Source organism: Croceivirga lutea (genome assembly GCF_014235875.1).
Lineage (GTDB): Bacteria > Bacteroidota > Bacteroidia > Flavobacteriales > Flavobacteriaceae > Croceivirga > Croceivirga lutea.
The window spans coordinates 115,344-173,014 of sequence record NZ_JACJUK010000006.1 but is presented as its reverse complement, the minus strand read 5'-3'; the positions used below and the strand labels follow the sequence as shown (position 1 = coordinate 173,014).

At 34.4% G+C, this 57,671-nt stretch carries 54 protein-coding genes (2 of these 54 cut by a window edge); 29 read left to right on the top strand and 25 right to left on the bottom strand.

What is annotated here, in order from left to right:
* The 4 genes from H5V42_RS12355 to H5V42_RS12340 form a co-directional block, all read left to right on the top strand.
* Positions 1 to 1,197, top strand: the end of a protein-coding gene (locus H5V42_RS12355; protein WP_229665704.1) for a SusC/RagA family TonB-linked outer membrane protein. 2,100 nt of this gene lie to the left of the window's left edge; the window shows 1,197 of its 3,297 coding nt (coding positions 2,101–3,297); its start codon lies beyond the left edge, outside the window; its stop codon occupies positions 1,195 to 1,197.
* Between the two features lie 43 nt (positions 1,198 to 1,240).
* The gene (locus H5V42_RS12350; RefSeq protein WP_185783482.1) at positions 1,241 to 2,986 is read left to right on the top strand and encodes a RagB/SusD family nutrient uptake outer membrane protein; all 1,746 of its coding nucleotides are present in this window, start codon (positions 1,241 to 1,243) and stop codon (positions 2,984 to 2,986) included.
* Positions 2,987 to 3,095: 109 nt separating this feature from the next.
* Positions 3,096 to 6,653: a VCBS repeat-containing protein gene (locus H5V42_RS12345; protein WP_185783481.1), complete on the top strand. Its 3,558-nt coding sequence runs from the start codon at positions 3,096 to 3,098 to the stop codon at positions 6,651 to 6,653.
* A gap of 73 nt (positions 6,654 to 6,726) precedes the next feature.
* Entirely contained in the window at positions 6,727 to 7,137 is a 411-nt protein-coding gene (locus tag H5V42_RS12340; protein ID WP_185783480.1) for a 6-carboxytetrahydropterin synthase, read from the top strand.
* 106 nt (positions 7,138 to 7,243) lie between these two features.
* Here H5V42_RS12340 and H5V42_RS12335 read toward each other — a convergent pair whose 3' ends face one another.
* Both H5V42_RS12335 and gldJ read right to left on the bottom strand, forming a co-directional pair.
* Entirely contained in the window at positions 7,244 to 8,518 is a 1,275-nt protein-coding gene (locus H5V42_RS12335; protein ID WP_185783479.1) for a UDP-N-acetylmuramoyl-tripeptide--D-alanyl-D-alanine ligase, read from the bottom strand.
* A 65-nt stretch (positions 8,519 to 8,583) separates the two neighbouring features.
* Positions 8,584 to 10,248, bottom strand: coding sequence for a gliding motility lipoprotein GldJ (gene gldJ, locus H5V42_RS12330; protein ID WP_185783478.1), 1,665 nt, complete (start codon positions 10,246 to 10,248; stop codon positions 8,584 to 8,586).
* 333 nt (positions 10,249 to 10,581) lie between these two features.
* Between gldJ and porV the strand changes: the two genes are divergently transcribed.
* From porV to H5V42_RS12300, 6 genes are all read left to right on the top strand, one after another.
* Positions 10,582 to 11,724, top strand: coding sequence for a type IX secretion system outer membrane channel protein PorV (porV, locus tag H5V42_RS12325; protein ID WP_185783477.1), 1,143 nt, complete (start codon positions 10,582 to 10,584; stop codon positions 11,722 to 11,724).
* Positions 11,725 to 11,794: 70 nt separating this feature from the next.
* Complete coding sequence (gene cdd, locus H5V42_RS12320) at positions 11,795 to 12,286, top strand: cytidine deaminase (RefSeq protein WP_185783476.1); 492 nt, start codon at positions 11,795 to 11,797, stop codon at positions 12,284 to 12,286.
* A gap of 78 nt (positions 12,287 to 12,364) precedes the next feature.
* Positions 12,365 to 13,363, top strand: coding sequence for a pyruvate dehydrogenase (acetyl-transferring) E1 component subunit alpha (pdhA, locus tag H5V42_RS12315; RefSeq protein ID WP_185783475.1), 999 nt, complete (start codon positions 12,365 to 12,367; stop codon positions 13,361 to 13,363).
* Between the two features lie 3 nt (positions 13,364 to 13,366).
* Positions 13,367 to 15,037, top strand: coding sequence for a pyruvate dehydrogenase complex dihydrolipoamide acetyltransferase (locus H5V42_RS12310; protein ID WP_185783474.1), 1,671 nt, complete (start codon positions 13,367 to 13,369; stop codon positions 15,035 to 15,037).
* Positions 15,038 to 15,120: 83 nt separating this feature from the next.
* The gene (locus H5V42_RS12305) at positions 15,121 to 16,164 is read left to right on the top strand and encodes a M28 family metallopeptidase (RefSeq protein ID WP_185783473.1); all 1,044 of its coding nucleotides are present in this window, start codon (positions 15,121 to 15,123) and stop codon (positions 16,162 to 16,164) included.
* A 7-nt stretch (positions 16,165 to 16,171) separates the two neighbouring features.
* Positions 16,172 to 16,849, top strand: a complete 678-nt coding sequence (locus H5V42_RS12300; protein WP_185783472.1) for an SDR family NAD(P)-dependent oxidoreductase — start codon at positions 16,172 to 16,174, stop codon at positions 16,847 to 16,849.
* Here the strand turns inward: H5V42_RS12300 and H5V42_RS12295 are convergent.
* Both H5V42_RS12295 and H5V42_RS12290 read right to left on the bottom strand, forming a co-directional pair.
* Positions 16,846 to 17,685: a metallophosphoesterase gene (locus tag H5V42_RS12295; protein WP_185783471.1), complete on the bottom strand. Its 840-nt coding sequence runs from the start codon at positions 17,683 to 17,685 to the stop codon at positions 16,846 to 16,848. The genes H5V42_RS12300 and H5V42_RS12295 overlap by 4 nt on opposite strands.
* A 64-nt stretch (positions 17,686 to 17,749) precedes the next feature.
* Positions 17,750 to 18,682 (bottom strand): metallophosphoesterase, encoded by a 933-nt coding sequence (locus tag H5V42_RS12290; protein ID WP_313792151.1) that lies wholly within the window; start codon positions 18,680 to 18,682, stop codon positions 17,750 to 17,752.
* A gap of 28 nt (positions 18,683 to 18,710) precedes the next feature.
* Between H5V42_RS12290 and H5V42_RS12285 the strand changes: the two genes are divergently transcribed.
* From H5V42_RS12285 to H5V42_RS12275, 3 genes are read left to right on the top strand one after another with little or no spacing between them, the layout of a single operon-like run.
* The gene (locus H5V42_RS12285) at positions 18,711 to 19,316 is read left to right on the top strand and encodes a SprT-like domain-containing protein (RefSeq protein WP_185783470.1); all 606 of its coding nucleotides are present in this window, start codon (positions 18,711 to 18,713) and stop codon (positions 19,314 to 19,316) included.
* Positions 19,317 to 19,324: 8 nt separating this feature from the next.
* The gene (locus H5V42_RS12280; protein ID WP_185783469.1) at positions 19,325 to 20,404 is read left to right on the top strand and encodes a mannose-1-phosphate guanylyltransferase; all 1,080 of its coding nucleotides are present in this window, start codon (positions 19,325 to 19,327) and stop codon (positions 20,402 to 20,404) included.
* A gap of 3 nt (positions 20,405 to 20,407) precedes the next feature.
* A complete protein-coding gene (locus H5V42_RS12275; RefSeq protein WP_185783468.1) occupies positions 20,408 to 21,856 on the top strand; it encodes a DUF389 domain-containing protein in 1,449 nt (482 codons plus the stop codon).
* Positions 21,857 to 21,869: 13 nt separating this feature from the next.
* Here the strand turns inward: H5V42_RS12275 and H5V42_RS12270 are convergent, their stop codons facing one another.
* Both H5V42_RS12270 and H5V42_RS12265 read right to left on the bottom strand, forming a co-directional pair.
* Positions 21,870 to 22,637 carry an ABC transporter ATP-binding protein gene (locus H5V42_RS12270; RefSeq protein ID WP_185783467.1) on the bottom strand — a complete coding sequence of 256 codons (768 nt, stop codon included), beginning with the start codon at positions 22,635 to 22,637 and terminating at the stop codon, positions 21,870 to 21,872.
* Entirely contained in the window at positions 22,637 to 23,374 is a 738-nt protein-coding gene (locus H5V42_RS12265) for an MlaE family ABC transporter permease (protein ID WP_185783466.1), read from the bottom strand. The genes H5V42_RS12270 and H5V42_RS12265 overlap by 1 nt, the downstream gene beginning before the upstream one ends.
* A gap of 105 nt (positions 23,375 to 23,479) precedes the next feature.
* On the opposite strand from H5V42_RS12265, the gene pafA reads away from it, so the two are divergent.
* Positions 23,480 to 25,147, top strand: coding sequence for an alkaline phosphatase PafA (pafA, locus tag H5V42_RS12260; RefSeq protein WP_185783465.1), 1,668 nt, complete (start codon positions 23,480 to 23,482; stop codon positions 25,145 to 25,147).
* A gap of 34 nt (positions 25,148 to 25,181) precedes the next feature.
* On the opposite strand, the gene H5V42_RS12255 is transcribed toward pafA, so the two are convergent.
* The 4 genes from H5V42_RS12255 to gcvP all read right to left on the bottom strand — a co-directional run bounded on the left by H5V42_RS12255 (position 25,182) and on the right by gcvP (position 30,760).
* A complete protein-coding gene (locus H5V42_RS12255; RefSeq protein ID WP_185783464.1) occupies positions 25,182 to 26,033 on the bottom strand; it encodes a glycosyltransferase family 2 protein in 852 nt (283 codons plus the stop codon).
* A 45-nt stretch (positions 26,034 to 26,078) separates the two neighbouring features.
* Entirely contained in the window at positions 26,079 to 26,606 is a 528-nt protein-coding gene (locus tag H5V42_RS12250) for a methyltransferase (protein WP_185783496.1), read from the bottom strand.
* A gap of 73 nt (positions 26,607 to 26,679) precedes the next feature.
* Positions 26,680 to 27,738, bottom strand: a complete 1,059-nt coding sequence (locus tag H5V42_RS12245; RefSeq protein ID WP_185783463.1) for a 3-oxoacyl-ACP synthase III family protein — start codon at positions 27,736 to 27,738, stop codon at positions 26,680 to 26,682.
* Between the two features lie 169 nt (positions 27,739 to 27,907).
* Positions 27,908 to 30,760: an aminomethyl-transferring glycine dehydrogenase gene (gene gcvP / locus H5V42_RS12240; RefSeq protein WP_185783462.1), complete on the bottom strand. Its 2,853-nt coding sequence runs from the start codon at positions 30,758 to 30,760 to the stop codon at positions 27,908 to 27,910.
* 123 nt (positions 30,761 to 30,883) lie between these two features.
* Between gcvP and H5V42_RS12235 the strand changes: the two genes are divergently transcribed.
* Entirely contained in the window at positions 30,884 to 31,696 is an 813-nt protein-coding gene (locus tag H5V42_RS12235; protein WP_185783461.1) for a hypothetical protein, read from the top strand.
* On the opposite strand, the gene H5V42_RS12230 is transcribed toward H5V42_RS12235, so the two are convergent.
* The 8 genes from H5V42_RS12230 to H5V42_RS12195 form a co-directional block, all read right to left on the bottom strand.
* Complete coding sequence (locus H5V42_RS12230) at positions 31,693 to 31,923, bottom strand: hypothetical protein (protein WP_185783460.1); 231 nt, start codon at positions 31,921 to 31,923, stop codon at positions 31,693 to 31,695. The two genes, H5V42_RS12235 and H5V42_RS12230, sit on opposite strands and share 4 nt — an antisense overlap.
* 11 nt (positions 31,924 to 31,934) lie before the next feature.
* On the bottom strand, positions 31,935 to 32,486 hold the full coding sequence (locus tag H5V42_RS12225) for a sigma-70 family RNA polymerase sigma factor (RefSeq protein ID WP_185783495.1): 552 nt from the start codon (positions 32,484 to 32,486) through the stop codon (positions 31,935 to 31,937).
* Between the two features lie 141 nt (positions 32,487 to 32,627).
* Complete coding sequence (locus H5V42_RS12220) at positions 32,628 to 33,050, bottom strand: response regulator (RefSeq protein ID WP_185783459.1); 423 nt, start codon at positions 33,048 to 33,050, stop codon at positions 32,628 to 32,630.
* Positions 33,043 to 36,438 (bottom strand): PAS domain-containing protein, encoded by a 3,396-nt coding sequence (locus tag H5V42_RS12215; RefSeq protein WP_185783458.1) that lies wholly within the window; start codon positions 36,436 to 36,438, stop codon positions 33,043 to 33,045. The genes H5V42_RS12220 and H5V42_RS12215 overlap by 8 nt, the downstream gene beginning before the upstream one ends.
* A 155-nt stretch (positions 36,439 to 36,593) precedes the next feature.
* Positions 36,594 to 37,442 carry a DUF6263 family protein gene (locus tag H5V42_RS12210; protein ID WP_185783457.1) on the bottom strand — a complete coding sequence of 283 codons (849 nt, stop codon included), beginning with the start codon at positions 37,440 to 37,442 and terminating at the stop codon, positions 36,594 to 36,596.
* Between the two features lie 13 nt (positions 37,443 to 37,455).
* Entirely contained in the window at positions 37,456 to 39,486 is a 2,031-nt protein-coding gene (locus tag H5V42_RS12205) for a M3 family metallopeptidase (protein WP_185783456.1), read from the bottom strand.
* Positions 39,487 to 39,543: 57 nt separating this feature from the next.
* Complete coding sequence (gene purE, locus H5V42_RS12200; protein ID WP_185783455.1) at positions 39,544 to 40,032, bottom strand: 5-(carboxyamino)imidazole ribonucleotide mutase; 489 nt, start codon at positions 40,030 to 40,032, stop codon at positions 39,544 to 39,546.
* Positions 40,029 to 41,183: a 5-(carboxyamino)imidazole ribonucleotide synthase gene (locus tag H5V42_RS12195; protein WP_185783454.1), complete on the bottom strand. Its 1,155-nt coding sequence runs from the start codon at positions 41,181 to 41,183 to the stop codon at positions 40,029 to 40,031. Before H5V42_RS12195 ends, purE begins: the two co-directional genes overlap by 4 nt.
* A 116-nt stretch (positions 41,184 to 41,299) precedes the next feature.
* On the opposite strand from H5V42_RS12195, the gene H5V42_RS12190 reads away from it, so the two are divergent.
* The 7 genes from H5V42_RS12190 to H5V42_RS12160 all read left to right on the top strand — a co-directional run bounded on the left by H5V42_RS12190 (position 41,300) and on the right by H5V42_RS12160 (position 46,552).
* Positions 41,300 to 42,406, top strand: coding sequence for an adenylate kinase (locus H5V42_RS12190; RefSeq protein ID WP_185783453.1), 1,107 nt, complete (start codon positions 41,300 to 41,302; stop codon positions 42,404 to 42,406).
* 82 nt (positions 42,407 to 42,488) lie between these two features.
* Positions 42,489 to 43,490, top strand: coding sequence for a GTPase ObgE (gene obgE, locus H5V42_RS12185; RefSeq protein WP_185783452.1), 1,002 nt, complete (start codon positions 42,489 to 42,491; stop codon positions 43,488 to 43,490).
* A gap of 60 nt (positions 43,491 to 43,550) precedes the next feature.
* Complete coding sequence (locus H5V42_RS12180; RefSeq protein ID WP_185783451.1) at positions 43,551 to 44,078, top strand: DUF4136 domain-containing protein; 528 nt, start codon at positions 43,551 to 43,553, stop codon at positions 44,076 to 44,078.
* A gap of 198 nt (positions 44,079 to 44,276) precedes the next feature.
* Complete coding sequence (locus H5V42_RS12175) at positions 44,277 to 44,468, top strand: hypothetical protein (RefSeq protein ID WP_185783450.1); 192 nt, start codon at positions 44,277 to 44,279, stop codon at positions 44,466 to 44,468.
* Positions 44,468 to 44,755: a hypothetical protein gene (locus H5V42_RS12170; protein WP_185783449.1), complete on the top strand. Its 288-nt coding sequence runs from the start codon at positions 44,468 to 44,470 to the stop codon at positions 44,753 to 44,755. The genes H5V42_RS12175 and H5V42_RS12170 overlap by 1 nt, the downstream gene beginning before the upstream one ends.
* A 19-nt stretch (positions 44,756 to 44,774) precedes the next feature.
* Entirely contained in the window at positions 44,775 to 45,833 is a 1,059-nt protein-coding gene (locus tag H5V42_RS12165) for a sensor histidine kinase (protein ID WP_185783448.1), read from the top strand.
* Entirely contained in the window at positions 45,830 to 46,552 is a 723-nt protein-coding gene (locus H5V42_RS12160) for a LytR/AlgR family response regulator transcription factor (protein ID WP_185783447.1), read from the top strand. Before H5V42_RS12165 ends, H5V42_RS12160 begins: the two co-directional genes overlap by 4 nt.
* A gap of 21 nt (positions 46,553 to 46,573) precedes the next feature.
* On the opposite strand, the gene H5V42_RS12155 is transcribed toward H5V42_RS12160, so the two are convergent.
* From H5V42_RS12155 to H5V42_RS12135, 5 genes are all read right to left on the bottom strand, one after another.
* Positions 46,574 to 47,605 (bottom strand): transglutaminase domain-containing protein, encoded by a 1,032-nt coding sequence (locus H5V42_RS12155; RefSeq protein ID WP_185783446.1) that lies wholly within the window; start codon positions 47,603 to 47,605, stop codon positions 46,574 to 46,576.
* Positions 47,602 to 48,030, bottom strand: coding sequence for a carboxypeptidase-like regulatory domain-containing protein (locus H5V42_RS12150; RefSeq protein ID WP_185783445.1), 429 nt, complete (start codon positions 48,028 to 48,030; stop codon positions 47,602 to 47,604). Before H5V42_RS12150 ends, H5V42_RS12155 begins: the two co-directional genes overlap by 4 nt.
* A 114-nt stretch (positions 48,031 to 48,144) precedes the next feature.
* Entirely contained in the window at positions 48,145 to 48,525 is a 381-nt protein-coding gene (locus H5V42_RS12145) for a DoxX family protein (protein ID WP_185783444.1), read from the bottom strand.
* Positions 48,526 to 48,604: 79 nt separating this feature from the next.
* Positions 48,605 to 49,390: an SDR family oxidoreductase gene (locus H5V42_RS12140; RefSeq protein WP_185783443.1), complete on the bottom strand. Its 786-nt coding sequence runs from the start codon at positions 49,388 to 49,390 to the stop codon at positions 48,605 to 48,607.
* A gap of 57 nt (positions 49,391 to 49,447) precedes the next feature.
* Entirely contained in the window at positions 49,448 to 49,759 is a 312-nt protein-coding gene (locus tag H5V42_RS12135) for a cupin domain-containing protein (protein WP_185783442.1), read from the bottom strand.
* A gap of 70 nt (positions 49,760 to 49,829) precedes the next feature.
* On the opposite strand from H5V42_RS12135, the gene H5V42_RS12130 reads away from it, so the two are divergent.
* Positions 49,830 to 51,182: a UDP-N-acetylmuramate--L-alanine ligase gene (locus H5V42_RS12130; protein WP_185783441.1), complete on the top strand. Its 1,353-nt coding sequence runs from the start codon at positions 49,830 to 49,832 to the stop codon at positions 51,180 to 51,182.
* Between the two features lie 51 nt (positions 51,183 to 51,233).
* Here the strand turns inward: H5V42_RS12130 and H5V42_RS12125 are convergent, their stop codons facing one another.
* Entirely contained in the window at positions 51,234 to 51,629 is a 396-nt protein-coding gene (locus H5V42_RS12125) for a DoxX family protein (protein WP_185783440.1), read from the bottom strand.
* Positions 51,630 to 51,750: 121 nt separating this feature from the next.
* Complete coding sequence (locus tag H5V42_RS12120) at positions 51,751 to 52,194, bottom strand: DUF1569 domain-containing protein (RefSeq protein WP_185783439.1); 444 nt, start codon at positions 52,192 to 52,194, stop codon at positions 51,751 to 51,753.
* A 95-nt stretch (positions 52,195 to 52,289) separates the two neighbouring features.
* On the opposite strand from H5V42_RS12120, the gene radC reads away from it, so the two are divergent.
* From radC to H5V42_RS12090, 6 genes are all read left to right on the top strand, one after another.
* Positions 52,290 to 52,988: a RadC family protein gene (radC, locus tag H5V42_RS12115; protein WP_185783438.1), complete on the top strand. Its 699-nt coding sequence runs from the start codon at positions 52,290 to 52,292 to the stop codon at positions 52,986 to 52,988.
* Between the two features lie 66 nt (positions 52,989 to 53,054).
* Complete coding sequence (locus tag H5V42_RS12110) at positions 53,055 to 54,350, top strand: polysaccharide deacetylase family protein (RefSeq protein WP_185783437.1); 1,296 nt, start codon at positions 53,055 to 53,057, stop codon at positions 54,348 to 54,350.
* Positions 54,343 to 55,032, top strand: a complete 690-nt coding sequence (locus tag H5V42_RS12105; protein WP_185783436.1) for a YjjG family noncanonical pyrimidine nucleotidase — start codon at positions 54,343 to 54,345, stop codon at positions 55,030 to 55,032. Before H5V42_RS12110 ends, H5V42_RS12105 begins: the two co-directional genes overlap by 8 nt.
* Positions 55,033 to 55,090: 58 nt before the next feature.
* Positions 55,091 to 55,630, top strand: a complete 540-nt coding sequence (locus H5V42_RS12100; protein WP_185783435.1) for a hypothetical protein — start codon at positions 55,091 to 55,093, stop codon at positions 55,628 to 55,630.
* Complete coding sequence (locus H5V42_RS12095; RefSeq protein WP_185783434.1) at positions 55,627 to 57,072, top strand: DUF5723 family protein; 1,446 nt, start codon at positions 55,627 to 55,629, stop codon at positions 57,070 to 57,072. Before H5V42_RS12100 ends, H5V42_RS12095 begins: the two co-directional genes overlap by 4 nt.
* Positions 57,073 to 57,084: 12 nt before the next feature.
* Positions 57,085 to 57,671: the 5' portion of a hypothetical protein gene (locus H5V42_RS12090; protein WP_185783433.1), read on the top strand. It continues 328 nt past the right edge of the window; the window shows 587 of its 915 coding nt (coding positions 1–587); its start codon is at positions 57,085 to 57,087; its stop codon lies beyond the right edge, outside the window.

The following is a 57,671-nucleotide window of genomic DNA, read 5'->3' as shown; positions in this document are numbered from 1 at the left end:
AGAGGTGGTTGGGGTGAAATGGGTAACTCTGAAAATGTTGATCCAAATAACCAATATTCTTTATTTGCTTCTGATAGAGGTAACACTTTCTATCCTATAGATGGTCAAAATAGTGGTGCCGCAGAAGGTTTTGCTCAAAGTAGAATTGGTAACCCAAATGCACAATGGGAAACATCAACTTCAACCAACATCGGTTTTGATATGACCCTTTGGGACGGTAAGTTGGGTATTATTTTAGATTGGTGGGATAAAACCACAGATGGGTTATTGTATCAAGTACCACTTGCCGGTACCACAGGTAATTATGCGTCAGCCCCAGCAGTAAATGTGGGTAGTATGGCTAATACTGGTTTAGATTTAACATTGACAAGTAGAGGAAATATAACTGAAGACATTACCTACAATGTTCAAATGAATCATAGCTTCTTAAATAATGAAATTACGGCATTAGCGCCAGGAATCGATTTCTTTGATGTAGGTAATTATCGTGGTATTACCCCTGTTCGTAATGCAGTTGGTCAATCTATTTCTTCATTCTTCGGTTATCAAGTAGAAGGTTATTTTAATAGCCAAGCAGAAGTTGACAGTGCACCAACGCAAGCAGGTGCAGGTGTAGGTCGATTTAGATATGCAGACATCAATGGTGATGGTGCTATTACACCAGATGATAGAACATTTATAGGTAGTCCTGTTCCAGATTATTCAGGTGGTATGGTATTCGATTTAGGATATAAAAACATAGACTTTACAATGCTTTGGGCTTGGCAGACTGGTAATGACATCTTTAACATGAGAAAGTGGTTTACTGATTTCTTCGGAACCTTTGAAGGTTCAGCAAAAGGAGCAGCTGCGTTAAATTCTTGGACTCCTGAATTAGGTAATAGTGCGGCAGCGCCAATATGGGAAAGTGCTTCTAATTTAAGTACAAGTGGTGCTTCTAACAGCTGGTATGTAGAAGATGGTTCTTTTGCGAGACTACAGCAACTTGCTGTTGCATATAACTTTGATAGCGATTTATTAGATAAATATGGTTTAACAAAGTTAAGAGTTGGATTCTCTGCAAATAATATTTGGACAATTACAGGTTATGAAGGTCTTGATCCTGTTGTTGCAGGTCCAGATACAAACTTTGGTATTGACACAGGTAATTTCCCTGTAACTCCCTCATATTTAATTAATATCGAGCTAGGATTGTAAAAAATTGTGAAATAATTTATATTTTTAAAAGAAAAACTAAACTATGAAACTATTTAAGTACGTAAAAAAGCATACTGCAGTTGCTATGACCATTGTAATGGTTGGAGCAGTGTCTTGTAGTGATGACTTTTTAGAAGTGTTGCCCACAGGTTCATTAGCGGATGCTCAAGTGCAAACGTTAGATGGTATTGAGGGGCTTTTGATTGGAACATATGCTGCTGTTAATGGTGTATTTGGTAACCGCTTTGAAGGTCCAAATCATTGGGTAACAGGTTCTGTAGTTGGTGGGGAAGCTAACAAAGGTACAGATGCGGGTGATTATTCTGCAATTAATCCTGTTCAGCGTTTTGAGGTTGACCCTACAAGTGGAGATTTGAATAATCTCTGGAGAGGACGTTACGAAGGTGTTAGTAGAGCCAACGCTGTGCTTGCTGCCTTGGCTAATGCTACTGATGTAAGTGCTGCTGATGCTGCTAGAATTGGCGGTGAAGCAAGAATGTTAAGAGGTCATTTCTATTTTGATTTACAAAAACACTTTAATAACATTCCAGTTTTTGATGAGACTGTGGCGGCAGCCGATATTTCTTCAATAGGCAATACGGGTACTGCTTGGGCTCAGATTGAAGCTGATTTACAATTTGCTTTTGATAATTTACCTGCCGTTAATGGGGCTGGTAGAGTTAATAAATGGGCAGCTGGAGCTTTGTTAGGTAAAGCGTATTTGTATCAAGGCAAATTTGCGCAAGCATTAACTATTTTTACCGATGTTATTAATAATGGTGTTACTTCTAATGGTTTACCTTATCAATTACTAGATGATTACGCTGAAATTTTTAATGCGGAGAACGATCAACATGCGGAAGCAGTTTTTGATGTAGAATCAGCTAATAATACAGGTAGTACAAATAATGCAAATTATTTTGATGATTTAAATTATCCATACAATACAGGTCCTGATGGTCCTGGTAACTGTTGTGGATTCTTTCAGCCAAGTTTTGAAATGGCAAATTCATTTAGAACTTCAGGAGGTTTACCTTTATTAGATAAATCTTATAATAATCCAGCTAATGAGGTTGCAAACGATTATGGAATTGAATCGGATGCCCCATTTACTGAGGATGCAGGTCCTTTAGACCCAAGAATTGATTGGTCAATTGGTCGTAGAGGTATTCCTTATTTAGATTGGATTGAGCATCCAGGTAAAGCATGGATTCGTTCTCAACCATATGCAGGCCCATATTCTCCTAAGAAGTTTATTTATAGAAGAAGTCAAGAAGGATCTTTTACAGATGCAAGTTCTTGGACACGTGGTTATGCTTTAATGAACTACAATATCATTCGTTTTGCAGATGTTTTATTAATGGCAGCTGAAGCAGAGATTGAAGCTGGTAGTTTAGAGCAGGCTCGTACATACACCAATTTGGTTAGAGCTAGAGCTGCAAATCCAACATATTGGGTTCAAGAGTATGATGCTAGTGGACCAGCGGCTAATTATGAAATTGCTGAGTATCCAGCTTCTCAATTTGCTGATCAGGCTTCCGCTAGAGAAGCAGTTCGTTTTGAACGTAAATTGGAGTTGTCTGGTGAAGGTCACCGTTTCTTCGACTTAGTTCGTTGGGGTGTAGCTGCAGAGGAGTTAAATGACTATCTGTCTTATGAGTCTCAATATTTAGTAACAAAATTCGGAGGTGCTAGCTTTAGCGCAGGAACTCACGAATTTTACCCTATACCACAAACACAAATAGATATTCAAGGATCAGATGTGTTAACACAAAACCCAGGATATTAATCTGAGTTAGTTATATTTAAATTAGCAAAACTGCCCAGTAAAATGGGCAGTTTTTTTTTGTAGATTGTTAGCTATATACGTTTAAAATTGATCTAATCTGAAAATGAAAATGAGAAAATATTTTTTTCAAATTTCACTAGTAATTCTAACCATTATTTCATGTGAAGAAAAAACCAATAACAAAACACTTTTTACTGTGGTAAATAGTAAATCTTCTGGTTTAGATTTTAAAAACCAGCTTTATGAGGATGATAGTATTAATATTATTGATAATGAATTTGTTTACAACGGCGCAGGTGTTGCCCTAGGTGATTTAAATGGGGATGATTTGCCAGATATTTTTGTAGCAGGTAATCAGGTTCAAAATCAACTTTACTTAAATCAGGGCAGCTTAAAGTTTAAAAATATTACCCATCAGGCAAAGGTTAAAAAACCAGATTCTTTAATGTGGTCATCTGGAGTAAATATTATTGATATAAATAATGATGGATTAAATGATATTTACGTGTGTAATGCGTTTAGAAAAAATGCAAAACTTAGAAAGAATCTATTGTATATAAACCAGGGAAACGCTACTGATGGCCTTCCTATATTTAAAGAAATGGCAACGGCATATGGTATTGCTGATACAACGTATTCTTCCCATGCACAATTCTTTGATTTTGATAATGATGGTGATTTAGATTTGTTTATTGGAGTTAATCAAATAGATGGTATTAATCCAAGCCAGTTTAGACCAAAAGATGATGATGGTGAAAGCCCAACAAGAGATAGATTATTTGAAAATATTTCAACAGATACCACAAATGCTTTTGTAGATGTTTCTAAAAAAGCAGGAATTCGTTTTCATGGGTATAGTCATAGCACAATAATTAATGATTTCAATATGGATGGCTACCAAGACATCTTTGTTTCTAATGATTTTTTGAGCAACGATTTACTTTATGTTAATAATCAAGATGGAACTTTTACGAACAGTATAGGCGAAGCATTTAAGCATTTAAGTCTTTCTTCTATGGGTAGTGATATAGCTGACGTAAATAATGACGGTAGAATGGATTTGTACGTTACCGAAATGCAACCCTACTACAATAAAAGGAAAAAACTATTTCAAGGTCCTAGTAATTACCAAAAAGAAATTTTCACTAAAAAGTACAACTATGAACAGCAATACGCTCGCAATGTTTTGCATTTGAATCAAGGAGCAATAGGAGATAAGAATATTCCAAAATTTAATGATGTAGGCATTTTGTCAGGCTTGCAAGAAACTGACTGGAGCTGGGCGCCACTATTTGCTGATATTGATAATGATGGTTATAAAGATTTATTAATTACTAATGGTTTTCCTAAAGACGTAACAGACCGTGATTTTGGTGATTTTAGAATGACTGCTAGTAGATTAGTAAGCAAACAAAAACTAATAGATGAAATTCCTGTAATTAAAATTCCAAATTTTGTTTTTAAAAATAAGGGAGGATTAGATTTTGAAGATGTAACTAATTCTTGGGGCTTAAACTTTGGAACGTTTTCTAACGGTGCAGCATATGCTGACTTGGATAATGATGGTGATTTGGATTTTGTTATTAATAATATCAATGATACCATGACTTTGTTGGAAAACAATTCCAACACTCAGAACCCCGAAAATAATTGGCTAAAAATAAAACTCAACGGTCCGGCAAAAAATAAAGCTGCTTTTGGTGCAAAAGTTTCTATTTACACCCAAGGTCAAGTACAGCAGCAAACCATTATGTCTAATAGAGGATATCTTTCGCAGTCCGAAAATACGGTGCATTTTGGTTTAGGCAATGTGCAACAAATAGATAGTATCTTAATTCTTTGGCCTGGTAATAAGATGCAAAAGGTAGAAGAAATTTCAATTGATACCCTACTACAGGTATCTTATGCCAATATTTCTGAGTTTAATACCAATAAAGAAGACAACTTGTTTTCAGAAGTAACAGAAAAGCTGAATTTAAATCATCTAGTAAGAGATATAGATTTTATCGATTTTAACTTTCAAAGTACTATTCCACATAAATTTTCACAATATGGCCCCTCTATAGCAGTTGGTGATGTTAATGCAGATGGATTAGATGATATGTTTGTAGCAGCAAGTAGAGGCTTTAAACAAAAATGGTTTGTTCAGCAACAAGACGGTGGTTTTGTACATAATGAAGTAAGTTATAAAACTAACCCAGATTTAGAAGAAGAAGATTCAGCAAGCTTGTTGTTTGATGCGGATGCCGATGGTGATTTAGATTTGTATATAGCGCGTGGTTGTGCCCAATATCCAGAAGGTCATAAATATTACCAAGACCAGTTGTTATTGAATGATGGTAAAGGAAACTTTGAGATGTCTTCTTCAATCTTACCAGAACTTAAATTAAATACCTCTGTTGTTAAAGCGGCAGATTATGATAAAGATGGTGATTTAGACCTCTTTTTAGCTAGCAGAGTATTACCTTTTTCTTATCCATATGGCGAACCTTCAATAATTTTAGAAAACCGATTTGCTCAAGGAGAGCTTGCATTTGTTGAAGCAACAGCAACAATTGCTAAGGATTTGATGGAGCCAAATTTGGTAAGTGATGCAACCTGGACCGATTTTAATAATGATAATTGGCCAGATTTGGTAGTTGCATCAGAGTGGTCTCCTCTCCGCTTTTTTGAAAATAAAAAAGGAAATTTGGTTGAAATTCCACAAACTGGTATAGAAGAAAATAAAGGCTGGTGGAATAGTGTAACTGCCGCAGATTTAGATAACGATGGTGATGTTGACTACATTGTAGGTAATTCTGGTTCAAATATTTATACAAAAGGTAGTAAAGAGGAGCCAGTAAAATTATATGCAAAAGACCTTGATAATAATGGAGCTGTAGACCCATTAATTTCTTACTATCTAAGAGATAGTCTTGGTGTTAAAAGAGAATATTTATATCACCCCTGGCAAGATGTAGTAAAACAATTTACGGGTATTAGAAAAAAGTTCAATTCCTTTGGAGAATTTGGAGAACAAACTGTAGCTGAAATGTTTTCTGACGGATTGTTAGATGATGCCAAGGTTTACGAATTAAATTATATGCAAACCTCTTGGGTAGAAAACTTGGGTAATAACAAATTTGAACTACACCAACTGCCCATAGAATCACAATTAGCGCCCGTTTTTAGTTCACTAACTGTAGATGTCAACAAAGATGGTTATTTAGATATACTTTTAGTGGGAAATGATTTTGGAATGGAGGTACAGCAAGGTCCTGCTGACGCTCTAAATGGTCTTGTTTTGATAAATGATAAAAATGGAGGCTTTACTACTTTGAATATTGAAGAAAGCAATTTTTATGTTCCGGGTAATGCTAAAGCATTGGTAAAAATTAAAGCAAGCGACAACAGTAATCTAATTGTAGCATCTCAAAACAACGACACTTTAAAGGCTTTTAAAGAAGTTGAAGATTACAACAATACACTAAGCTTAGAATCAGATGAAATAAAAGCTTTAGTCTATTTAAAAAATGGCGATAAGCGTATTCAAGAATTTTATTGGGGCTCAAGTTTTATGTCGCAATCTAGTAGAATGTTAGAGTTTACACCGGCAATTGAAAAAGTGATTTTTTTAAATTCTACAGGGGAACAAGAGAGAGAAGTACAAAATAACCTATCTAATTAGCTTTTTTGACTGGAGTAAATTTTTTGAAGCCAGATTTTAGGGTAATTTTGCAATTCATTTAAAAGTAGAAGAGGTGATTGCCACAATTTGTAGAAAAGCCCATTTTAATGCAGCTCATAGATTGCACAATCCGAATTGGAGTGATGAAAAAAATGTAGCCGTATTTGGTAAATGCAACAGTCCGTTCTATCATGGTCATAATTTTGATTTAGAAGTTAGAATAAGAGGAGAGGTAGACCAAAGTACTGGTTTTGTAATGGATTTAGCGGTGTTGGGTAAGTTAATTAAAGATGAGATAGAGGAGCGCTTTGACCACAAGAACTTAAATGAAGATTGCCCAGAATTTAAAAATCTATTGCCTTCAACAGAAAATTTTGTAAAAATCATTTATGATATTTTAAAACCAAGTTTAGAAGAAGGTCAATTATTACATATTGTTTTACACGAAACCAGCAAGAATTCTGCGGAATACGGAGACTGGTAAGTAAAACAAACTTTTTTGCCATGGTGATGTTGCAACAATCAGAACCTACAAATCATCTTTTAGGGCTCTTAGAAGAATATTTTTAAGACTTACGGTTTTAGATAGCTCATAAAAGTTCCAAAATTCGCTCCATAGCCATACCTCTTGAGCCTTTTATTAGTATTGAACTTTTAGGAAGATTTGATAATTCAACAGATTTTTTAAATTCATCAAAACTTGAAAACGTTTTAAAATTAGTTGTGGTGTTGGCAAAATTCTCGCCAACCAAATACACCTTGTCTAGTGCTAAACTTAAAAGTGTATCTGCGATATGCTGATGTTCTAGTTCAGCATCATTACCTAACTCAAACATGTCACCAAGAAAAGCAATTTTAGAATCCGCTTCTATGGCATTAAAATTATCTAATGCTGCTTTCATGCTAGTTGGGTTAGCATTATAGGCATCCAATATTATTTGATGTTCTTTAACCGTTATTAGTTGAGAACGATTGTTATTTGGATAATAATTTTCTAAAGCGTGTTTTATTTCTTCGGCAGGTACATTAAAATATTTTCCAATTAGAATTGCTGATGCACAATTTGGAAAATTGTATGTGCCAATTAAATTGGTATTAACGGTAAGTCCTTCAAAGGATAGAGTTACAAAAGGGTTAGCATTAATAAACTTTATTGGATAATACTCATGATTGTTTTGACTGTATCCATATTTTTTAATGTATGTTGCTAATTTCTGTAATTGTATGGGGTCATCTGCATTGAAGAAAATCTGTTTTTTATTTTCAATTAAATAGTTGTACAACTCACTTTTGCCCTTAATTACTCCTTCAACTCCACCAAAACCTTCTAAATGAGCTTTGCCAAAATTAGTTATATATCCAAAATCAGGTTGTGCTAATCCGCTTAAAAAAGCAATTTCTCCTTGATGATTTGCACCCATTTCTACAATTGCGATTTCAGTTTCTTCAGTTATTGATAGTAAGGTTAAAGGAACACCAATATGATTATTAAGATTGCCTTTGGTGGCAATCGTAGTATAAGATTTTTTCAGAACCGTGTTAGTGAGTTCTTTTGTTGTAGTTTTTCCATTACTTCCCGTTAACGATAATACTTTGGTTTTATAAAAGTTTCGGTGGTAAATGGCTAGTTTCTGTAAGGTCTCTAATACGTTATCAACTAAAATAGTTTTATCAGCTAAGGCATAAGCTTTTTCATCTATTATAGCGTATGCAGCGCCTTTTTCTATGGCTTCTTTTGCAAACGCATTACCATTAAAGTTTGGTCCTTTTAATGCAAAAAAAATGCATCCGTAAGTAACTTTTCTTGTGTCTGTAGAAACACTAGTATGCTTTAAAAAAATGCTATGTAGCTCTGATAAATTCATGGCTGGAAGATAAAAAAAAGCCCCAAACTAATGTTTGAGGCTTTGAATATTTTTAGAACTATAAGTTATCTGGTCTTTTTGTGTCTAACCGTTTTGTTTTTAGATTTAGACTTAGATCCAACCCTAGACATAGCACATCTAAATCCGATATCATCAGTAGCCATATATTGTGGTAGATATCTACGTTGTGCGGGGTCTAACCAATAAGCTCTGTCTCTCCATGAACCACCTTTGTAAACTCTGGTTTCGTCGTTAATTAATGAGGTTCTATAGTTAGAAGTATCGTACTCGCGAACAAGGTTTCCAGAAGAATCACGCTCCACTTTATGTCTTGGAGCATCATACATTTTTCTTTGATCTTCCTCTTCGTCTTCACTAAAACGCTCAAAGAACCTCGAAGAACCTGGGTCACCATCACGGTAGCCTCTGTTATCACTCTTATCAAAGTTGGTTCTTAAATAGGTTTCTTCTTCACCTACAGCAACTTCTTTAATTTCACCAGGTAAGTTAATGGCAACAATTTTTCCGTTAGGTAAGGTGTCGTAAACAATTTGGTCTTCTAACACTTGTACTTTACCGTCTTCACCAATTGCTTTTTTTGTGAATACGTTTCCACGATAGTAGTTGAAGTCACTAATTTGATCATCAACAATAGGTCTATAAACATCTGCAACCCATTCGCTAACATTACCTGCCATATCGTATAAACCAAAATCATTTGGTTTGTAAGATTTTACTTCTGCAGTAATATCTGCACCGTCATCAGACCATCCAGCAATACCGCCATAATCACCTTTACCTTGTTTAAAGTTTGCTAATTGATCACCACGACCAACACGTTGACCATTTCTAGTGTAATCTCCTTCCCAAGGATATTTTTTTCTACCTCTGTAGTTATTGTATTCTCTTGACCCAATAAGAGCTTGCGCAGCATATTCCCATTCCGTTTCAGTTGGTAAACGGTATTCTGGACTAAGTACACCGCTACTTCTTTTTGCAAAAACGTTTATAGAATCTTTCTTTTGTTTTCCTTGCAACGAATCTATTTGTCCTCTATAAACAGATTCAGGATTGTTTAAGTAAGCTTCAGTGCTAAAGGTACCTTCTGTTTCTCCAGTTAAAGGCGCATACATAGCTTCTTCGGCTAAGAAACCTTCTTCTACCAATCTAATCTCATTAACACGGTCTGTTCTCCATTCGGCATATTGCGTAGCTTGTACCCAATTTACACCAACTACAGGATATTCTGCATACGCAGGATGTCTTAGGTAGTTGTATGTCATAGTTTCGTTAAAACCTAAACGGTTTCTCCAAACCAAAGTATCTGGTAAAGCACCTTTATAAATATTTTCATATTTAGGATTTTCTGGCGGATATACCTTTTTAAGGTAATCAAGGTACTCCATATACATCTTATTGGTTACCTCAGTCTCATCCATGTAAAAAGATTGTACATGTTGTTGAGTTGGAGTATTGTTCCAATCATGCATGATATCATCTTGAACCTTTCCTTTAGTGAAAGTTCCTCCTTCAATAAATACTGTTCCCGGTGGTGTTTCTTGTTCTTTAAAATCAGAATTGTATTCAAAACCACCTTCTTTGGAATTAATTTTCCACCCTGTTGCTCTAGATACATTTTTAGAGGAAGAGGAAGAAGACTTTGAACAACTTGTAACGCCGCCTGCAATGACAGCACAAGAAATCACAACTTTAAATAAGTGTTTTTTCATAATAGGACTTGAGTTCAAAAAATCGATATTATCGACTACTTTAATTTATTTTGATATTAGTTCTCGCCTTTAAAACGAAAAGGTTTGGATAATATTTTATCCGTAATGTAATTTAACCATATCCTTTTTCAGGATTGACCTTTTAGTGAACGCCACTTTTTTGTGATTAGTATGGTTTTTATGAAAAAATGAAAAAAAATATACAATCCTAAAAAAAAGATGAAATCAAAATAACAATACGTAAAAAAACGCGTTTTAAGGTATTATGTCTAATAATTGTAACGAGAATAATACAAACTTTAGACCTTAGTACACTTTAATTAAAATGATAAAATGAAAAACTTACTACTATTAGTGAGCCTGTTACTAGTTGTTAAGGTATCATCACAACAAGAGCGGGTTATTACAACTGCAGTCCCCTTTTTAAATATTTCTTCAGATGCTCGTGCCGCTGGTATGGGTGAAATGGGTGTGGCTACATCAGTAGATGCTTTTAGTCAGCAATGGAACCCAGCAAAATTTGCTTTTGCAGAACGTAAAATGGGTATTGGTGCTAGTTATACTCCGTATTTAGAAAGTATAGTCACAGATATTGCACTATTAAATGCTAGTTATTACAATAAATTAAACGAAAGAAGCGCCTTTGCAGTAAGTCTTCGTTATTTTGGATTAGGTGAAATTGAGTTAAGACAAACTTTTGATGACACCCCAACCACAGTTAAACCAAATGAATTTTCTTTAGATGGTTCGTATTCTTTAAAATTAAGTGAAACTTTCTCTATGGCCGTTGGTGGTCGTTTTATAAGTTCAAATTTACGTTTTCAAGATGGTACCCAAGACTCTCAGGCAGCAAATGCTTTTGCTGTTGATATCGCAGGGTTTTATCAATCTAGAGAAATTGCATACAATGCTTTTGATGGTAGATGGAGAGCAGGTTTCAACTTATCAAACTTAGGTGGTAAAATCCAATATGATGAAAATGGACAAGAAAACTTTTTACCAACTAACCTAAAATTTGGAGCTGGTTTTGACTTTATTCTTGACCAGGACAATGTTTTAGGTTTGTATACAGAATTTAATAAGTTGTTAGTGCCAACCCCTAGAGATTTTGATGGTGATGGCGATATTGATTCTGAAGATAATACAGAATACCAAAACGTTAGTTTCTTTAATGGTGTGTTTGAGTCTTTTGGAGATGCTCCTGATGGTTTTTCAGAAGAATTAAAAGAAACCACTTGGGCGTTGGGTGCAGAGTATAAATATCAGAATGCTTTTATGGTAAGAGCAGGATATTTTAATGAAAGTCCAGAAAAAGGTGCTAGGCAGTTTGCCACAATCGGGGCTGGATTTAAGTTCAAGACTGCGCAAATAGATTTATCTTATTTGTTCTCAACTTCTCAAGTTAGAAATCCATTAGAAAATACATTGCGTTTTTCTTTGACATTCAATTTTGGAGAAGAGTTTTATAACGATTAAGAAGTAAAAATTAAAATAGGAACCCCAGATGTATGTCTGGGGTTTTTTATTTTTGAACATATTGCTATCAATGGAAAAGAGAAAAATAGAATTTGAAATTGAAGTACATCAAGAATCAAAAACACTTACTGAGGATTTAAAAAGCTTATTAGGTATTGCCATTGCATCTAGAGAAAATGCTTATGCGCCCTATTCAAAGTTTCAAGTAGGTGCCGCAGTTCTTTTAGAAAACGGCGAAGTCGTAATTGGTAATAATCAAGAAAATGCCTCTTATCCATCAGGCCTTTGTGCTGAAAGAGTTGCAATTTTTTATGCGGGAGCAAAATATCCAAATATTGAAATTAAAGCAGTAGCCATTAGTGCAGCTTCAAAGGAGTATATAGTAAATAGACCAGCAGCACCTTGTGGTAATTGTAGACAAGCAATTGCAGAATATGAACACAAGCAAAAAAGCCCAATCAAAATAATTTTGCAAGGCGAAAAAGGAGATATTTTAGTCTGTAATGCTATTGCAGATTTGTTACCGCTCTCATTTGATAGTACTTTTTTGTCTGAAAGCTAACCTATTTTTTCTCTAGAAAAGATATATACGTATTTTTGTCATTCCTCAAACCAGAGGATTTAGAAAATATTCAGCTTAATGAAAAAAATCACCAAAGAAGTTTACCTTAAATGGTATGAAGACATGCTCTTCTGGCGTAAGTTCGAAGACAAGTTAGCAGCAGTTTATATTCAGCAAAAAGTTCGTGGATTCTTGCACCTGTATAATGGTCAAGAGGCCGTTTTAGCAGGTTCATTACATGCAATGGACTTGACTAAAGATAGAATGATTACTGCGTACAGAAATCACGTGCAGCCAATTGGTATGGGTGTAGACCCTAAAAAAGTGATGGCTGAACTTTATGGTAAGGTAACAGGAACTTCTAAGGGCATGGGGGGTTCAATGCATATTTTCTCAAAAGAGCACCGTTTTTACGGCGGTCATGGTATTGTTGGAGGACAAATTCCTTTAGGGGCTGGTCTTGCTTTTGCAGATAAGTACTTTAAAAGAGATGCCGTTACCTTATGTTACATGGGTGATGGTGCTGTAAGACAAGGTTCATTACATGAAGCTTTTAACTTAGCAATGCTTTGGCAATTACCGGTTGTATTTATTTGTGAAAATAATGGGTATGCAATGGGAACTTCAGTAGCAAGAACTGCTCACACCACTGAAATTTGGAAATTAGGTTTAGGTTATGAAATGCCTTGTACAGATGTTGATGGTATGGACCCTGCTGCCGTTGCCAAAGAGGTTGATGTTGCTATAGAAAGAGCCAGAACAGGCGGTGGGCCAACATTCTTAGAAATGAAAACGTATCGTTATCGTGGGCACTCAATGTCAGATGCGCAACATTATAGAACTAAAGAAGAGGTTGAAGAGTACAAAAAAATAGACCCAATTACCCAAGTAAAAGACGTTCTTCTAGAAAAGAATTACGCAACTGAGGAGGAGATTAAAGAAATGGATAAAAGGGTTAAAGATTTGGTAAAAGAATGTGAGAAATTTGCAGAAGATTCAGATTTTCCTCCAATAGAACAGTTATACGATACTGTTTACGAGCAAGAAAATTATCCATTTATTCCACACAAATTATAAAAAATGGCACAAGTTGTAAATATGCCTCGTTTGAGTGATACCATGGAAGAAGGTACCGTGGCTAAATGGCTTAAAAACGTAGGTGATAAAATAGAAGAAGGAGATATTTTAGCTGAAATAGAAACCGATAAAGCCACCATGGAATTTGAATCTTTCCATGAGGGGACCTTATTACATATTGGTGTGCAAGAAGGTGATGGCGCTCCAGTAGATAGCTTATTAGCTATCATTGGTGATGAAGGTGAAGATATTTCGGCACTATTAAATGGAGCTTCTACTTCATCTGAAGAAAGTTCAGAAGAAAATATAGAATCAAATTCGTCTGCAGCCAAGGAAGAAACTTCAAATTCATCCGCTTCAGAAGCTACTGCAATGCCAGAAGGTGTTGAGGTGGTAACTATGCCTCGTTTGAGTGATACTATGGAAGAAGGTACTGTAGCCTCTTGGTTAAAAAGCGTTGGAGATACTGTTGAAGAAGGAGATATTTTAGCAGAAATTGAAACGGATAAGGCTACCATGGAATTTGAGTCTTTCTATTCTGGGAACCTATTACATATAGGTATTCAAGAAGGGGAAGGAGCTCCTGTTGATTCTTTATTAGCTATTATTGGTCCAGAAGGTACAGATGTTGATGCCGTATTAAAAGCCTACGCTTCTGGTGAAGATGCTTCTACCACTTCTACTCATGATTCAGCTTCAGAAAAATCAGAATCAAAGGAAGAAAGTACTGCAGAAACAAAAACAAATACTACGACTCAAGATACTAAGCGAATTTTTGCTTCGCCATTAGCTAAAAAAATGGCAGAAGATAAAGGTATAGATTTAGCTCAAGTATCAGGTTCGGGTGAAAATGGTAGAATTGTAAAAAAAGATATTGAGAATTTTAAAGGTTCCGCACAAGCTGTGCCGTCAGCACAAGCTACTCCTGCAAAAGAGAGTTCAAGTTCAGCGGTGGCTGCTTCGGTTGCACCAATAAATTTACCTGTTGGTGAAGAGCATAGAGAAGAAACAAAGAATTCTCAAATGCGTAAAGTTATTGCTAAGCGCTTAAGCGAATCTAAATTCTCTGCTCCACATTATTACTTAACCATTGAAGTAGATATGGAGAATGCCAAGGCTTCTAGAGCACACATTAATGGTCTACCAGATACTAAGGTGTCTTTTAATGATATGGTTTTAAAAGCTTGTGCAATGGCGCTTAAAAAGCATCCGCAAGTAAACACTTCATGGAATAACGATACAACGATAGTCAATCACCATGTGCATATGGGTGTTGCAGTTGCCGTTGATGAAGGTTTGGTAGTGCCAGTTCTTAAATTTGCAGACCAAATGAGTTTAACTCAAATTGGAGCATCAGTAAAAGATTTGGCAGGTAGGGCTAGGAATAAAAAAATTAAGCCAGACGAAATGGAAGGCAGCACATTTACAGTTTCTAACTTAGGTATGTTTGGTATTTTAGAATTTACTTCTATCATTAATCAACCTAACTCAGCAATACTTTCAGTAGGTGCAATTGTAGAAAAGCCTGTGGTTAAAAATGGTCAAATTGTAGTTGGTAATACAATGAAAATAACCTTGGCATGTGACCATAGAACTGTTGATGGTGCAACAGGAGCTCAGTTTTTACAAACGTTAAGAGCTTATTTAGAAAATCCAGTAACAATGCTAGCATAAGTATAGTATTGAAACCCAATAAAAAAAGCCTCAACACCTACGCGTTGAGGCTTTTTTTATCTTTAATAAAATTTAATTGAATCATGAATAAACTATTAGTCATTTTTATTATAATTCTTGCAGGTTGCGGGTCAACTCAAGTTGTTGAAACACCTTCAGATGCGGTAATTCCACCTCCACCTCCTCAACCGCCTGTAGCTGAAGGTCCAGAAGGTCTTAAAATGGAAAAGCTAAGTTCTAAGTCTGGAGATTTAGAGATGCAATTTACCAATGCAGAAAGAATAGAAGAGGTGATGCAGGCTTTGACAACAGATGATTTAAAAGGACGAGAAGCAGGTACAGCTGGTATTGAGAAAGCTGCTAATTATCTTATTGATGAGTTGAAAAAATCTGGAGTTTCTCCTTATTATAAGTCCTATAATGATACCATTTCAAATTTTAATCCCGCGGCTTACAATGTTGTTGCTTTAATTGAGGGTAACGATGCAAATCTTAAAAATGAATATATCGTAATTGGAGCACATTACGACCATATTGGAGTAATCGAGGCTATTAAAGGAGATGCTATTGCTAATGGGGCCAATGACAATGCATCTGGCACAACAACAATATTAGAATTGGCAAGATATTTTGCTTCAACTAAAACAAATAAAAGGTCTTTAATCTTTGCTTGGTTTACCGCCGAAGAGAAAGGGCTTTTGGGTTCAAAGAGCCTAGCAGAGCAAATGAAAGCAGAGAACTTAAACTTGTACGCTATGTTAAATTACGAGATGGTTGGAGTTCCTTTAGCGGACAAAGACTATTTTATGTATATAACAGGTTACGAAAAATCTAATCTGGCAGATATTGGAAATAATTATGCAGGAGAGAAACTCATTGGGTTTTTGCCCACTGCAAAATCGTATAATTTATTTCAAAGGTCAGATAACTATCCTTTTGCAAATGAATTTGCAGTACCATCGCATACCTTTTGTACATTCGATTTTACCAATTTTGATTTTTATCATAAGCCTGGTGACGAAATTGAGTTAATGAATTTTGAGCACATGGCTAGGGTGGTAAATAAGTCAATTCCCATGATAGAAGGTATTACAAACAGTACAACACAAGAATTAAAAATGAAGTAAGCATTCAATGAAGAATATTATAATTACGGGTACCAGTAGAGGAATTGGTTATGAATTGGTTAAACAATTTGCTGCAGAAGGGCATAATGTATTGGCGCTTTCTAGAAATGAAAAACCAATATTAGATTTAAACCTAGCTAATGTTAGCTGTTTTTCTTGTGATTTAACCAATCCTGAAGACTATCAAAAAATACAAGAAGTTTTAAAAAAGTGGGACCAAGTTGATATTTTAATTAATAATGCAGGCTCATTATTAAACAAGCCTTTTTTAGAAACCACTACAGAAGAGTTCGAAGCGGTTTATAAGGTAAATGTTTTTGCCGTTGCGGAGTTAACTAGAATAGTTGTACCTAAAATGGCTGTTGGTGCCCATGTTGTAACTATTAGTTCTATGGGAGGAGTACAAGGCAGTATGAAATTTGCGGGATTAGCGGCTTACAGTTCAAGTAAGGGAGCAGTAATAACACTTACTGAATTATGGGCAGAAGAATTTAAGGAAAAAGGACCATCGTTTAATGTGTTGGCTATTGGCGCAGTTCAAACAGAAATGCTTGCTGAAGCTTTTCCAGGGTACGAGGCGCCATTACAACCCAACGAAATGGCAAATTACATAAAAGACTTCTCGTTAACAGGGCATAAATTTTATAATGGTAAGCTGTTGCAGGTAAGTAGTACCACCCCTTAGGATTTAGTTAGCTCAAAAATTGTTATTTCTGGTCTCACATTAAAGCGAATTTGCTTTAAGTGACCTAGCGCCCTGTTAATATAAAGAGTTCTGCCATCACTTAATTTTTTTAGCCCTTGGTCATAATTTTTATTATCAACAGGCAATATCGGTGGGGGTAAAAATGGTGGTTTTACCTGACCGCCGTGAGTATGACCAGAGAGAATCCAACCTTTATAATTGTTCCAAATAGGTAAATCGCAAACGTCTGGGTTGTGGCATAATACCAGATTGGCTTTGTTGTGATTTATGTTATTCAACACTTTTTCTGGGTAAAAATTGGTGCCCCAAAAATCATCTATTCCAATAAAATTTAAACCTTCAATTGTGACGTTAGAATTTCGTAAAACGGTAATGTTTTGTTGTTCTAGAATTGCAGAGATTTGGTTAGCAACCTCAGGCTGGGCCCATAAATCGCCAAAATCATGATTGCCTAAAATACCAACTGTGCCTAATTTTCCTGTAACAAAATGTTTTGTAATTTCCTTTAATTGTGTTAGAACATTTTCGCCTCTATAGTGAACATAGTCCCCCGTATAAACCACAAAATCAGGATTGTATTCTTTAGCTTCAGACAGGGCATCAATAATAAAACTGTCTTTAACTACAGGTCCTACATGTACATCACTAATTTGCATCAGCGTTTTACCCTCTAAATGCTCTGGCAAATTAATAATTGGCATTTTGAGTTGAACAAATTCTAACCAAAAAGGCTCTACTTGCCACCCATATACGCCTGTAACAACACCGGCCCCAGCTAAAGCGGTAGTACCTTTTAGGAATTTTCTTCTATTCATAATTGTTGACCTACTGCAAAAGTACGTTCAATAAATTAGCAAGAATGATTTGTGCAGAATAAAATTATGCCCTAGTTAAATTAAAGACAGTTATTTCTGGTCTAGAATTAAATCGTAATTGTTCTTGGTGGCCAAGTGCTCTATTTACATACAGTTTTCTACCATCAAAAAGGTCGAATTCACCAGCAACATAACGCTTGTTGTCTAATGGTAAGATTGGAGCATTAAGTAAGGGTGGTCTAATTTGTCCACCATGGGTATGGCCAGATAAAATCCAGCCTTTGTAGTTACCCCAAATTCCTGCATCGCAAGAATCAGGGTTATGGCTTAAAACTAAATTTCCCATTTCTGGGTCATAAGAACTTAGGGGTTTATTTGGATGAAAGTTAGTGCTCCAAAAATCATCTAGACCAATAATATTTAAACCTTCAATTTCAATATTTTGATTACGTAATACGGTAACACCAGAGTTTTCAACTATGTCTGTAATATTTTCAGCAACACGCGCTTCTGAAAATGTATCTCCATAATCATGGTTACCCAAAACACCAAAAGTGCCTAATTTTCCTTTAACAAAGCTCTTGCCAATTTTTGCAAGTTGTTTTTCGGTTGTGGAACCCTCATAATGTACAAAATCACCAGTATAGACTACAAAATCAGGATTTAACATACTGGTAAGATGCATAGAATCTTGTAGAAAAAAATCGTTTACAAAGGGCCCTACATGAATATCACTCAATTGTACCAATCTTTTACCAACTAGATGTTTTGGTAGATTTTTAATAGGTAAATCGCGCTTAACAAATTCCACCCAATGCGGTTCAATTTGCCAAGTGTACAAAGAGGTAAGTAAACCAGTACCAGCAAGTGCAGCGCTACCTTTTAAGAAGTTGCGTCTATTCATTTTGGTTAAGATTTGGGTTTGTAGGTATAAGGCTACAACTCTAATAACGTAAGCTTTTTGGTAATATTTTTTTAAATCAACTAATTTCTTCAAGGTTATTTGTTTAGCTAAATTTGAGGCTGTGAAAGATGTCTTGTTAAAATACATTCCTGAGCGGGCGGTAGACCCTTGTTTTGAACTTATACGAGAGTTTAGTGTTCATTTAAAAATTGTGAATGAACGATTTACAAGGCATGGTGATTATCGAAGGTTACCTAATGGTCAACATATGATTACGGTCAATGCTTCTAGCAATAAATATCGATTTTTTATCACCTTAATTCATGAAATTGCACACTTGGTTGCTTTTGAGAAATATGGCAGGCAAATTAAACCCCATGGCATAGAATGGAAACGTACATTTCAACATTTAATGATACCGTTTATTCGCCCAGAAATATTTCCTTCGGAATTACTTCCGTTAATTGCCAGACATTTTAAAAACCCCAAAGCAAGTAGTAGTACTGATGCTAATTTGGCTATTGCTTTAAATGCTTATGATACTGCACAACATAAAGAAAAATCTTACGTTTTTGAACTACCCTTTGGAAGCGTTTTCAGAATTTATAATGGAAAAGTTTTTAAAAAAGGTACTAAAAGAAGAAAAAGATTCGAATGTATGGAGTTGGCTTCAGGTAGAGTATACCTGTTTCAACCCAATGCAGAAGTTGAACTAATTAATGATTAAAATCAACCATGAATAAAAATTATTATGCTGTTTTAATGGCCGGTGGAGTAGGTTCTCGTTTTTGGCCAGTGAGTACTACGGATAATCCTAAGCAATTTCATGATATGCTAGGAACTGGTAAAACGTTGATACAAAAAACGTTTGACAGACTTAATAGATTTATTCCAACAGAAAACATTCTCATTTTAACTAATGAACGTTATAATGATTTGGTTTTAGAACAATTACCAGCCGTTAAACAAGAGCAAGTTGTTTTAGAGCCAGCAATGCGCAATACGGCTCCATGTATTTTATATGCATCACTTAAGATTCAAAAAATGAATCCAAATGCTGTTATGATTGTAGCACCGAGTGACCATTGGATAGAAGATGAACAAGCATTTGAAAATGATGTTAAAGCATGTTTTGATAAATGTGAAAAAGAGGAAGTATTATGTACTCTTGGTATTCAACCAACATATCCTAACACTGGTTTTGGCTATATTGAATTTGAAAAAGAAGATAACAATCAATTAAAAAAGGTAGCTCAATTTAGAGAAAAGCCTGATGTTGAAACGGCTAAACAATTTTTAGAAGCAGGTAATTTTTTATGGAATGCGGGTATTTTTATGTGGAGTGTTGAAACCATCGTCAATGCCTTCAAAAATTACCAACCATCACAGTTTGAGCTTTTTGAAAAGGGGACTTCTTGTTATAATACAAGCGATGAAAAAGATTTTATCGCAGAGAATTACCCTAAAGCTGAGAATATTTCTATTGACTACGCCATTTTAGAGAATTCTAAAGCTATATATACGCTACCAGCAACTTTTGATTGGAACGATTTAGGTACGTGGGGAGCACTTTATGAAAAATTAGATAAAGATGACGCCAACAATGCCACAGTAAATTGCCAAACCATTTTTGAAGATGCTAATGGTAATATGGTAAGAACCACAAGTGGTAAAGTTGTGGTTATTGATGGACTAGAAGATTACATAGTTGTTGATAAAGATGATGTGTTGTTAATTTATCCGAAATCAAAACAACAAGACATAAAACAAGTACGTAACAAAGTAAGTGATACCTTTGGGAATCATTTTGCTTAACATATGAGTACAAATCTTTTTAAAGAAGACGAAAATCTCAATGCAGATTCAAAAAAAGTAAAAAGAGATTTTCAGGGGCTATTAGGAAGCGTAAAAAAATTCTTATCTGATTTATTAGATATCCGAAGCAATACTGATGCTGCGGCTACTAAAGAGTCTATCATCCAAGATATTCCGTTTAAAGGGCACACCTCTTGGATTCTTATTTGTTCCATTTTTATTGCATCTATTGGTTTAAATGCCAATTCCACGGCGGTAGTAATTGGAGCCATGCTTATTTCTCCACTAATGGGGCCTATATTAGGTATGGGAATGGCGTTAGCTATTAACGATGTTGATTTGCTAAGACGCTCACTTAAAAACTTCATGGTTATGGTGATTTTAAGTGTGTTAACAGCGTATTTGTTTTTCGCATTCTTTCCTTTAAGAGATGAATCTTCTGAGTTATTAGCAAGAACAAAACCAGACATTAGAGATGTGCTAATTGCATTTTTTGGTGGCTCTGCCCTAGTAATTGCGCGTGCAAAAAAAGGCACTATTGCCAGTGTAATTTTTGGTGTAGCTATTGCTACAGCACTTATGCCACCTTTGTGCACGGTGGGTTTTGGATTAGCAATTGGTAAATATTGGTATGCGCTTGGGGCAATTTATTTATTTATAATAAATACAATATTTATTGGTTTAGCCACTTTCTTAATAGTGAAGTATTTGCGTTTTCCAATGGTGAAGTACGCCAACTCTAAACGTAGACGAACTATAGCCAGGTTAGCTTCTACAGTTGGTTTCTTAGTAATGTTACCTGCGGGATATACCTTTTACATGGCTTTTAATGAGTCTTTATTTAACAAACAAGCTCAAAACTTTTTATCAGAAACCATTGAGATTTATGAGTTTGCTCAAAATGGAAGGTACTTAGACAATTTAACAAAGATTGAATACAATAATGGAGACGGCCTGTTAGAGATTGTTTGTATGGGTAATGAAGAAATTCCGGCAAATGTTATTAGTTCATGGGAGAATAAAAAGAATGACTATAGTAGATTAAAAGATGCTGAGTTTCATGTTGTGCATGGTGGTAGAGATGATTCTGAAGAAAAATATAAGTATGTAACCGAGCTTTACGAAGCTAAGAAGGCGGAGCTCACAACAAGGGAAGAACGAATACGATTTTTGGAAGAAGAAGTAGTGCGTTTAAATCAAAATAGAGTTAGAGAAATACCCTTTGCAGAAGTCTTAGCTGAAGCTAGAATTAATTATGAAAACCTTTCATATTTATCGTATGCACACAAAGTAGCTTCAGACTTTAGTAAAATTGATACTGTTACCGTTTTTGAAGCAAACTGGAAAGAAGGTGTTAGAACAAATATTATTGAAAAAGAATCAGAAAAATTACATAGCTGGTTAAAAACAAGACTTCAAGATTCAACAATAGTTCTAGAAAAAGCGAATTAATTGTTTTGCAACTCTAATTACGTTCCTCTATATACATTTGGCGAACCTTTTTAAAGAGTTCAGAAGAATAAACAAAATCTGTAACCGCTTGGTTATCGGTTTTAAAAATTTCTTTGTTGGTGCCTTCCCATTCTTTTAATCCGTTTTTTAGAAAAATAATTTTCTCCCCAATTTCCATTACAGAATTCATATCGTGCGTGTTAATTACTGTAGTAATGTTGTATTCTTGGGTAATTTCTTGAATTAGATTATCAATTAAAATAGCGGTTTTTGGATCAAGCCCTGAGTTAGGCTCATCACAAAATAAATATTTGGGTTTCATTACAATAGCACGAGCAATGGCAACTCTTTTCTGCATACCTCCAGAAATTTCTGCCGGATATTTATGGTGTGCATCAATAAGATTTACGCGTTCCAAAACAAAATCTACCCTTTCTTTCATCTCTACTGTAGTTTGTTTGGTAAACATATCTAAAGGAAAACGAACGTTCTCTTCAACGGTCATAGAATCAAAAAGTGCGCTGCCCTGAAATACCATACCCATTTCTTGGCGTAAATCACTTTTTTCTCTAGTAGACAGTTCACTATAACGCGTTCCGCTATAACAAATACTGCCTTCTTCAGGAACAAATAGGCCTAACAGGCATTTTAAAAATACAGTTTTACCAGAACCACTTTGTCCAATAATTAAGTTGGTTTTACCTTGTTCAAATAAGGCAGAAATTCCCTTTAAAACGTGATTGTCGCCAAAAGATTTATGAATGTTATCTACTTCAATCATTAGCCTAACATTAATTGGGTTAATATATAATTGAGTATAATGATAACAACACTCGTCCAAACAAAAGCAGTGGTACTGGCTTTGCCAACTTCTAAAGCCCCTCCACGCATATAGTATCCAAAATAGGATGGCATTGTAGCTATAACAAAGGCAAACACCAGCGTTTTTATAAACGCATATATTACATGAAACGGTATAAAATCTATTTGTAGACCTTTAATAAATTCGCCACCTGGAGCGTATTCCCCAAAAACGGCTGCGACCCAGCCACCTAAAATACCCACATACATGGCAATGGCTACGGCAAACGGATAGAACAAAAGGGCTATAATCTTTGGAAAAACTAAATAGTTAAGTGAGTTTACACCCATAACTTCTAAGGCATCAATTTGTTCGGTAACACGCATAGTACCAATACTCGACGTAATATATGACCCTACCTTACCTACCATAATTATAGAGGTAAAAGTAGGAGCGAATTCTAAGATAACAGATTGCCTTGCTGCAAAACCAATTAAACTTTTTGGAATAAAAGGATTGGTAAGATTAAGCGCAGTTTGAATGGTAACAACGCCTCCTATAAAGAATGAAATAAATATTATAATGCCTAAGGAACCAAAGATGAGTTCATCAATTTCCTTTAAGATAAGCGATTTCATAATTCGCCATTTGGTAGGTTTTCTAAAAACCTCCCAAATCATAATAAAGTATTTGCCTATTGCAGCAATATATTTCATACAGTAAGATTACCTCAAAAATAAGAATATTGAAAGCATTTAACCTTCATTTTAATTATGAATTGTTTTAATTCAATAGCTTTGCGCAGCTTGATAATTACTCAAATGAAAAAAATAGTTATTCCTTTTTTTATTCTACTCTTGTTTGTTTCTACAACACTAATTGCACAACGTAAAAAGAAAACTGTTGAAACAGAGCAAACTACCAATACTCAACTTGTAGTGGGCATTGTTGTTGACCAAATGCGATACGATTATTTAACCCGTTTTTGGAGTTATTATGGTGATGGCGGGTTTAAACGCTTGGTAAATCAAGGCTTTAATTGTAAAAATCATCATTTTAATTATGCGCCAACAAGTACGGGTCCCGGTCATGCATCTGTGTATACGGGTACAACCCCAGAAATGCATGGTATTATTGGTAATGATTGGTATGATAAAGCTTCAGAAGAAGAGGTTTATGTAGCTTTTGATGAAAACTACAATTCTGTGGGTACAACCTCCGCTGCAGGAAAAATGTCACCGCATAGAATGTTGACCACAACCATAACGGATCAAAATAGACTACATACGCAGTTTAGAGGAAAAACTATTGCAGTAGCAGTAAAAGATAGAGGGGCAGTTTTACCTGGCGGTCATACTGCTAATGCAGCTTATTGGTTTGAGGGAGGTAAAGATGGAAATTGGATTACTAGTGATTTCTACATGAGGGATTTGCCAAATTGGGTAAAAGATTTTAACGCTTCTGATGCAATAGATGCATATAAAAAGCCATGGACACTTTTAAAACCACTTTCTATTTATGCAGCAAGTGGTTCAGATGAAAGTGTATATGAAGGTAAATTTGAAGGTGAAACGTCTACAAGTTTCCCACATAACTTACCGCAATTATGGGAGCAGAATGATGCTTCAAGTATTTTAAAAGCTACTGCTTACGGTAATTCTATAACTACAGACTTTGCTTTAGAGGCGCTCAAACAAGAGGGTTTAGGAAAAGATACCTATACAGACTTTTTAGCCATTAGTTATTCTAGTACAGACTACGTAGGTCATAAATTCGGAGTAAACTCAGTTGAAGTACAGGATACCTATTTGAGATTAGACCAAGATTTAGAACGACTTTTAAATGAGTTAGACGCTCAAGTTGGTCAAGGAAATTATACGGTGTTTTTAACAGCTGATCATGGAGCTATACACGCATCTTCGTATTTAGCTGACCAAAAAATACCTGCTGGTTATTTAAACTTTGGTTCTATGAAAGCTCGTTTTAATGAGTTTTTACAATACCGATATGGCACTACAGACATTGTCAAAACAATTAGTAATTACCAAGTTTTTCTGGACCACAAGGTGGTGAATAATTTAGATATGGATTTGGATGATGTGCAAGAAGAAATTGCACAAGAGATATTAAGTTATCATAACATATATAAAGTTTACACAGGGTCTCAATTATGGCAAAATAATTACCCGCCTTCTTCAGGTATTGCACATTTGATACAAAAGGGGTGGAATCAAAAACGCTCTGGAGATGTAATTTTTGTACAACAACCTGGTTACATCTCTTATCCTAAAACGGGTTCTACTCATGGGTCTCCAATGATATATGATACTCATGTGCCATTATTGTTTTACGGCAACGGGATAAAGAAAGGAGAAACGGTTACCAGAACAACAATTCCAGATATTGCGCCGACTATTGCTACAATGTTAGGCATTGCTTATCCTAATGGAACAACTGGCAACCCAATTGAAGCAGTATTAAACAGATAAAATGAAAAGCCTTTCAAAATTTTGAAAGGCTTTTTTATGATTTTAAACGTTTGAAAACACCTTGCCAACGAAGTTTTCTAATAAACTTACCCTCTTCTTTAGTTACAAAACGTTCAGTATTCTTTAAAAAAGCCGAAAGGTATCCTAAAATACCTTGAATATATAATACTGGATTTTTTGCTTGTAACGCCATTTTTAGGAGTGCAATTTTGGCCAAGGGTAATCCATACCGCATTTTGTATAAGGCTTCACCTTTTAATTTAAAATTTGTGCTACTGTAACCATGACCAGTTGGTCGTAAATGTCTTACTTGCAGTGTATTATCTGTTAACACATGAAAATCATGGTATTTACAAAGTAGTACATCAACAGTATCCCATCCAACGCCAGGTCTAAGTCCATTCATAAGTTCAAATACCTGTCTGTAGTACAGCTTTATTGGTCCTCTAACGTGCGATTTTTTAGCTATGTTTTCGTAAACCCATTTTCCATTCTTTTTAATATAAAGTAACCCAGAGCACATGCCTAAAAGCCAATTAGCTTGAAAATGGTTGTGCATTAGTTCAAAATAGTTTTCTGGTAAATAAATATCGGCATCAAATTTTCCTACAATGTCGTATTCTTCAGAAATGTATTGAAAGCCATAGTTAAAAGTGTCTATAACCTTTTTACCGGGTATGTGTTCGTTAGAACTTTTTCTTTGGTAGACTTTTATCCAGCTGTGGTCTTTTGCAAAACCAGCGGCAATTTTAAAGGTGTCATCAGAGGAGTTGTCGTCAACAACAATAACCTCATCTGGTTTGCGAGTTTGTTGTATAAAAGAGTAGAGACAATCAGCAATATATTTTGCTTCATTATGCGCAGGAATAATTATGCTGATATTCATTAGTTATGGTTTAAAAAGCAAGAAAATAAAAAATGGTGAGAGTTTTTATTTTGTGCTTCGCTCTGCGTAAATTAGATAATACCTATTAGTAAAATAGCGTAAAATAGGTCTAATTCCAATCTTTTTAGTTGGGTTAGTCCATTTTTGACGGGCTTTAATTTCCCACCCTGCTTTTTCTAGGAGCCAGTCAAATTGCCAATCTTCAAATTCATGATAATGTCTATCCCATGGGTCGGTTTTACTTTTGTAAGCTTTAGCAAACCAAAGTCTCATTGGAATACTAGCTACCAATTTGTCTGATTTGATAGCACGTAAAACATTGTAAGGAGCAACTAAATGTTCAAAGATTTCGAAGGCAGTTACCACATCAGCATTTACGTTTTCTACGAAGTTAAAATCAGTATCTAGGTCTTCCCCAGACGTATTAATTACCGTGTATCCTTCGTTTTTCATTATTTCAGAAAATGGGTTGGTAATTCCTAAATCTAAAATCGTCTCTTTTGTTGCAATGTGCTTTTTTAGGAACTCTAGTGTGAGTCTATAGCGCTTGTGCGGATATTTGCCTTCATACATGTTGGCTAAATTCTGAAAATCAAAGTACAAATCCCAACCTATTTTGAAATAAAGCTGAGGATATTACAAATGATTAAATCTTATAAACCATGCAATTGACATTCATACCAGCACCAACACTAGCAAATAAAACAATATCTCCTTTGTTAATTTGGTGTTCTTCAAATTGATTACGCTTCACCAAGTCATACAAAGTAGGTATCGTAGCTACTGAACTATTACCTGTTTTTTGAATCATCATAGGCATTATGTTCTCAGGCGCTTCTTTTTGATAAAGCTTGTAAAATCTTTTGATAATAGCCGCGTCCATTTTTTCATTGGCTTGATGAATAAAAATCTTTTTCACTTGATCAATGGTGACACCGCTTTTATCTAAACACTCTTTCATGGCTTGTGGTACCTGAACACATGCAAATTCAAATACTCTACGACCATTCATTTTAATATACTGTGTGTTAGATTGGTCTGTCTGGTCAAAAGTTTCACCAAAATAAAGGCTGTAGGCTTGACCATTGGCAAAAGTTTTAGAGGCATGCGCTAAAATAGCTCCACCATCTTCAACAGCTTGCACAATTGCTGCGCCGGCACCATCTGCAAAAATCATACTGTCACGATCATGCTCGTCTACAATTCTAGAAAGAGTCTCTCCACCAATAACTAGGCAAGTTTTAGCCATTTCACTTTTAATAAAAGCATATGCTTGTATTACACTTTCTACCCATCCTGGGCAACCAAAAATCATATCATATGCAACACAGTTTGGATTTTTAATTTCTAATTTGTGTTTTACGCGAGTGGCAAGGCTAGGTAGCGTGTCTCCTTGTATAGTATTTGTAGACAGATCTCCAAAGTTGTGCGCAAAAATTATGTAATCTATACTTTCTTTATCAATACTGGCATCTTCAATCGCTTTTTGAGCGGCAAAGTATCCCAAGTCAGATGTTTTAAATTCTGGCTTGGCATAACGTCTTTCTTCAATACCTGTTATGGCCTGAAATTTTTCAATAATAACGGTATTTGATTGTTCAAACTTTTTACCATCTTGATTTAAAAATTCATGATGTAAGAAGTCTTCATTCGTGGTTTTAATTTTAGGAAGATAAGAACCAAAACCTGTCAGCGCTATTTTCATTTTTTTATTCCGTATAGTTCCTGCTAAGATAACATTAAGTTAACGCAAAGTGTTATGCATGCATAATATGTAAGTGATGTTCAAAATGAGAATTTATGAATAACGGTTAAATAAAATGGCCCGAATTCTAGATTTGAACTCGGGCTATCCCTATAAAATAAAGGGTTTTTTAAACCTCAGCATATTCTTCTACAGCAGGACATGTACACATTAAATTACGGTCTCCAAACGCTTCATCTGTTCTACGAACCGTTGGCCAGAATTTATTTTCGGCTACATAGGTTAACGGAAATGCAGCTTTTTGTCTTGAATACGGAAAGCCCCAGTTGTCTGAAGTTACCATAGCTAAAGTATGTGGCGCGTTTTTTAGTACATTATTAGCGTCCTCTACAGAAGCCTCTGTAATCTCAGCTCTAATACTTAATAAAGCATCGCAAAAACGGTCTAATTCTACCAAGCTCTCGCTTTCTGTTGGCTCTATCATCATAGTGCCACCAACGGGAAATGATACTGTTGGAGAATGGTACCCATAATCCATTAATCGTTTAGCGATATCAGTAACTTCAATACCATTTTCTTTAAAAGGTCTACAGTCGATAATCATCTCATGCCCAACTCTTCCTTGTTCGCCTAAATACAAAACTTCAAAAGCACCGTTTAATCTAGCTTTTATATAGTTAGCGTTGAGAATAGCCATTTTGGTAGCATCTGTAAGGCCTTCTGCGCCTAACATTTTTATATATCCGTAAGATATAAGACATACAAGTGAACTTCCCCAAGGGGCTGCAGAAATTGCAGTTATTGCTTTTTCGCCACCTGTTTCAATTAAGGGGTTGCTTGGTAAAAATGGTTTTAGCTGTTCGGCAACGCAAATTGGTCCAACACCAGGACCGCCACCACCGTGTGGTATAGCAAAGGTTTTGTGTAAGTTTAAATGACAAACATCTGCTCCAATTGTTGCGGGGTTGGTTAAACCAACTTGAGCATTCATATTTGCTCCATCCATATAAACCTGTCCGCCGTTATCATGAATTAATTTGGTGATATACCTAATGGATGATTCAAAAACCCCATGGGTGGAAGGATAAGTAACCATTAAAGCGGCCAAGTTTTCTGAGTGTTCATTAACTTTTTCTTCTAGGTCAACTACATCAATATTACCTTGTTCGTCAGTTTTAGTAACCACAACTTTCATACCCGCCATAACCGCAGAGGCAGGGTTAGTGCCATGTGCTGATGCAGGAATTATACAGATATTTCTATGGCTTTCTCCACGAGATTCATGGTATGCTCTAATAACCATTAAACCAGCATACTCTCCTTGTGCGCCAGAATTTGGTTGTAAAGAGGTTGCAGCAAAACCTGTTATTACATTTAATTGCTCTTCAAGTTCACGCAATACTAGGTGATAGCCTTCGGCTTGTTCTACTGGAACAAACGGGTGAATATTACCCCATCTTGCCCAGCTTAATGGCAGCATCTCAGAAGCTGCGTTTAACTTCATGGTACAACTGCCCAAAGAAATCATACTGTGGTTCAGTGAAAGGTCTTTGCGTTCTAGTTTTTTAATGTAGCGCATCATATCAGTTTCTGAATGATACGAGTTGAACGTTTCATGTTCTAAGAAGCTACTTTTTCTTACTAATGCGTCTGGTATAGTTTGCCCTTCGTACTCTGTTATGCTTCCTTTTTCGTTTAAGGCTTGTGATTCAACAAAGCAATTAACTAAAGGGCGAATGTCTTTTTTAGTAAAGGCTTCATTTATAGAAATAGAAACCGTTTCATCATCAATGTAATTAAGGTTGATACCCTTAGACTCAGATACTGTTCTGATACCCTGAACGTTATTTACCTTAAATTTAATGGTGTCAAAGTAAACCGTATTCAGTTGTTCAAATCCGTACGCCTTTATAGTTTCTGCCACAGTTTTTGTGTAGTTATGAACTCTTGTAGCAATATCTTTTAATCCTTCCGGACCGTGATATACCGCATACATACCAGCCATTACAGCCAATAAAACTTGGGCAGTACAAATGTTAGAGGTTGCTTTATCTCTCTTAATATGTTGCTCTCTGGTTTGCAAGGCCATACGCAAAGCATCATTACCGTCAGTATCCTTAGTAAGACCTATAATTCTCCCGGGAATATTTCTCTTGTAGGCTTCTTTGGTTGCAAAAAAAGCAGCGTGTGGACCACCATAACCTAACGGAATACCAAAACGCTGCGTAGTTCCTACAACTACGTCTACACCCCATTCACCCGGGGGGGTAAGTAATACTAAACTTAAAATATCTGCCGCTACTGCAACTTTGATATTGCTTTCTTGCGCTTTGCTTACAAATTCAGCATAATCATTTACTTGGCCATGTTTACCAGGATATTGTAATAACGCACCATAAAAATCTGTACTGAATTCAAAATTTTCATGGTCGCCAATAACCAACTCTATACCCAATGGAATTGCTCTCGTTTGTAAAAGGCTTAGTGTTTGTGGTAGTACTTCTTCAGACACAAAGAATTTCACCACATTTTCTTTCTTTTGGTTTCGAGAACGAACATCAAACAACATGGTCATAGCCTCTGCTGCTGCTGTACTTTCATCTAAAAGTGAGGCATTGGCAATTTCCATTTTGGTTAAATCACAAACTACAGTTTGAAAATTTAATAGTGCTTCTAATCTACCCTGAGCAATTTCTGCTTGATATGGCGTATACGCCGTATACCAGCCTGGATTTTCTAGAATATTTCTTTTAATAACAGATGGGGTAATACTTTCATGGTAGCCCATACCGATGTAGGATTTAAACATTCTGTTTTTTTCAGCCAGATTTTGAGAAAGATTTAAGAACTCTTGTTCTGTGAGTGCTTCAGGCAAGGTTAAACCTTCATTTAATCTAATGTCGGCAGGAATAGTTTGTTCAATTAGTTCTTCGATACTATCGGCACCTATAACAGAAAGCATTTTTTCAATGTCCTTTTCTCTGATACCAATATGGCGTAAGGCAAATGATTGTGTATTCATTGTCATTAAAAATAAAACACAAAATTATGCATTAATCTTATGAAAAATGGTAGTATTAACGCCAGTTTGGGCAAAGTTGTTAACCATAAATTAACCTTTTGCTTTAAATCTTAATTTTGTTTAATGCAAGTGCTAAAACGATTATTTAATTTTTATATACAAGCCAGTATTCACGTTGCTTTTGCTGTTGTTTGTTTGTATTTGTTAGTTGCGCAATGGTTAAACATTTTACCAGATAAAAATTACATTTTTTTTCTCTTTGGAGGTACTGTCTGCTGTTACAATTTTATAAAGTATGGGGTAGAAGCAAAAAAGTACAGAATTGATAAAAACGATAATTTCAAATACATTGTATTTTTTAGCTCAATTGTGTTGGTAATCACCATAATTTTTGCATTTAGGTTGCCTAAAGAAATGTATTTGTATTTGGTTTTATTTTCTGTTATTTCTGCTTTATATGCGTTACCCTTTTTGCCTTCTTCTAAGAACTTAAGAAGTTTAGGTGGGCTCAAAATATTTCTAGTGGCATTAGTATGGGCAGGTTTGACAGTTTGGGTGCCTTATGTTAGCATTGCTTATTTAGAATTGACCCAGGTAATTCTAGTTTTTTTACAAGTTTATGTATTGGTATTAATTCTTTTTGTGCCTTTTGAGATAAGAGATTTAAAGCATGACCCAGTGGAGTTGAGAACAATTCCGCAGCGATTTGGTAGTAAGCAAACAAAAAAGTTAGGTTACATATTAATTGCTTTATTCGTAATACTAGCAATTGGTAGAAATCATCAGCCTTTTTATGAAATCGTGGTGATGACAGGTATTTTAGCTTTTGTTATTTGGAAAACTAACGAAGAAAACAGAAAATTCTTTGCTTCTTTCTGGATAGAGGGTATACCTATAGTATTTTACTTAATGTCGAAGTTATGGGCCTATGTTTAAAGCTGTTGTTCTAATGCTTTTTTCATACGTTCTTTAGTATCCTTATCTAAAGTTTGCAAATTAGCTTTTTCACACAAATTAGTTAGTTGGGTATTCTTTTTTGAATATTTAGAACAAACTTTGCAAAACAGGCTATGAAATTTTAGTTTAAAAATTTCCCAAGCGCTTGCTTCTTTGTATTGTGCTTTTGTGCAAATATGTCCTGCTTCTTCACAAGAAATCTTCATAATCTTTTATTCTAAAACCAACTTTCATTTAAACAACCCATAAGGGCAGTTCTCGCTCTATGTATAATAACCCAGAGATTAGACGGGTTAATTTCCAAAACATTACAAATATCTTCTGTACTCATACCTTGAATGGTTTTCATTTTAAAGACATCTGCTTGCTTTCGAGGTAGTTTGTCAATACAACCTTCAATAGCTAAACCTAGTTCCTTATTTTCTAGCTTATCATCACCACCCATTATAAATGGATCAGCTACATTTTCTTCTAACCAATCACCTTCTGCCTCGTCGTTAGTATAGCTAATCCTTACTTCTGCCTTGCCTTTTTTAGAATTCTGTTTGCGATATTGGTCAATAACTTTTCGTTTTAAAATAGCAATTAACCAAGTGCGCTCTGCTGCATCACCTTTAAAATTTTTAGCAGAATTTAGCCCTGCAATAAATGTTTCTTGTACTAAATCTTTTGCAAGCTCACTATCACTAACGCGCCCAACAGCATAGTTGAACAAATAATCAGCGTAATTGTCTACCCATTTTTCTGGTTGTAATTGGTGTTCTGGCATTAGTTTTTTTACGAGTCTCAAAATTAGTAGATTTTAATTAATCAATAATTTATTTATACCAGACAAAGAAATTTTAATTACATCACAAAATAATCACAATGTAAATGCATTTGTTTTAGCAGTTATTGTGGGTGTGGCTGTTTAAGAGGAAAAATTATTGGTATTCACAAGTTGAGCAATTAAATCTTTTAAGTGGTTAGATTTAATTGGTTTTATTATGTAGTCAGAAATCTCAGAAATGGCTTTAGCTTTACTAATATCTCTATCATCAATAGAAGATGATACCATGTAAATGGTGATTTTTTTACCCACCTTAGGTTTTATCTTAACGTATTCTTCCATGAACTGAAATCCATCCATAATGGGCATATCAATATCTAGAAAAATAACATTGGGTAAATTGTCTTGACAGTCTATATTCTCTATTAGATAATCTAGAGCCTCTTCGCCATCAGAGAAAAGTAATATTTTTTCTACTTTACTTAACTGCTCTAAAGTAACTGTCATAGTATATTGATAAACGGAGTCATCATCCACTATGCAAACTTTTAAATTATCACTCATCAATCTTTACTTTTAAATCAATACTAAAAGTTGCACCCTCATTTATGGCGCTTTCAACAGTTATGGAGCCACCCATAGCCTCAATTTGTGCTTTGGTTAAAAACAAGCCAATTCCGCGCGCTTCTGGATTTCTATGAAATACCTTATTTAAGCCAAAAATTTTATCTCCATGTCTATTTAAATCTATTCCTAAACCATTGTCTTTAAAGTGAAGTAAATGGGTATTGTTTTCTTGAGTGATAAAAACTTCAATTTCGGGCACAACATTTGGTCTTCTGTATTTAATTGAATTACTAATTAAATTTAGAAATATACTTTCTAAGTAAATTCCGTTATATTTTATGTTCGGCAGTACTTCAAAATTGCTTTTAATTTGTGCTTTAGTTTCTAAAATTTCTGCAGACAATAAACCTTTGGTTTTCAATAAGACATCTTCAAAAAACACCAATTCTAAATCTTTATTGGTTTGATTTTTAATTTTTAAAGAATCAACCAACGTATTTAGTGTAACTGTTAAATGGTCAATAACAGTTTCAAATTTCTCAAATAGAAATTCTTTTTGAGCAGTATCTTTTGTCTCGTGGTATAAGCCTAACAACGTATTTAGATTGCTTACCGGTGAACGCAGATTGTGTGAGGTAATATGTGTGAAATCTGCAAGCTGTCTATTTTGTTTTGCTAATTTGTTAAAGGTAGATTTTAGTTCGGCATTTGCATTTAACAGCTCTTTTTCTGCTTGTTTTTGTATGGTAATATCTTTTATAGTAAGAATTACCAAAATTTCATTGTCTGCCTTAAATGGACCGAAGGTAACTTGAGCTGGAATTTGTTTACCATCTTTATTGACTATGTGTAAATCATCAAAATCTGTTAGGGTAGTGTTTTTGGGCTCCTTAAAAAAAGCTTTGGCATAGCCGATACTTTTACTTTTATAGTCTTTAGCAACTAATTTTATGACGTGATGATTTTGCAACTCTTTTTGTGAATAACCAAATAACTTTTCTGCCTCTTTATTTGATAATTGTATTTGCCCTGATTCATTTACAATTAAAAGTGCATCTGGAGTAGAAGCTAACAAATCTTTAAACTTAATTTCAGCAGCGCGTTCTTGGGTGACATCTTTTACAGTGCCGATAATCTCTTCTATTTCACCTGCTTCATCTAATTTAATACTTCCTTTACCTTCTATATTTTTTATGCTACCATCTGGTAATTCAATTCTATAACTATGTTCAGGAAAGGTTTTATGTATAAAAATTTCGTCTCTGGTTTTAATTAGAATATGTTTGTCTTCTGGTAAAACTACATCAAGAATTCTTTCAAAGTTAGGTTGACTACCTAACTCAAAACCAAATATCCGATAATGATTATCTGACCATTCACCATAATTGCTTATTTGGGGATACATTCGCCAATACCCAACTTTACTCAATTGTTCAGCACTGTTTAACAATTCATTTTTGAGAAGAAGTTCTTTTTCTTTTGCAATATCAGCAGTGATATCTTGGCACGTACCTAGCATTTCAATTATGGTGCCGTTAGCATTTTGAATTACTTGACCTTGAGATTTAATTGTTTTTACTGAACCGTTGGGAAGCTGAATTCTGTATACCTGATTTTCAAATTTTCCGGTTTCAAAAGCCTCTTTAATTTTAGTGCTAACTAAATCTTTATCATCAGGGTGAACATAATTTAGATATGTTTCATAGGATAGCGGACTGCCTTTTTCGAGCTCGTATATGTTATATAAATTATCAGACCAGAAAACTTCATTAGTAGCGGGGCTCCATGACCAATGCCCTACAACAGTCATTTCTTCAGCAAGATTTAACAGGCTATTTTTTTGAATTAATAATTCTTCTTTTATGACTAGTTCAGAAACATCTTGGCAGGCTCCTAGCATTTCTATAGCCACACCATATTCGTCTAATTTTACCTGGCTTACAGATTTAATGGTTTTTACTTTACCGCTTGGTAGTTTAAGACGGTAACTGTGAGGACTAGTGATGCCAGTTGCTAAGGCCTCTTCAAATTTTTTAATTACCCTGTCTTTATCATCTTCATGTAAAAAAGTTTGGTAAAATTCAAAGTTAACCGGTGTGCCAACTTCAAGTTCAAAAATGTTATATAGATTATCTGACCATTTTATATTTTGGTTTTTAATATCCCAAAACCAATGGCCCATTTTATTGAGCCCTTCAGCAGAACGTAAGAAGAAATTTCGTTGTTCTAGTTCTTGTTTACTTAAAATATCTTGTGTAATGTCTTGGGTGGTACCCACTAATTTAATGGTTTTACCATTTTTGTTTTTATAACAGTCACCAATAGATCTTAAATAGGTAATACTACCATCACTATGAAGAGAACGATGTGTAAAACGGATTTTATGCTGTTTTTTGATTAAGTTTTTAGTTTGGTTGATAACCAGTTCTCTATCTTCTGGTAAAATCTTTTCTAAAAAGTTATCATAGGTAATAGTTGTACCCTCAGCAATATCATATAATTTATAAAGGGTGTTAGACCAATGAATTTCTTGGTTTTCTAGATTTATACTCCACCGACCAATGCCAGATAATTCTTCTGCTAGATTTAACTGATTTATGTTTTCAGCTAGTTTATTACTCTGCTCTATAGTTTTGGTTATGTCTTGGCTAGCGCCAAGCATGGCAATTACCTCGTCATTTTCGTTGGTAATCACAGAGCCGTCTATTTCAAAAACTCCCAAACTACCATCTTTTCTAATTGCTCTGTGTGTAAACCTTTTAAATTGTTTAGTATGTAAAAACTGATTTGCTAAGGTGATTACCTTTTTTTTGTCATCTGGATAAATACTTTGAAAGAAATTCTCAACCCCTAATTGCTCTTTGGCGTCAAAACCAACAATAGGATACAATTGATCATGGAGTTCAAAGGTGTTATTGATGACATCCCATTTCCAGTAACTAATTTTTGCTAAGTTTTGGGCAAGTTTTAATTGGTTGTTTTTTACTAATAATTCATTTTCATTGTTCTTGCGTTCTGTAATATCTTGAACAATGCCTTGAATTTTTAAAGGTTGGCCAGCTTCATTTTCTGCTTCACCAATACACCAAATAAATTTTTTATTCCCTTTATCAGTAACTATTTCTAAATCTAAATTAAAAGGTTCTCCTTTTTCTATTAATGCTAAGAAAGCTTTTTTAATTTTAGATTGATTATATCCTTGTTTAAAAAAATGTATTGCTTTTTCTAGAGAAGGTTCAAAAGATGATGAGACTTCAGCTATTCTTTTAGTGCCCTCGCTCCAATGTAACTGCTCTGTTAAGACATCAAATTCAAACAGGCCAATTTTGGCTATGTTTTTTGAATAGTTAAGCAGTTTTTTATTACTTATAAGGGATTCAAGCATTATTTAACCCATTGTAACTTTAAATAGTCTTTAAAGTTGATATAGTGATTCCGAAAGCAGCGACACTATATGTCAGTTATATCTCACTAAATTAGTTAAAAATAGTTGCTTGTCAATAGATTAAGCTATTTTTTAGATAAATAGTAGGCTATTAGCTATTCTATTTTTGTTGTAACCATTGATTTGGTGTTCATCAACATTTTCATTTGCATTCCCATATCTAAATTCATGGTTAATTTCATTGGAACTTGCGCTTCATACTTAACCATGTATTTGTCTTTGAGGTTAAAGGTGATTTTACCAGGACCTTCACCTTCTGCCGACATTTGCATGGTGTTATCATCACTCTTTAATCTTATATTAGAAAACACATCAAAGACTGCTAAATTGCCATCAATACTAGCTAAAGTATGTTCGCTTTTAACTAAAATCTCCATGGGTTTCATGTTACCCATGGGAATAGAAATAGGCACTTCGTTTTCAAAGGTATCACCCACGGCAAGCTCGTGTTCAGGAAACATAATTTTACTTTGCAATTGCTCAAAAGTTCCCATTAAAGCATTTTCTAACTGTTCGTTGGCAGCTCCCCCATAAATGCTGTCTACAACCATTTTACCTTCTGCATTGTATTTGCCAGCAATTTTTAAATCTGAAAATGGATTTGGTGTCACAGGTAATGCAGTGCCGTTCATGGTACCATTCGAGGTCATTTTCTCATACACCATTTCTAGCGGAACGTCACCATCATTATTTTTGCTGCCAGTAGTCATAGACATTACTGCTTCGGTTTGTTGCACCATTTTCATTTCTCCATCCATACCAGCGTTTCTAAGGTATTCCATGCTTTCTTCGGAACCCATTATTTCAATGGTGCCTTCCATATTATTTACAGAAGTAGTTATATAAGTCTTGTTCTCTTTAAACTCATTTTTGAACACCAATTTTTCTTGACCAAAAGAAACGGTAAGTACAAAAAGAAAAAGGGTAGTAAGTAGTTTTGACATTTTGGTGTAGTGTTTAATTTAATAATCCGGCACGTTCTAGTAGGGCCTCAATTTTTGGTTCTTGTCCTCTAAATTTTTTATACAACTCCATAGGGTTTTGCGTACCTCCTTTAGAAAGAACATTGTCTTTAAATTTATCTGCTATTTCTTTATTGAAAATACCATGTTCTTTAAAGTACGCAAAAGCATCAGCATCTAAAACTTCAGCCCATTTATAGCTGTAATATCCAGAAGCGTATCCGCCTTGAAAAATGTGAGCAAAAGCAGTACTCATACAAGTTTCAGGAGTTTCTGGATAGAGTTGGGTTTCTTTGAAAGCTTCTACTTCGAAAGACTTAACATCAGAAATAGTTGTGGGGTCTTGCCCGTGCCAAGCCATATCTAATAACCCAAAACTTAATTGTCTTAAGGTTTGCATGCCCTCTTGAAAGGTTGCTGATTCTTTAATTTTTTGAACCAATTCCATAGGAATTAATTCACCAGTTTCATAGTGGTGAGCAAATAACTCCAATGCCTCTTTTTCATAGCACCAATTTTCTAGAACTTGGCTTGGTAGTTCTACAAAATCCCAATACACAGAAGTTCCACTTAAACTTGGGTAAGTTGTATTTGCAAGCATACCATGTAGTCCGTGCCCAAATTCATGAAATAAAGTAGTAACCTCATTAAAAGTTAATAGAGAAGGTTTGCTAGGCGTTGATGGTGTAAAATTGCAAACATTAGAAATATGTGGTCTAATATTTTGCCCGTTCTTACGGTATTGGGTTTTAAAAGACGTCATCCATGCTCCGCCGCGTTTACCTTTTCTAGGATGAAAATCAGCATAAAAAAGTGCTATAAAATTTTGGTGTTCATCAGTTACTTTAAAAGTCTTAACCTCTTGGTGGTATTTGTCAACTGTTTCAACTTCTTTGAATTGCAAGCCAAAAAGTTTTTCAGCAACTTTGAAAACTCCATCAATAACGTTTTCTAATTTAAAATAAGGCTTTAGTTTTTCGTCATCAAGATTAAATAATTTTTGCTTGAGCTTTTCACCATAATAAGCACTATCCCACTTTTCTAATTGTTCTATACCGTCTATTTCTTTTGCAAAAGCAGCTAGTTTTTCAAATTCTTTAGTTGCAGCGGGTTTGGCTTTTTCGAGTAACTCATTAAGAAACGATAACACTTTTTCTGGTGTTTCAGCCATTCGCTCTTCTAAAACATAGTGGGCGTGAGTTTTATAGCCTAATAAATTGGCACGTTCAAAACGCAGTTTGGCTATTTTAAGAACGTTTTCTTGATTATCTAATTCATTATTATGAAACCCTTTGCTACCAAAAGCTAACGCCAACTTTTTACGTAAGTCGCGTTTTTTAGCATATTTCATAAAGGGTATATAGCTTGGATATTGTAAAGTAATAGTATACCCTTCTTTATTTTTAGATTTAGCTAATTGGGCAGCTGCTTCTTTTGCACTTTCTGGTAAACCGGCTACATCCTCTTCGCTTGTTAAATGTAGTTCATAGTTGTTGGTTTCTGCCAATACATTTTCACCAAATTTAAGTTTTAGTTGGGCGAGTTTAGTATCAATTTCTCGTAGTCTTTTCTTTTTGTCTTCAGGTAAATTAGCACCGTTTCTACTAAAACTTTTATAACGTTTATCTAACAAGCGTTCTTGCTCTGTGGTTAAACTAAGTTTTTCTTTTTGATTGTATACCGCTTTTACCCGTTCAAAGAGCTTTTCGTTTAGCGTAATATCGTTCTGAAATTCTGTTAAAACAGGAGAAACTTCTTGGGCTATTTTTTGAATTTCATCATTAGTTTCGGCAGAATTCAAATTAAAAAAAACACTAGTAACTCGCTCTAATTGGTGACCAGAATAATCTAGGGCGGCTATGGTATTTTCAAATGTTGGAGTTTCAGGGTTTTCGATGATGGTATCAATTTCCATTCGCGCCAATTCTATCGACTTTAAAATGGCAGGTTTAAAATGCTCATTTTTGATTTTTGAAAATGGGGCTTGGTCAAATGGTTGAAGTAACGGATTTGCGGGTTGTGACATTTTTTTAGATTCGAGTTTTACAAGCTTAATTTTTGAACTTGGGTTTGATGCTTAGCTTTACTTTTTATTTACTGTTTTGGCTCCTTCGATGACTTTTTGTTTAAGCCCTTCTTTGTATACTTCTATTTTATCTAACACACATTTATCACTGGCTCCAATTATTTGAGCAGCTAAAATGCCAGCATTTTTTGCGCCGTTTAGTGCTACTGTGGCAACGGGTACACCACCAGGCATTTGTAGAATAGATAGTATAGAATCCCAACCGTCAATAGAATTTGAACTTTTTACAGGAACTCCAATCACTGGTAGTGGCGAAAGCGAAGCCACCATACCGGGTAAATGAGCAGCCCCACCTGCACCAGCAATTATTACCGAGTAGCCATTTTTATGGGCATTTTTACTAAAATCGAATAATTTTTCTGGGGTTCTATGTGCTGAAACAATATCAACATCAACTTCGATATCAAAACCTTTTAAGATTTCTACAGCATCTTGCATAACCGGAAGGTCGCTTGTGCTACCCATTACTACTGCTACTTTGCTCATTTGCTTATCACTTTAATTTTTTCTTTTACTTCTTGTGCTATCTGTCTTGCTCTGCTCATATCTTCATCAACAATGGTTACATGGCCCATTTTACGAAATGGTCTTGTTTGTTTTTTACCATAAATGTGAGGCGTAACACCATTCATAGCTAAAATCTCATCTATATTTTGATAAACTACTTCACCCGTATACCCTTCTGCTCCTACAAGGTTAACCATTACACCAGCAACTTTACTTGCCGTTTTACCTAGAGGTAAGCCAAGAACACATCTAATATGTTGTTCAAACTGATTGGTGTAGCTGGCCTCAATACTGTAATGTCCGCTATTGTGAGGTCTTGGGGCAACTTCATTCACTAAAATTTCATCATTTTTAGTTTGAAAAAGTTCTACGGCTAAAAGTCCTACTTGCCCAAACGCTGCAGCTACTTTTTGGGCAACCTGCTGTGCTTTTTCTGCAACAAGAGCATCTACGCGTGCCGGACAAATAACGTATTCTACCTGGTTAGCTTCCGGATGAAACTCCATTTCAACAACCGGATAGGTTTTTGTTTCTCCTTTGGAATTTCTAGAAACAATAACGGCTAATTCGTTTTTAAAATCAACCAATTTCTCAGCAATACATTCTACGTTGGGTAAATTATCTAAATCACTTTGAGTTCGAATAATTTTAACCCCTTGACCATCATAACCAAATTGAGCACTTTTCCATACAAAGGGTAGTGATAAACCGCCGTGAGCTATACTTTCTTTAATTTCAGAAGTATAGGCGAATCTTGAAAATTCAGAGGTAGGTATATCATTGTCTACGTAAAACAGTTTTTGTTTTGCTTTGTTTTGTATGGTGCGCAACGCTTTTGGTTGTGGAAATACTTGAACACCTTCATCTTCTAATTTTTCCAATGCATCTACATTTACATTTTCAATTTCAATGGTGAGCACATCAACATTTTTACCAAAGTTGTAAACGGCATCAAAATCCATCAAATCACCTAGCACAAATTCGTTGCAAGCAATTTTACAAGGCGCTTCCGCAGAAGCATCCATCACCATAGTGTAGACATCCCATTTACGTGTTTCGTACAACAACATTTTGCCTAGTTGGCCACCGCCTAAAATGCCTAATTTAAAGTTCGAAGAAAAATGATTCATATAGCAACAAGAATAGTTACAAAAATAGGGTGATTTAAAGAAATGAGTTGGTAATCTCCATAAAAAGAACACATCAAAAAGCGTATATTTGCCAACCTTCAAACTACCAGAATACTTTGATAAAGCTACACGACAAACAATTTAAGCCCTTTTTGAGTGAAGGTGAGATACAAGAAGCCGTCAAAAAAATTGCTTTGCAAATTGCCGAAGACTATAAAAATGAGACGCCACTTTTTGTTGGAGTGCTTAACGGTGCTTTTATGTTTGTTTCAGATTTAATGAAACATTACCCCTATGATTGTGAGGTTAGTTTTGTTAAATTGAGTTCTTACCAAGGCTTAACTTCTACAGGTATTGTTGAAACATTGTTAGATGTTTCAGAAGACATTGAGGGTAAAAGTGTAATTATTATTGAGGATATTATAGACACTGGTAGAACACTACAACAGCTTGTGCATTTGTTTTCAGATACCAATGTAAAAGAATTTAAAATAGCCTCATTGTTTTATAAGCCAGATGTTTACAATGGCGAATATGCTATTGATTACGTAGGCATAGAAATACCCAACAAATTTATTGTAGGCTATGGTTTAGATTACAATGAGTTGGGTCGAAATTTAAAAGAAGTATACCAATTAAACCATACAAATATGATTAACCTTGTGCTTTTTGGAAAACCTGGAGCAGGTAAAGGTACCCAAGCAGGATTTTTAAAAGAGAAATACAATCTTAAACACATTTCTACCGGCGATGTTTTTAGATATAACATTAAAAACGGAACTGAACTAGGTAAGCTAGCCAAATCTTTCATTGACAATGGTGATTTAGTGCCAGATGAGGTGACTATAAAAATGTTGCAAGATGAGGTGGAAAAAAATTCAGAAGCCGCAGGTTTTATTTTTGATGGTTTTCCAAGAACTACAGCGCAAGCAGAAGCCTTAGATAACTTTTTAGAAAGTAAAGATATGCAGGTGAATGCTACAATTGCATTAGAAGCTGATGACGAGATATTGGTAGCAAGACTGTTAGAAAGAGGCAAAGCAAGTGGTAGAAGCGATGACCAAGACGAATCAAAAATTAGAAATCGTTTTGATGAGTACAATCAAAAAACGGCGCCTTTAAAAAATTACTACGAAGGGCAAGGTAAGTTCCATGCTGTAAACGGCATTGGTGATATTACTGAGATTACAGAACGTTTGAGTAAAGTTATAGATTCTCTATAACCTTTTAATTTCTGTTAGTTCAGGAAACAATTACATTTAATAAACCATTTCTGCTTTTTGTAGGAAAGACATATGGTACGCAATGACTGAAGGAAATTTTGTTGATTATGTAAAAGTACATGTGGCTTCTGGTAACGGAGGTAAAGGCTCTACGCATTTGCGAAGAGAAAAATTTGTAGCCATGGGCGGGCCAGATGGAGGAGATGGTGGTCGTGGAGGGCATGTAATTATTAAGGGTAATGAGAACCTTTGGACACTTGTACATTACAAATTTCAACGTCATTTTAAAGCAGGTCATGGCGCCCATGGTGGTAAACAACGCAGTACCGGCGCTAATGGACAAGATGTTTATTTAGAAGTGCCTTTAGGAACAGTTGTTAGAGATACAGAATCTAATGCCATTCTTTTTGAAATTACTGAGAACGGTGAAGAAAAAATAGTTGCAGAAGGTGGTTTAGGTGGTAGAGGTAATTGGCATTTTAAAAGCGCTACCCGCCAAACTCCGCGTTACGCACAACCGGGAACAGAGGGCAAAGAAACTGATTTAACTTTAGAACTAAAGGTGTTGGCAGATGTGGGTTTGGTTGGTTTCCCAAATGCCGGAAAATCTACATTATTATCAGTGTTAACTTCAGCAAAACCCAAGATTGCAGACTATGAGTTTACTACATTAAAACCAAATCTAGGAATAGTACAATACCGAGATTATAGAAGTTTTGTAATGGCTGATATTCCGGGTATAATTGAAGGAGCAGCAGAAGGTAAAGGTTTAGGGCATTATTTTTTAAGGCATATAGAGCGCAATGCTACCTTACTTTTTTTGATTCCAGCAGATAGTAAAGATATCTCTAAAGAGTATGAAATTTTACTAGATGAACTTCGAAGATATAATCCTGAATTGTCAGATAAACAACGCCTGGTAGCTATTTCTAAGTCAGATATGTTAGACGAAGAGCTCATTACTGAAATGGACGCCATTCTCAGAGAAGATTTAAAGGATATTCCTTGTTTGTTTATTTCCTCAGTAGCCCAAAAAGGGTTGCAAGAACTTAAAGATGTACTCTGGAAGCTCTTAAACGAATAGTCTTAAAATCTCTTATTTCCTAAAGTCAAACTTTGTAACTTTAAGCAAGCACTTAAGATTATGAAGTATGCATTTCTTTTATTCTTAACTTTTTTACTATTACATTCTTGTAGTAGCGTAAAAGTAAATTATGATTATGAGAAGGAAATTGATTTCTCTAATTATGCTACTTATAATTATTTTGCAGAGATGCACTCTGGATTAAGCCAACTCGATGAAAAAAGACTTTTTCATGTTTTAGATTCTGTTTTAGCCAATCGTGGTTATCGACTAGATGAAGAACCAAGTTTTCTTATAAATATTAAAAGTGAAGTTTACCAAAACTCACCTTCTAATTCTGTAGGTGTTGGAGTCGGTGGTACTGGTGGCAATGTGGGTGGCGGAGTATCTGTAGGTATTCCAATAGGGGCATCTTCCCTTAAACGAAATATTCTAATAGATTTTGTAGACACAGACCGCAATGCACTTATTTGGCAAGCAAACACAACTTCTAATTATAAAGAAAAAACTACGCCATTGTCTAGAGAACAGGTACTTAGAAAAATTGTAATTAAAGCTTTAAGTAAATTTCCACCTGAGTCTAAGTAGTTTACCGTTCAGTAATTCTCTGCTACCGTTCGTCATAATTTACTTTCTTTCAAAGCTAGTTGCCCATACTTTTACATCGTAATTAAAAACAACTACTCATGGTAGCAATAGCAAAAATTATAATAACAATAGTAAGTAGCATATTCTTGTAACAGAGAATCAACGCATGTAAATCACAATCAATTAAAAATTACAATCATGAAAAAAATGGACAACGTTAAAAAAACTGTATTAGCAATTGGAGCCTTAACTACAATAACCGGTATAATAGCCGCAGTAGTATTAAACAATTTAAACAATCAACTATTTACCCTTTACGTAGGTTTAACCTTAATAGGGTCGGTTGTGTTGCATAACGAAGAAACAGAGACTCTTAAAATAAAAAACTAATGAACTGGAGTATAAAAAAAGCACTTTATATAGCAGCGGCAATATTAATAGCTTCTGCTATTTTATCACGGGTACAAAACGGTAAATTAATCATATCTACGATACTGGTGTTAGGTGCCATAATCACATTGATTTTTGCATTTTTGAAAGACCGAAAAAAGTTAGTGAGTTGTTATATTACTAAGAAAAATAAAAGCAAATTATTGGGTATAACCGCATTTTTGACCTTGGTGCTTTTTGGTTTAGGATTTACAGTAGGAAAACTGATTTATCTTTGGACTCATTAATTTATTTTGCTGTAGTTAAATGAATTTTTTAGAAAAAAACCGCAATCTTGTTTTTTGGAGCCTTCAACTATTTGGTTGGGGCTTTCTAAATATTATATCCTTCTTTTTTCTTAAAAAATTAAGTTTTGAATTTGTACTGTTTAATGCTGCCGTAGGTATGTTTACAGGCATTTTATCAACTACTTTAATACGCTTGTTTTTAAGAAAACACCTAACCTTTGATGATTTTACATTTAAGGTTTTTACTAAAGTAATTCTAGCTTGTTTGGTGGGTTCTGTAATTTATGGAGGACTAAACTTTGTTTTTGGTTATTTATATGCAAAGTTAGGACCACCATTAAATGATGTTGAACTTAGTTTATTCAAAGCTTTTGATAGTGTTTGGGTACTTATTTTAAACTCAATTTTTATAATTGTAGCTTGGACAGTATGTTATTTAGTAATCAAACTTTTTTTGCGATTAAACAAAAATAGAATTGAACGTTTAGAGCTTAATACTACCTTAAAACAAGCGCAATTAAACACGCTAAAAGGGCAGATTAATCCACATTTTATGTTTAACAGTCTAAACAACATACGAGGATTAATGTTAGAAGATGTAGAAAAGTCTAGAGAGATGCTAACAAAACTTTCAGAGATGCTCCGTTACTCCTTAACTAAAAACAGCAGTAATGGTATAGCCTTAGAAGAAGAATTAGAAATGGTAGACAATTACATTGCGCTATCTAAAATACAGTTCGAAGACCGCCTAGATTTTAAGAAAGAAATTGACCAAAACACTTTAACAATTCAAATTCCACCAATGATTATACAGTTATTGGTAGAGAATGCTGCAAAGCATGGTATAGCAAATTTGAAAGATGGTGGAGAAATAAAACTAATCACCAAAAAAGAAAATCAAGAATTACAAATTATCGTAAAAAATTCTGGGCGTTTAAAAATTAGTAAAGATTCTACACAATTAGGTTTAAAAAATATAAAAGAGCGACTCTTATTACTTTATGGTGAAAAGGCTAATTTTAAATTGTTTGAAGAAGACAATCATGTTGTTGCAGTAATAAATATTCCGGTCTTATGAATATTAAAGCAGTAATAGTAGAAGATTCAAGGCTTGCCCGTAATGAGCTCAAAGAGTTGCTTAAATCTCATACTGATGTAGAACTTTTAGGAGAAGCTGAGAATGTTGATTTAGGAGTAGAACTTATTAAAAGTACAAATCCTGATGTTTTATTTCTAGATATTAATATGCCAGAAAAAGATGGTTTTGAACTTTTAGAAGTGCTAGATGAGGTGCCTATAACCATTTTTACCACAGCTTTTGATGAGTATGCCATAAAATCTTTTGAATACAACGCCTTAGACTATTTATTGAAGCCGATAAATCAAAAGAGATTTGATTTGGCTATTGCTAAAGCTAAAGAAAAGCTAGAAGGTAAAACTGAAGTAACCGAAGCTAAAAAGCTCAATGAAAACAGTCAGATTTTTATTAAGGATGGAGAAAAGTGCTGGCTTTTAAAAATTGGAAAAATATCGCATTTCGAAATTGAAGGAAATTATACACGTGTATTCTTCGATGACCAAAAACCTTTACTTTATAAATCTTTAAATCAAATTGAAGATAAATTACCAGAAACAACGTTTTTCAGAGTAAATAGGCAACAGCTAATCAATACTAATTTTATTGATAATGTTGTGCCTTGGTTTAATGGCAAATTAAAATTAACAATGAAAAATGGAGATGAAATTGAAGTTTCTAGAAGGCAATCTTATTTGTTTAAAGATAAAATGAGTTTCTAGCGCTTACTTTATATTCTCTCATTAATTTTTATACACTTCTAAGACATAAGTAACAATAGGCTTTTCATTATATAAAAGGTGAATATCATACAAGCCAGTTTTTAAAAAAGTATGGGTAATACTAATTTCATCGTTGATAACGGTAATCTTAGGATTTGCTGTTGTGCTATTGCCATTTTTAAAAATGCGTAACTGAAGGTCATATTTTATAGATTCTCTCGTGTTCAGCTTTATTTTAAAAGGGGTGCCAAACTTAATGTTATTATGCATTTTTAAAGGCTTAATAGGAGAGATTCCAAATTGAAATGCATAGTTGTAAACTAATGGTCTCTCTACAAAATCTTCAAAAGATAGTGGCTCATTAAGCAAAAGCCAATCCTTTTTCAGCGGATAATGATTTAAGGCAAATTGTGATGGTTCAGCCAAAAAAAAACCGTCATTATAATCAAATTCAAATCTAGGTAGTCCTTCGTCGAATACCACTTTTCCGGCAGACCAAGTTGCATCACATAAGTACCATTTGTTTTCTAAGAAAACGGCGTTCCATGAATGGTTAGGTAGACTATTCTCGTACGTTAAGGTAGTTGCTGTTTTACCATAGCCATTTACTATTACACACTCAATATTAGCTAGCTGTGCCATATGTTGTATTAAGTAGGCATAACCAGTACAGCTCGCTTTCTGGTGTTTTCTAATATTTCTTAAGGCTTTAAAAAATTGTTTGCTATTCCACTTTAAAAATGCTGTAGTATCCTCAGAAAATTTTTGATGATTTTTCTTGACTCTTTCATAAGCGTAATAGTCATTTTTTATATGAGTACTTACCCACATATATATTGCTCTAAATTTTTCTTTTTTTGAGGCAAGGTTAGCAGTTAAATTATGAACTAAAACTGGCAGGTTTTCAATCGCAGAAGCCTCATAGGTAGCGGCTATACTATCAGCACGAGCAAAAACCGTATTGGTTTTTTCCTCATGCTGAGCGTACATTATACTATGTAAATTCAATAGAATTAAAAAGAGCTTTAGTTTTTTAGAAAAAACAAAATTCAATTTTGCTTGCTTTTTGTTGATGAAAATAATTCATCAGTGGAAATTGCACCCATTAAAATAACATCAGAAACTTCAAATTGGATGGTAATGTTTAGTTCTTTTTCATTTTGAGATTGAATCTTATACTCTTTGGGTTCGTAACCCAAATAACTAAATACCAAAACATCATTTAGTTGTAGTGGTTTTAAGAATTCAAAATTGCCATCAATATCAGTAACAACACCTTCGTCGCTATTCTTTAAAACCACATTTACTCCATTTAATGGAGAATTAAGCTCATCTAACACTTTACCTTTAACCGTATAGCTCTCTTGAGCAAAACTATAGCTTGAAAACAGTAAAAAAATAAAAATAAGGCAGGTATTAAAAATAGGTTGTTTGGCAATTACAAATTGAGATGACGTAAAGTTCGTAGTAGTTTTCATAATATTTAGATTAAAAAGTTATGAAGCCAAACTAATGGAGTAAACTAAAATTTAAAACAACCATCTCGTAAAACAATGTTTACATTGAGTTAATGGATGTTTTCTGTTAGGTACTTAAGCTTTTAATAGTTCTGTATACCGCTCTTTATACCCAATTAATATAACAATATTAAAAACTAAAAATACTATTGATAGCGCCAAACCTTGTGGTAATAAAAATAAATGGTACAGAAAAGCATTAATAGAAATGCTCATTAAAATAAGAGCCATTAAAGCCCCGTAGCGATTTGTTAAAAATGCTATAGCTGCCAAAATTTCTAGTATTGAAATCAGATATAGCGCATAGGTATTCTTTAATGATGAAGTAAAATCTAAAGCCGCAGTAGGTATAGCTTCAATATTCATAGGTAGAAAATGTAGCATTTTATTCGAACCAAAAATCAGTAAGATAATTGCTAATAAAACCCTGGTAACTTTAAATAATATCGGAGGCATTAATTGTTGGGTTTGTAGTTGGTTTTTTCAAATTAACAATTTTTCTTGCTTACAAACAACTAGTTAGAAACTTTATAGGTTACAATGATTTTAATAATCCACCATCTATAGGCATATTAATACCGGTAATAAAAGCAGCTTTTTCTGATGCCAAAAATGCCACTAGGTAGCCATATTCTATTGGTTGACCAATACGTTTTACAGGAACCATTTCTTCCATGGTTTTACGAACTTTATTTTGAGAGACACCCATTTTTTCCGCTTTTTTGGCGTTTAATTGTGCAATACGTTCAGTATCAAAATAACCAGTTAAAATACTATTTACTGTAATTCCAAATTGACCCACATCTGATGCTAAACCTTTAGCCCAAGTAACCACAGCTGCTCTAATAGTATTAGAAAGAGCCAAATAGTTTAAAGGCTCTTTAACCGAAATTGAAGCTACATTAATTATTCTTCCCCAACCGTTTTTTTGCATTTGCTCTACGGCTAATTCTGTGGTAAAAACTATTGTTTTAAAAAGCAAATCAAATGCTGTTTGGTAGTCGTCCACTTTTTTTTCTAATGCTCCTCCTGCCTCGGGACCTTGAGTGTTGTTGACTAGAATATCTACAGTGTTTTTTTTGAAGTAAGTAGAAATAATAGTTGAATAAGAATCAAAGTCTGAAAAATCAACTACCAGGTATTCATGTTTTTGGCCGTCTTCTGTGGGTAGGTTGTTAATTAATTGCTTCAGTTTATTTTCACTCCTAGCCATTACGGTAACACTAGCACCACTTTCTGCTAATTGTTCGGCAATACCTTTGCCAATACCACCACTACTACCACCAACTAAAGCATTTTTTCCCTTGAGACTAATATTCATTGTTCAGTTTTTCTAAGTCTTTTTTAAGTTCTTTACAAATCTTATTTCTGTAAATAGTTAGCGGTATTCTTCTCTCACGGGACTAAAAACATCCATTAATTCACAAGAAGTAATTGCTTTACCAGAATGCGGGGTGTTAGAAGGAATTACAACCACATCACCAGCTTTATAAACCTTGGTTTCGTTACCAAGGGTAAATTCAAAATCGCCTTTAACTACATGCATTATTTGTTCGTGATGGTGATGATGCTCTGGAACTTCGGCACCTTTTTCAACTGTCCAAAAGGCCCAACTTATTTTATCGCCATGTATTAATTTTCCGTGATAACCTGGCATAATTTCTTTTGAGCTTATGTTAGCTAAGTTCATTTTTATTAAAGTTTTATTCGCCAAAAGGTAGGTAATTTTCAATGTATCTTTGAAATTGAAATTATTTTAAATGAGAATCCATTTTATTGCCATAGGTGGCAGTGCTATGCATAATTTGGCCTTGGCCCTTGAGTATAAAGGCTATACCGTTACCGGGAGTGACGATGTAATATTTGAACCTTCTAAAAGTAGATTGAGCAAAAAGGGTTTACTTCCTCAAGAATTTGGTTGGTTTCCAGAAAAAATTACAGAAGATATTGACGCTGTAATATTAGGTATGCACGCCAAACCAGATAATCCAGAACTACTAAAAGCTCAGGAGCTGGGTGTAAAAATTTACTCTTATCCAGAATTTTTATACGAACAATCTAAAAATAAAACTAGAGTTGTTATTGGTGGCAGTCATGGTAAAACAACAATAACAAGTATGATTTTACATGTACTTAGTTATTGCAATATCTCTGTAGATTATATGGTTGGTGCTCAACTAGAAGGTTTTGATAGAATGGTTCACCTAACCAATGAAAATGATTTTATTGTATTGGAGGGTGATGAGTATTTAAGTTCACCTATTGATAGAAGACCTAAGTTTCATTTGTATAATGCAAACATTGCCCTTTTAAGCGGCATAGCGTGGGACCATATTAATGTGTTTCCAACTTTCGAAAATTATGTTGAGCAATTTAAAATTTTCGTAGATGGTATTGTTAATGGTGGCAGCATCACTTACAATGCTGAAGATATTGAAGTTCAAAAAGTTGTTGAGAACTCTGAAAACACCATTAGAAAGTTTCCATATCAGATTCCAGAGCACTATGTAGAAGACGGTGTAACCTATATCGAAACAATGGATGGTCCAATGCCATTAGAAATTTTTGGTGCACATAATCTTAGTAATCTTGCTGGTGCTAAATGGATTTGTCAACAATTAGGGGTTGATGAAGAAGAATTTTATGAGGCTATTTCCTCTTTTAAAGGGGCGAGTAAACGCATGGAAAAAATTGGGGAAGGTAAAACGAGCATTGCTTTTAAAGATTTTGCGCACTCTCCAAGTAAAGTAAAAGCAACAACTCAAGCATTGAAGAATCAGTTTCCTGATAAAAAATTATTAGCATGTTTAGAACTGCACTCTTACAGTAGTTTAAATGCTGAGTTTTTAAATGAATATAAAGGTGCATTAGAAGTGGCAGATGAGGCAGCTGTATTCTTTTCTCCAGAAGCGGTTAAGATTAAAAAGCTAGATGAAGTTACAAACCAGCAAATTATGGATAGCTTTAATAGAAAAGACTTAAATGTATTTACAAACCCACAAGCATTTAGAACCTACTTGTTTCAAAAAGACTTACATCAAACAGCACTGCTTTTAATGAGTTCTGGTAATTACGGAGGATTAAATTTTGATGAAATTCAAGAGCTATTATAAGAAAAGCCGCTACAATTTGTAGCGGCTTTTTTTAGTGATAGTATACTTATTTTAAAATAATAAGCTTTCTGTTTTTTCTGAGTAAGCAGGGTTAGTTGTAATTTTTCGATATAAAAAGTAATTCATAAATAGCGGAATTAAACATAATATTGCCGAAGCCCCGTTACCCAAGTTAGATACCAAATGCGCAATGAAACCAAGAGTAAGATTAAAAAAGAATCCAGCATAAATCCATTCAGTAAAATCTCCTGCTTTATTAGTTATAAGCAATAGTACTCCAAGTGTTTGGGCAGCTCCTATTATGTAAAGTAAATAAGGTGGGTAACCCAAGTTTAGAATAGTTTCAGAAACTGATTCATAATTAATAAAACTATTGAGTACTACACCAATCATGGCCATACAAAAAACACCTAAAATAATACGGTAATAAAGTAGATTAGTTTTCATAATAACAAGTTTTTGATAGTACTAAAGTAACTTGTTAAACCTATCTGTATTTTGATAACCCTTTAAAATACAATTATCTATAGTCTAAAAACTTTATAGTTCAGATAAATATTACGAGTAATTATACGCCAAATTGTTTTAGATGATGATCTAGGTGTTTATACTCAAGTTGGCCCCATTGGTCGTGAGTAAAATGACCAAATAGCGGATGCGGATTCCATTTATCTCTTTTTTTCTTAGCATGACATTCTTCAACTAGAGAAAGTAATACATCAAATTCAGGTTTAAAATCTTTTTCTTCAGTTGCCTTTAACTGTGGTGCTGTAGGTAGATTTTTACGCCAAGGTTTGTCGCTGTAAAGCGATTTTTTAAAAAACCAACGAATTAATGGATTTCCCTTAATGCCTTGGTCTTTATTTTCAATTGCAATTTTTAAGGGAAATTGGCAATGCCATAGCATTTGACCAACACTCATTTTACCCCATTGTCTTTCAGATTCTGGAGTTAGTTTGTGTAGTCTTTTTACGAGAGTATCGTAATCAGCATCATTAAAAATAGATTTCATAAAAAAGGCTTTGTATAAAATTACAATAAGTAGATTTTAAAATTCGATAAAAAGGTTTAAAGCGTAAAAAAATAAAATCGGGTTATCTTTAAAACATGCAAAACACACAAACCTCATTTTCTATAAAAAATTGGTCAGATGACGATAAACCTCGCGAGAAGCTATTGCAAAAAGGAAGGTCTGTTTTATCTGATGCTGAATTAATTGCTATTCTAATAGGTTCAGGAAGCAGAGCAGAAAGTGCAGTTGATTTAAGTAAAAGAATTTTGGCTTCAGCAAATAATAATTTGAACGAATTAGGAAAACTAAGCGTAAAACAATTAATGCAGTTTAAGGGTATAGGTGAAGCCAAAGCTGTAAGTATTGCCGCAGCCCTTGAGATAGGTAGGCGTAGAAGAGGAGAAGAAGCTACCATAATTAGTAAGATTACCAGTAGTAAAGATGTTTTTGAATTACTTCAACCAATTTTAGGGGAACTACCACATGAAGAGTTTTGGATAATTTACTTAAACAATGCAAATAAGGTTCTCTTTAAAGAACAACTTTCTAAAGGGGGCATTACAGGTACATTAGTTGATGTTAGATTGGTGATGAAAAATACTTTAGAACAAGGTGCTGTTGGTTTAATTTTGGCACATAATCATCCGTCAGGCACCTTAAAACCTAGCTCGGCCGACAAGCAATTAACTCAGAAGTTAAAACAAGCTGCAGATGTTTTAGATGTAAAAGTTCTAGACCATTTAATCATTACTCAAAATGCCTATTTGAGTTTTGCTGATGAAGGTTATCTTTAAAAGCAAGCCTAGTCTTCAAAAAAAAGCAATATCTAGGGTATTCGTAATTTTGAAATTTAACGAGCTATGTTACTTATATATACGCACAAAATAACCAAACGTTTTACTTACACCATGCGTCAAATGTTTGGTGAAATATTAGGTATTGAACATAGCTTTGCAACTAAGGTTGAAGATTTTATTAAACACAGTGGTCCTAAAATCACCTATACCAAACAGCCGCTACAAAATGAGTTTTTCATTAGAAGTAACGATTTGCTATTTGAACAGGGCATTAACGATATAGCCATAAAAATTCAAGAATGGGATGAATTACCTTGTTTTTTTGGAGCGGGAGAACAGAGTGTAATCCCGTTTGATATTTTTTCTGCGAGTTTTTATTTGTTATCTAGATACGAGGAATATTTACCACACGTAAAAGATGAGGTAGGAAGATTTCCTGCAAAATCTAGTTTTCTTTACAAAGAAAGTATTTTACACAGGCCTTTAGTTGATTTATGGGCATTTAAATTTTTAGGATTACTAAAAGAAAGGTTTCCAGAATTGGTTTCAAAACAACGAAAATTTCAATTTCAATCTATAATCAACGTAACAACATCTCATTGTTACGCTCATAGAGGGGTATTTAGAAATATTGGAGGGCTAGCAATAGATGCAAGTAGATTTAAGTTTTCAAGCATAGTAAAAAGAATTGCTACATGGGTTAACCCCGAAAAGGATCCTTATAATAATTATGCAGAACTACTAGAGCTACATCAAAAGTTTAAGGTGAAAAGCTATTTCTTTTTTCAGTTTGCGGCCTATAGTAGACACGATAAAAATGTGTCTATTTTTAAAAACAAGTTTAGACATCTAATAAAGTCTATTGCAGATTATAGTAAAGTTGGATTAAGTGCATCATATCAGTCTGCATATGACTCAGAAGTGCTAAAAAAAGAAAAAGAACAATTATCCAATTTAATAAAAAGGCCTGTTAATAGCGTGCGTTTGCGCTACAATAAAGTAAACGTGCCAGATTCGTACAGAAAGCTAATAACCCTCGAAATAACAGATGATTATAGTATGGGCTATACGCATCAAATAGGTTTTAGAGCAGGAACTTGCACATCTCATTTTTTCTATGACATTAATTTAGAAATGCAACAACCCTTAAAAGTGCATCCTTTTGTTTTGTTTGATTATAGTTTGGTCAACTACAAACAACAGCAACAAGTCTTTGACAAATTAGATGATATTTATAGAGAAGTAAAAAAACTTAACGGAACATTTACCATAGTATTTTCAAATGAACTTTTTGGAAAAAAGCATCGATTAAACTGGTTAGATTTGTACCAAAAATTGTTAAGACGTTATTATGTATAAAGGTGAAGTTACTGATGTTTTTTTTGACTTAGATCATACGTTGTGGGATTTTAATACCAACTCAAAACTTACATTTGAAAAAATACTACCAGCTCATGATGTAACTGTTTCTATACAAGATTTTATCAATATATACGAGCCGTTAAATGCTTCTTTTTGGAAACTTTACAGAGAAGAAAAAATAAACAAAGAAGACTTACGGTACCAACGATTAAAACAAACCTTTGATAGGCTTGAAGTTTTTGTAGAAGATGCTACTATAAATAGTCTTTCAGATGCGTATATTGATAACTTATCGTTTTACGAAAATCTAATGCCGCATTCCTTTGAAATTCTATCGTATTTAAGAAAGAATTATCGATTACACATTATAACTAACGGGTTTCGAGAAATTCAAGGAAGAAAATTAAAAAACTCAGGGTTGTCAGATTACTTTAATGTAGTGATGGATTCTGAAACCGCCGGTGTAAAAAAACCTAATCCTTTAATATTTAATACAGCAATAGAAGCCGCAAATGCTTCACCAACAAAATCAGTGATGATAGGTGATAATTTAGAGGCAGATGTTCTTGGTGCTCAGCGGGTTGGTATGAAAGCCATTCATTACAATACCAATAATGAAGAAAATCATGAACACGCTCCAATTATAATGCATTTGAGCGAAATAAATCAATATTTATAAAGTTATAGTAGGGTACACTTTGTTTAAAGTGTTATAAAGTAGTAAGATGCTTAAAAACATGAGAACATATTATACTTTGTTAATGGTCATAGTATTGACTTTTGTTTCATGTTCAGAAGATTTAAATGTAAATCAGGCAGATGATTTAGCCATAGAACCCACTGTGGCCTCGAGCATATTTTATTTTGAATCTACAGAAGAAGTAATAAATCTAGCGGGTACTGGTGGTTTTTATTCAGAGCAATTTGTTTTTGAAGCTTTTTCAGAATCGTTTATAAATGATAAAGTTTTAGATGGAATTATCACATATCAAATTAGTAACACCACAAGCAAGGCCATTGAATTACAAATAGAGTTTTTCGATGCATCTGGCAATACACTAGACTCAGAACAATTTTCTATTGAGGCAAACCCTGCTCCAGAAACAGAGATTCAGGTAGCCTACGGTAATGGCGGTAAGAGTATTCAAATACTTAGAAATACTTCACAAATACGAGTTAATGGTATAAACCTAGGTGATGGTACCAGTACCTCTACGCAAGAGAATCCAAAAATAATTTTAAAATCTAGTGCTGCTTTTAGGATAAAAATACGATGAAGAAAGTAGCCTTAGTTTTTATTTGCATACTGCACGGTGTGGCAACTGTGTGTGCTCAAAAACAGCAATTGTTATACGATTTGTATGAGATACCTCACAGTTTACTTTTAAACCCCGGCGTTAAAACCCCACAAAATTGGCACGTTGGTTTTCCAGCACTTTCAAGAATTTCATTCTATGCAGGTTCTAGTGGCGTAAGTGCTGCAGATTTGTTAGCTGATGATGGTGTAGACTTTACCACCAAGTTTGCTGATGAGGTTATTTACGGAATGAATTTTAGAGATGATGTAAGTGTTGGCCAGTTTTACGATGTGTTGTATGGTGGTTTTAGAGGTAAGAATAATCCAAATAACTATTATTCTTTTGGATTGTATGGTGAAGGCTATCTTTTAGGGTATTGGCCTCAAGATATTGCGCAGCTAACTTTTGACGGTAACGCCAATGCATTAGGTAGAAGGTTTGATTTAAATCATATCGCAGCTCGCGGAGAAGGGGTAGGGGTGTTTCATTTTGGCATTAATAAGAAAGTAAACGCCAAATGGCAAATTGGTGCTCGCGCAAAGTTGTATTCTAGTGTTTTCGAAATTAAATCTACAAGAAATAGCGGTTATTTTGTAACAACCGAAGGTGAAAATAATATTCTCAGAAATACGCTGGTTGCAGATATACAGGTTAGAACATCGGGCATAGAATCATTATTCGATGTATTTTCTAGTGATGCTACTACAGAAGAAATGCCAGGCCATATTTTAAAAAGAGCATTATTAGGTGGTAATTTAGGTTTAGGTTTTGATGCTGGCTTCACCTATAGTCTTAATCAACAAACCTTTATTACAGGTAGTATACAAGACGTAGGGTTTATTTATCATTCAAATGATGTAAAAAACTATACCCTCAATGGTGCGGCAATTAATGAAGGCATTGAGATAAGATTACCAGAAGACTTACAAAATACTACTACTGAATTTTGGCAAGATTTGGTGGATGAAATTGAAACCTTAATCCCATTTGAAACTAATACCAATTCTTACATATCCTTAAGACCAACAAAAATTAATGCTTCAATTAGGCACAATTGGGGAGAAAGAGGATTTAGCACAAAATCTTGTGAGTGTAGCACTAATATGGTACCTAGAACAAATGATTTAGACTATGTAAATGCAGCTGGTGCACAATTATTTGCAATGTATAGGCCAAGGGGACCGTACCTTGCTCTTACAGGTTTTTATCAAAGAAGAATAGGAAATGTTTTGGCCTTAAAAACTACCTATAGTGTAGATAAATATACATTATCTAATATTGGCCTCGGGTTAAACTTTCAATTTGGGCCTGTAAATTTATTTGTGCTCGGAGATAATTTATTGGCTTACAGGAATATTACAGACAGTCAGTTTGCATCTTTTCAGTTTGGGCTTAATATCATATCTTGGAACAATTATTGATTCTCAAGAAACATGATAAAGAACCTTTTAGTAGTCGTACTTTTTTTTACTGTAATTAGTAATACCGTTGCACAGTTTAATAGTTATAAATATATAGTTGTACCAGTTAAGTTTGACGCGTTTAAAAATCAAAATGAGTACAAAACCAGTACCTACATTAAACACTTTTTTACTACTAATGGTTACCAGGCTACTTATGATACTAATCTTCCAGAAGATTTGGCTGCTAATAACTGTTTGGGGTTGTTTATAGATTTAATTGATGACTCCTCTTTATTTACTACAAAAACTACAGTTGTTTTTAAAGATTGTAAAGGCAATGAAATATATAGAACAATAACAGGTAAGAGTAAAGAAAAAGAATACGTTTCTTCCTATCAAAAAGCACTTTCGGCAGCTTTAACTCCAATTAAAAAAATAGAATATAGCTATAACCAATCAACTAGTGAAGATGACGCAACTAGTGTTACTTTGAATTTTAAGGATGATGTTAAGCAAATGCCAGTACCAAAAGTTGAAAAAACGGAAGAAATTACAGAAGCTGTCGTAGTATCTGCAGAAGAAGATGTTACTGAAGAAATTGAAGAATCTGCTCTTGC

What these genes read in the sequence shown, in the direction of transcription:
- H5V42_RS12230 (WP_185783460.1), bottom strand. Translation starts at nt 31,923, where the DNA reads ATGAAGATTTCTTGTGAAGAAGCAGGACATATTTGCACAAAAGCACAA.
- H5V42_RS12130 (WP_185783441.1), top strand. Translation starts at nt 49,830, where the DNA reads ATGAGAATCCATTTTATTGCCATAGGTGGCAGTGCTATGCATAATTTG.
- obgE (WP_185783452.1), top strand. Translation starts at nt 42,489, where the DNA reads ATGACTGAAGGAAATTTTGTTGATTATGTAAAAGTACATGTGGCTTCT.
- gldJ (WP_185783478.1), bottom strand. Translation starts at nt 10,248, where the DNA reads ATGAAAAAACACTTATTTAAAGTTGTGATTTCTTGTGCTGTCATTGCA.
- H5V42_RS12210 (WP_185783457.1), bottom strand. Translation starts at nt 37,442, where the DNA reads ATGTCAAAACTACTTACTACCCTTTTTCTTTTTGTACTTACCGTTTCT.
- H5V42_RS12105 (WP_185783436.1), top strand. Translation starts at nt 54,343, where the DNA reads ATGTATAAAGGTGAAGTTACTGATGTTTTTTTTGACTTAGATCATACG.
- H5V42_RS12250 (WP_185783496.1), bottom strand. Translation starts at nt 26,606, where the DNA reads ATGTATGAAGGCAAATATCCGCACAAGCGCTATAGACTCACACTAGAG.
- cdd (WP_185783476.1), top strand. Translation starts at nt 11,795, where the DNA reads ATGGAAAAGAGAAAAATAGAATTTGAAATTGAAGTACATCAAGAATCA.
- H5V42_RS12225 (WP_185783495.1), bottom strand. Translation starts at nt 32,486, where the DNA reads ATGCCAGAACACCAATTACAACCAGAAAAATGGGTAGACAATTACGCT.
- H5V42_RS12195 (WP_185783454.1), bottom strand. Translation starts at nt 41,183, where the DNA reads ATGAATCATTTTTCTTCGAACTTTAAATTAGGCATTTTAGGCGGTGGC.
- H5V42_RS12350 (WP_185783482.1), top strand. Translation starts at nt 1,241, where the DNA reads ATGAAACTATTTAAGTACGTAAAAAAGCATACTGCAGTTGCTATGACC.
- H5V42_RS12135 (WP_185783442.1), bottom strand. Translation starts at nt 49,759, where the DNA reads ATGAACTTAGCTAACATAAGCTCAAAAGAAATTATGCCAGGTTATCAC.
- H5V42_RS12165 (WP_185783448.1), top strand. Translation starts at nt 44,775, where the DNA reads ATGAATTTTTTAGAAAAAAACCGCAATCTTGTTTTTTGGAGCCTTCAA.
- H5V42_RS12205 (WP_185783456.1), bottom strand. Translation starts at nt 39,486, where the DNA reads ATGTCACAACCCGCAAATCCGTTACTTCAACCATTTGACCAAGCCCCA.
- gcvP (WP_185783462.1), bottom strand. Translation starts at nt 30,760, where the DNA reads ATGAATACACAATCATTTGCCTTACGCCATATTGGTATCAGAGAAAAG.
- H5V42_RS12265 (WP_185783466.1), bottom strand. Translation starts at nt 23,374, where the DNA reads ATGAAATATATTGCTGCAATAGGCAAATACTTTATTATGATTTGGGAG.
- H5V42_RS12175 (WP_185783450.1), top strand. Translation starts at nt 44,277, where the DNA reads ATGAAAAAAATGGACAACGTTAAAAAAACTGTATTAGCAATTGGAGCC.
- H5V42_RS12235 (WP_185783461.1), top strand. Translation starts at nt 30,884, where the DNA reads ATGCAAGTGCTAAAACGATTATTTAATTTTTATATACAAGCCAGTATT.
- H5V42_RS12300 (WP_185783472.1), top strand. Translation starts at nt 16,172, where the DNA reads ATGAAGAATATTATAATTACGGGTACCAGTAGAGGAATTGGTTATGAA.
- H5V42_RS12335 (WP_185783479.1), bottom strand. Translation starts at nt 8,518, where the DNA reads ATGAATTTATCAGAGCTACATAGCATTTTTTTAAAGCATACTAGTGTT.
- H5V42_RS12145 (WP_185783444.1), bottom strand. Translation starts at nt 48,525, where the DNA reads ATGCCTCCGATATTATTTAAAGTTACCAGGGTTTTATTAGCAATTATC.
- H5V42_RS12215 (WP_185783458.1), bottom strand. Translation starts at nt 36,438, where the DNA reads ATGCTTGAATCCCTTATAAGTAATAAAAAACTGCTTAACTATTCAAAA.
- H5V42_RS12140 (WP_185783443.1), bottom strand. Translation starts at nt 49,390, where the DNA reads ATGAATATTAGTCTCAAGGGAAAAAATGCTTTAGTTGGTGGTAGTAGT.
- H5V42_RS12270 (WP_185783467.1), bottom strand. Translation starts at nt 22,637, where the DNA reads ATGATTGAAGTAGATAACATTCATAAATCTTTTGGCGACAATCACGTT.
- pafA (WP_185783465.1), top strand. Translation starts at nt 23,480, where the DNA reads ATGAAAAAAATAGTTATTCCTTTTTTTATTCTACTCTTGTTTGTTTCT.
- H5V42_RS12120 (WP_185783439.1), bottom strand. Translation starts at nt 52,194, where the DNA reads ATGAAATCTATTTTTAATGATGCTGATTACGATACTCTCGTAAAAAGA.
- H5V42_RS12295 (WP_185783471.1), bottom strand. Translation starts at nt 17,685, where the DNA reads ATGAATAGAAGAAAATTCCTAAAAGGTACTACCGCTTTAGCTGGGGCC.
- radC (WP_185783438.1), top strand. Translation starts at nt 52,290, where the DNA reads ATGCAAAACACACAAACCTCATTTTCTATAAAAAATTGGTCAGATGAC.
- purE (WP_185783455.1), bottom strand. Translation starts at nt 40,032, where the DNA reads ATGAGCAAAGTAGCAGTAGTAATGGGTAGCACAAGCGACCTTCCGGTT.
- porV (WP_185783477.1), top strand. Translation starts at nt 10,582, where the DNA reads ATGAAAAACTTACTACTATTAGTGAGCCTGTTACTAGTTGTTAAGGTA.
- H5V42_RS12095 (WP_185783434.1), top strand. Translation starts at nt 55,627, where the DNA reads ATGAAGAAAGTAGCCTTAGTTTTTATTTGCATACTGCACGGTGTGGCA.
- H5V42_RS12220 (WP_185783459.1), bottom strand. Translation starts at nt 33,050, where the DNA reads ATGAGTGATAATTTAAAAGTTTGCATAGTGGATGATGACTCCGTTTAT.
- H5V42_RS12245 (WP_185783463.1), bottom strand. Translation starts at nt 27,738, where the DNA reads ATGAAAATAGCGCTGACAGGTTTTGGTTCTTATCTTCCTAAAATTAAA.
- H5V42_RS12280 (WP_185783469.1), top strand. Translation starts at nt 19,325, where the DNA reads ATGAATAAAAATTATTATGCTGTTTTAATGGCCGGTGGAGTAGGTTCT.
- H5V42_RS12345 (WP_185783481.1), top strand. Translation starts at nt 3,096, where the DNA reads ATGAGAAAATATTTTTTTCAAATTTCACTAGTAATTCTAACCATTATT.
- H5V42_RS12110 (WP_185783437.1), top strand. Translation starts at nt 53,055, where the DNA reads ATGTTACTTATATATACGCACAAAATAACCAAACGTTTTACTTACACC.
- H5V42_RS12170 (WP_185783449.1), top strand. Translation starts at nt 44,468, where the DNA reads ATGAACTGGAGTATAAAAAAAGCACTTTATATAGCAGCGGCAATATTA.
- H5V42_RS12100 (WP_185783435.1), top strand. Translation starts at nt 55,091, where the DNA reads ATGAGAACATATTATACTTTGTTAATGGTCATAGTATTGACTTTTGTT.
- H5V42_RS12150 (WP_185783445.1), bottom strand. Translation starts at nt 48,030, where the DNA reads ATGAAAACTACTACGAACTTTACGTCATCTCAATTTGTAATTGCCAAA.
- H5V42_RS12305 (WP_185783473.1), top strand. Translation starts at nt 15,121, where the DNA reads ATGAATAAACTATTAGTCATTTTTATTATAATTCTTGCAGGTTGCGGG.
- H5V42_RS12125 (WP_185783440.1), bottom strand. Translation starts at nt 51,629, where the DNA reads ATGAAAACTAATCTACTTTATTACCGTATTATTTTAGGTGTTTTTTGT.
- H5V42_RS12275 (WP_185783468.1), top strand. Translation starts at nt 20,408, where the DNA reads ATGAGTACAAATCTTTTTAAAGAAGACGAAAATCTCAATGCAGATTCA.
- pdhA (WP_185783475.1), top strand. Translation starts at nt 12,365, where the DNA reads ATGAAAAAAATCACCAAAGAAGTTTACCTTAAATGGTATGAAGACATG.
- H5V42_RS12160 (WP_185783447.1), top strand. Translation starts at nt 45,830, where the DNA reads ATGAATATTAAAGCAGTAATAGTAGAAGATTCAAGGCTTGCCCGTAAT.
- H5V42_RS12255 (WP_185783464.1), bottom strand. Translation starts at nt 26,033, where the DNA reads ATGAATATCAGCATAATTATTCCTGCGCATAATGAAGCAAAATATATT.
- H5V42_RS12310 (WP_185783474.1), top strand. Translation starts at nt 13,367, where the DNA reads ATGGCACAAGTTGTAAATATGCCTCGTTTGAGTGATACCATGGAAGAA.
- H5V42_RS12180 (WP_185783451.1), top strand. Translation starts at nt 43,551, where the DNA reads ATGAAGTATGCATTTCTTTTATTCTTAACTTTTTTACTATTACATTCT.